This is a genomic window from Amycolatopsis sp. MJM2582 (genome assembly GCF_000754115.1).
In the GTDB taxonomy this organism is placed as follows: Bacteria; Actinomycetota; Actinomycetes; order Mycobacteriales; family Pseudonocardiaceae; genus Amycolatopsis; species Amycolatopsis japonica.
In genome coordinates this window covers 57672-101579 of record NZ_JPLW01000009.1, presented here as the reverse complement: position 1 = coordinate 101579, position 43908 = coordinate 57672, and the positions used below count along the sequence as shown (strand labels likewise).

The following is a 43908-nucleotide window of genomic DNA, read 5'->3' as shown; positions in this document are numbered from 1 at the left end:
GAGACCGTGGCGGACAAGCCCCGCCTGTTCGTCACCCTCACCGCCCCCAGCTTCGGCGCCGTCCACGGCCGCCGCACCACCCGCACCGGCCGCCGAATCCCTTGCGGCTGCGGGGAAAACCACCACGAAGCCGATCCCCGCATCGGTACCGCGATCGACCCCGAAGCGTACGACTACCGGGGCGCGGTCCTCTGGCAAGGCCACACCGGCGACCTGTGGCACCGCTTCACCATCCGCCTTCGCCGGGAGATCGCCCGCGCAGCCGGGCTCAAGGCCAGCGAGTTCGCCGACCACGCACGGCTCTCCTACGCCAAGGTCGCCGAATACCAGAAACGCGGCCTCATCCACTTCCACGCCGTGATCCGGCTCGACGGTCCCGAGGGCGCCCACGATCCCGCACCCGCCTGGGTCGACAGCACACTCATGGAACACGCCGTCCGCGCGGCGGCGGAAACCACCCGCGTGTCCCGCGAACTCCTGCTCGACGGCGAGACCACCGAGCACGTGTTCACCTGGGGCCAGCAGATCGACATCCGACCCATTCGCCCCGCGCACGCCGCGCAGATCGAGGGCGACGACGGCGAGATCAGCGACCGCGCGCTAGCCGGATACATCGCCAAATACGCCACCAAAGGCACCAGCACCAGCGAAGTCCCCGACCGTCCTATCCGGTCCGAACGCGCGATCGAGCACCTGGACGTCCTACCGCACCACCGCCGCATGATCGCCACCGCCTGGGAGCTCGGAGCCAGCGAAGACCTCGCGTTCCTCCGGAAGTGGGCGCACATGCTCGGCTTCCGAGGCCACTTCCTCACCAAGTCACAGCGGTACTCCGTCACCTTCACCACGCTGCGCGGCGACCGCCGCACCCACCAGCACGTGGCGACACTCGAAGCCCTCGGCGCCACTCCGGACGGCGTGATCGTCGTCAACCACTGGAACTACACCGGAAACGGCCACAACAACCCCGAAGAACGCGAGATCGCCGAAGCGATCTACGAAGGAAAACGCCAGCAACGTAAGGAAAAACTCGCAAAGGAGAACCAGCGATGAACCAGCCACTCATGACCGTCGAAGACCTCTCGACCCACCTCGGAGTCCCCGTCGGCACCCTCTACCGGTGGCGCACCACCGGCTACGGCCCGGTCGGCAAGCGCATCGGCAAACACCTCCGCTACCGCCCCGAAGACGTCGACGCCTGGGTCGCCGAACAAGGGGGCGCGTAATGCCCCGGCCACCCCTTCCGCTCGGGACTTGGGGCAAGGTCCGAGCGTTCGAGATGGAGGGCGGGCACTGGTGCGCGGTGGCTCGATACAAGGATTACGACGGCATAGCGCGCCCCGTGGAACGCGTGGGGGAGACAAAGAGCAAGGCGGTAAACAATCTCCTCGAAGCCCTCCGGGACCGTGCGCAAGCCTCGCGTGACGGCGAGATCTTGCCGGATACCAAGGTCGTGGCCGTTGCCGAGATCTACTTCGCGGAGTTGGATCGTTCGGACAAGGCGACTCGGACCAAACAGGACTATCGAGGGGCATGGAAGCGGTACCTTCAGGGGCCGCTCGCGAACCTTCGGGTGCGTGAGGTGCGAGTGTCCATTGTGAACCGCGTCCTGACGTCTGTTCGAGACAAGAACGGGAGTTCCGCCGCTAAGCAGGCACGAGCGGTCTTGACCGCGATCTGCGCGCTGATGGTCCGGCATGACGCGCTCGACGACAACCCGGTGCGAGAGATCGAGTCACTGGGCAAGAAGAAGAATAAGAGCGGCAAGAAGCCCCGGCTCATCACCGGGAAGAACGCGGGGAGCGCGCTTCAGCTCTTCCGCGACTCCGAGGACGCGGCACGCTGGGACCTGGTCGACGTCCAGGAAGCCCTATCCGGGCTCGGCTGCCGGATCGGTGAATTGCTGGCGCTCGACTGGGAAACCTCGGTGGACTTTGACGACGGAACCATCTGGATCCACGGCACCGTGATCCGGGTCACCGGCGTTGGGCTGATCGTCCAGGACTACACCAAGAGCCCCGCCGGGATGCGCCGCATCCGTCCCCCCGCGTGGGTGATGGACATTCTCAAGCGACGCTATGCCGACGCAACCTCGCCGTGGTGCTTCCCGTCCTCCACGGGCACGCTGCGAGACCCGGACAACACCCGCAAGTACATCCGCCGGGTGGTCGAAGGAACGCCGTTCCAGGGGCTGCACCCGCACGACTGGCGGCACTACGTCATTTGGAGGCTCGACGCCGCCGGACTGTCAGCACGAGAGATCGCCGACTACGTCGGCCACGACGACCCGAGCACGACGCAAGACGTGTACATGGAGCGGGGTGTCGTCGGCGAGGAGGCCGGTGCCGCACTGACCGCGCGTCCGGTGGTCTCCGCGTGAAAACGAAGGGTAAACGAAGGGCTGATCAACGACGAAACCCCTGGCCACTTGCGTGACCAGGGGTTTCCCTGTGGCGGCGTGCCCCCGGCAGGACTTGAACCTGCGACCTAGAGATTAGAAGGCTCTTGCTCTATCCAGCTGAGCTACGAGGGCCGACGTCGGCGACGTTGGGTGTCGCCCAGCATCGGCAGCTTAGCCGTCGCCAACCTGTCGATCGTTCGACACCGCCAGATCGTTTCAGGTCGAGCCCACCGTTTTTTGGAACACCCGTGAGCGCGTCACGACGCGGGGTGACGCGCTCACGGGCCGGGGCCGCTTCGGGGGAGCGGCCCCTGGGTTCGTGCAGGTCGCGAGTCGACTCTTCCGCGAGCGATCGGCACGAACCGCCGGGGTGGTCAGTCCCAGATCTTGAGGGCGCGGATCACGAACGGCCCCTGGGGTACGTAGGTGCCGCCACCCGGATAGGTGATGAAATCTCCCTCCGTCGTGCATTCCTCGCTCTGGTAAATCGTCACGTCACGGCTCAGCCGGTTGACGAACGAATGCCCGTCGAAGCCTTCGGGCAAGGGAATGCATTCCTCGGGATTGGAGGTGCGCAGGTCGAATTTGTGCACCGCGCCGCCGTACGATTCCGCGTCCCATACGCAGAACTCGCCCTTCTGGCAGCCGGGCTGGGGCGGCGCGGTGGCGGCACCGGCGACTCCGGCGCTGGTCAGCAAGCCCGCCAGGGCGAGCAGGAGCACGTGCGGGAGGCGGGCGCGCAGGTTCGTCAAACGTCGTTGCATGGCTGGGTTCTCCCCCGTGAATCGGCGGCTGGATCGCCGTCGGTGAATGTGTGATTCCACGATGGCGCGCGGGGAAGGCTTTGTCTGCCCGCATTTCTACTTCTGTGGATAAGTAGTTGTGCGCCGCTCGATCGGGGCGAGTTGTCCACATATCGCCGGGAGCGCCTTGTGTTCGCCGAAAGCGGCTGCTACGCGGGCGCGGTGGAGTCCCTGACGACCAGTTCGGCGGGTATCTCGGCGGGGGCGGGGACCTTCTCCCCGCGCAGCAGGCCCAGCACCAGCTCGCCGGCCGCCCGGCCCTTGGCGGCGAGATCCTGCCGGACGGTCGTCAGCGGTGGTTCGGACCACCGGGCGGGCGGGACGTCGTCGAAGCCCACGACCGAAAGATCACCCGGCACCGACAGGCCGAGATGTCTGGCCGCCGAGATCGCCGCCAGCGCCAGCAGATCCGACATGCACAGCAGCGCCGTCGGCCGCGGATGCCGGTCAAGCAGGCCGAACGCACTCGGCAGCGCACCCTCGACCGAGAGTCCGGACGCCTCCCAGATCGGCACGTCCGCCGCCGGGATCCCCGCTTCGTCCAGCGTCTCCAGGTAGCCGGCCATCCGCTCGCGGTTGTCGTGGAACCGGCTGCTCCCGGCCTCGGCCACGCTCAATTCCCCGCCGCGCGGCGCGGAGAGGCACTGCGCCGAGAAGATCCCGATCCGCCGGTGCCCGAGTTCCACCAGATGCCGGGCGGCGGCCGCCGCGCCCGCCCGGTCCGCGACGCCGATCCTGGCCGAACCGCGGATATGCGGCTGGTCGATCACCACCAGCGGCATCCCCCGGTCGCGGACCGCGGTCAGCGCCGGCGCGCCGTCTGCCAGCGAATACGCCACCGCGATGTCGGCTTGCGCGGTCAGGATCCGCTCCGCGCGCGGGCCGCCGCTCTCGCCGTCGCCGGGAAGCAGCAGGAGGGCGTGGCCTTCGGGATCGACGACGGTCGAGAGCGCGTCGAGGGTGAGCGACAACGCGGGATCCGAGAACGCCGTCGAAAGGTTCGCGTCGAGCAGGACGGCGATCGCGCCGGTGCGGCTGGTCGCGAGACTGCGCGCGGTCGGGTTCGGCCCCGCGTACCCGATCTTCTTGGCCGCGCGAAGCACCTCGTCCCGCAGCTGGGCGGACAGCTGATCGGGCCGGTTGTAGGCGTTGGACACGGTCGCCCGCGACACCCCGACGGCGTCGGCGACATCGTCCAACGTCGGCCTTCGCCGTCGCGTGCTGGTCACCGGCGCAGTGTAGTCCGGGGGAACGCCGGTGGACTTTCTGAAGCGCTTAAGTCATTCTGGTGGAAGAGGAATCGGAAGGAGACTGGGGTCTATGCGTGACCGTACGGCCGTTTTCGTCGTGTTCGCGCTCAACGGGGCCGCGCTCGGCTCTTGGGCGCCGCGGACTCCGGCGTTGTCGGAAAGGGTGAACGCCTCACCGGGCGTTTTCGGGCTGGCCCTGCTGGGCGCCAGCGTCGGCATGCTGATCGCGGCGTCGGTTTCGGGGCGGCTGATCGAACGCCACGGCGCCCGCGCGGTGGTCGCGGGCAGCACGATCATCGCCTGCGCCGCGTTGCCGATGATCGGCTTCTCGACGTCGGTCGCCCTGCTCGCCGGGGCGCTGTTCGTCCTCGGTGCGAGCGTCGGCGCGCTGGACGTGGCGATGAACGTCGCGGGAGTCGAGGTGGAACGCCGATCCGGGCGGGCCATCATGCCGACCCTGCACGCCGGATTCAGCTTCGGCGCGCTGGCGGGCTCCGTCGCCGCCGGATTCGCCGCGTCACATCAGTGGTCGCCGGGACGGCATCTCACGGTCGCCGCGCTGTCCGCCCTGGTCGTGCTGGCCTTCGTGATCACGGCCGTGCCCGGCGCGCGGCCCGTGCACACCGAGCCCGTCGGGAAACCGCGTGTGCCACCGATCAAACGTCCCGTCCTCTGGCTGCTGGCCGCCATCGCGTTGTTTTCGGCCATCGCCGAGGGTGCGAGTTCGGACTGGTCCGCCCTGCTGATGACGTCCGTGCACGGCGTCGGCGACGGCGCCGCGGCCTTCGCCTACTCCGGGTTCGCCCTGGCCATGGCGCTCGCCCGGCTCGCGGGTGCCTGGCTGCAGAACCGTTTCGGCGCGACGCGGGCGCTCGCGGTCGGCGCCGGGATCGCGGCGGCGGGTCTGGTGCTCGCCGCGGTGGCGAGCCTGCCGGTGTTCGGGTTCATCGGCTTCGCGCTGGCGGGTGCAGGGCTGGCCGCGGCCTTCCCGATCGCCTTGAGCCTCGCGGGCGCGTCGGGGAAACGCGCCGACGGCACCGGAGGCGAGCGGGAGCTGGCGTTCGTCACGGCGATCGCCTACACCGGCTTCCTCGCCGGGCCGCCGCTGATCGGCGGGATCGCGCAGGTGACGTCGCTTTCGGTGTCGTTCCTCTTCGTCGGCTTGACCGCGGCGCTGATCGTGCCGTCCGCGGTGGCCGCGGCGCGGGCGCGGAACCGGGAGGAGGCCGCCGAACCCGTCGCCCGTTGACATCCTCGCCGGAGCCCGGGCAAGCTGATTGCTCGGTAAACTGAAATGAATGCGACTTTGTCGTCATTTCAGGAAGGCTGATCCGGGGGAGGGGCGGCGTGAGGGTGCTGATGCTCGGAGGGGGCGCCGGGATTCCGGCGCGGCTGGTGCAGACCACGTTGCCCTGGCTCATCCTGGTCCCGGTGGCGTTCCGGCTGGTGATGCTGGCGCAGGCGCTGTGGACGGCGGGCACCGGCGGTTCGGTGCTGTGGATGTTCGTGCTGCTGCACCTGGTGCCGAACGTCGCCGAAGCCGTCTGGATCTTCCGCCGTCCCCCGGCCGGGACGCGGCTGGTTCCGGTGGCGGACGCGGTGTTCGCCGCGCTGTTCGTCCTGACGGCCGCGCCGTTCACGCAGGACGGCGCGATCACGTCGATCACCTGGACCCATCTGATGGGCACGGTGATGATCTGCGCCCTGCTGCGTGGCACGCTCGCGGGCGTGTTCGCCATCGGGGGCGCGGTGCTGCTGAACGTCGTGCTGCACTTCGGCTCGCCGCTCGGTCTCCTGCTCACCCTCGCGACCGCGCTCGTGGCGTCGCTCGCGATCGTCGGCGTGGTCGGCGCTTCGATGCGGTTCGCGCTCGGCTTCGGGGAGCAACAGGGCCGGGCGGCGGAACGCGAACGGCATCGCCGCGACGTCCACGACACCGTCCTGCAGGTGATGGAGTCGTTCGCGATCCCCGCGCCCGCCGACGAACTCGACCCGGCGGCCAGCCTCGACCGCGTCCGCCGGACCGCTCGGGCCCAGGCGATGCGCCTCCGGATCAGCCTCGAACACGAACCCGCCGAGGGAATGGGGCTGCATCAACGGCTGCGGCTGCTCGCCGCCGAAATGGCCGCGGAGGGGTTGCGCGCCGAGGTGGTCATCCAGGACGACTGCGCTCCGGAACTCGCCGAGGAAGCGGCCGTGGCACTGCACGATTCGGTCAGGGAGGCATTGCGGAACACGTTGAAGCACTCCGGGACCAGACGGGCCGTGGTCAGCGTCGAGGAGATCGGCGGCGGGGTCTCCCTGACGGTGCGCGATCACGGCGCCGGATTCGACGTCGGCGACCGGCGGCGCGGTTTCGGCCTCGAGAATTCGATCATCGCGCGGATGGCGGAGATCGGCGGTTTCGCGCGGATCGAATCCAGCCCGGGACTGGGAACGAGAGTGGTGCTCCTGGCTCCCTCAGTCCTGCGTCTCCCCGTCGGGTGAGTCCCGCCACTGACGGAACGGGCGGTCGAGCGTCCATTTGTCGCCCACCCGCTCGACGACCCGGTATTCGCAGGTCGTCGGGTTGGACAGGGACTCGAACAGCTCGATGCTCCAGCCGAACAACCGGCGGCACAGCAGCCGGATGGTCAGCCCGTGTGAGACGACCAGCACGGTTTCGGGGTGATCTTCGCCGCAGGCCGCCAGTTCGCTGAGGAACGCGGCGACCCGGTCGTCCACGTCCGCGCCGGACTCGCCGAACGGCAGCCGGTAGAAGAAGTGCCCGAACTCGTGGCGCCGTTGTTTCTGGACCTCTTGCTCCCGCGGATCCTGGAGGTTGCCCCAGTCCTGTTCCCGCAGTCTCGGCTCCGGCACGATCCGCTCGCAGGAGTCACGGATGTCCATGAGCCGCAACGTTTCCCGCGTCCGCAGGTACGGGCTCACATAGACCGCCGGGCGCCGCCCTTCGAGCAGGTCCTCGATCTCCGGGCCCGCCAGCCTGGCCTGCTCGCGGCCGGCATCGGTGAGCGGCAGCGCGTGGTCGGGGATCCGGGTGTAGGCGAGCTCGTCGACGTTGCCGAGCGACTCGGCGTGCCTCAGCAGGATGATCCGCACGCCGCCATCTTGCCGGTTGCGCGTCCGGCATACCCTCGTGACGTGCCTTCAGACCCCGAGACGAAACCGGCCCCATCCGCGCGGAAGGCCGGTGTCCTGCCGCTGGTGTCGATCGGGGCGCTCCTGGCCGCGGTGGTGGCCGTCGGCCTGGTCGCGCTGACCGGTGGCGCCGGTTACGTCATCGCCGGACTCCCGGACCCGGGCCTGGTGACGCGCTACGGCATCACCGTCGTCCGCGTGCTGGCCGAGGCGGCTTCGGTGCTGTGCGTGGGCTCGCTGCTGCTCGCCGCGTTCCTCGTCCCGCCGCAGAAGTCCGGCACGCTCGCGGCCGACGGTTACGCGGCCATCCGCGTCGCGGGTGTCGCCGCGTGGGTCTGGTTCTTCGCCGCCGCCGCGTCGATCTTCTTCTCGGCCGCGGACGGCGCGGGGCGCCCCTTCACCGAGGTGCTGTCGCCGCAGGTGCTGATCGACCTCGTGGACGCCATCGAGCAGCCCAAGGCATGGCTGTTCACCGCGTTGATCGCGCTGCTGGTCGCGCTCGGCTGCCGTCTCGCGCTGACCTGGGGCTGGACGACGGTCGTGTTCTTCCTGTCCGTCGGCGGTCTCGTGCCGGTCGCGGTCACGGGGCATTCCGCGAGCGGCGGCTCGCACGACATGGCGACCAACAGCCTGCTGTACCACCTGGTCGCCGCCGCGCTGTGGGTCGGCGGGCTCGTGGCGCTGCTCGCGCTCGGCTGGCGACGCGGTGAGAACCTCAAGCTCGCCGCGACCCGGTTCTCCAAGCTGGCACTGGTCTGCTGGATCGTGATGGCGGTCTCCGGCATCGTCAACGCGCTGGTGCGGATCAGGATCGCCGACCTGTTCACCACGGACTACGGCCTGCTGGTGGTCGCGAAGATCGTCGCGTTGCTGCTGCTCGGTGTCTTCGGGCATCAGCAACGGCAGAAGGGCGTCGCCGGGCTGGTGAACGGCGCCGGCGGCGGTCAGCTGCTGCGGCTCGCCGCGGTCGAGGTGCTGATCATGTTCATCACGATCGGCATCGCCACCGGGCTCGCGAAGACCCCTCCGCCGCAGGAATCGCTCACCCAGCCGTCGACCACCGAACTGCTGATCGGCTACGACCTCCACGGTCCGCCGACCGTGCTCCGGCTGCTCACGGATTGGCGGTTCGACCTCGTCTACGGGACCCTCGCGATCGTTCTCGCCGGGCTGTACCTCGCCGGGGTGCGACGGTTGCGCCGTCGCGGCGACACCTGGGCCACCGGCCGGACCATCGCGTGGCTCGCGGGTTGTTTCGTGCTGCTGATCGCGACGTCGTCCGGCATCGGGCGGTACGCGCCCGCGATGTTCAGCGTGCACATGGGCAACCACATGTTGCTGTCCATGGTGGCGCCGGTGCTGTTCGTGCTCGGCGGACCCGTGACGCTCGCCCTGCGCGCGTTGCCCACGGCGGGCAAGGACGCCCCGCCCGGACCGCGTGAATGGCTGCTCGCGTTCGTGCACTCGCCGCTTTCACGGTTCCTGACGCATCCGATCGTCGCGCTGCTGCTGTTCGTCGGTTCCTTCTACGGTCTGTACTTCTCGGGCCTGTTCGACGCCGCGCTGAACTACCACTGGGCGCACCTGGCGATGAACGCGCACTTCCTGCTCGCCGGTTACGTCTTCTACTGGCCGGTGATCGGGGTCGACCCGGCGCCGCGACGGCTCCCGCCGCTGGGACGGCTGGGGATGATGTTCGCCGCCATGCCGTTCCACGCGTTCTTCGGGATCGCGCTGATGAGCATGCAGACCGTGCTCGGACAGGACTTCTACCGCGGGCTGAAACTGCCGTGGGTCACCGACCTGCTGACCGACCAGCGGCTCGGCGGCGGGATCGCGTGGGCGTCCGGCGAGTTGCCGGTGCTGCTGGTGCTCGTCGCGCTGCTGGTGCAGTGGGCGCGTCAGGACGAGCGGGAGGCTCGGCGCCGGGATCGCCGCGAGGAGGCCTCGGGCGACGCGGATCTGAACGCCTACAACGCGATGCTGAAGAAACTCGCCGATCAGGGGCGGGGTCCGGGGTCTGGCTCCTAGCACACCCCGCCCACAGTCCTCGGCGCTCCACGTCGAGTTGTCCACAACGCCCGGAGTTGTCCACAGATCCGGTTCACGTCCCTTTTCAACCCTCGATCCGCGGCAGTCTGTGATCACGGACGGGAAAGTCCCGGAACGAGGAGAAGGGCGAGTGTGATGGCGATGGGCGAAACGTGGGTGACCATGATCGGCAACCTGACCAGCGAACCGGTCCACCATCCGGAGCGGGTGCACGGGCACGACGTCGTGTCGTTCGGCCTGCGGAGTGTCGAACGCCGGTACGACAAGGAAAGAGGCGAGTGGGGCGAGGGGCGGCAACTCGCGGTCAAGGTCACCTGCTGGCGCAAGCTGGCGATGGCGGCGTTCTCTTGCCTGAGCAAAGGCGACCCGGTGATCGTGGCCGGGCGGCTGCGCGGCGCGGAGACGGCGGAGGAGATCCCGGCACCTCTGGGTCTACCTGAGCTTGAGGCCTTCTCCATCGGCCCCAACCTCGCCCGGTGCTCGGCCGAGATCCACCGGATGGGACGGGATCGGCCCAGGGCGATCCCGTCGGCCCCGCCGCCCGCGGGGAATCCCATGGTCATCGCGCTGGAGGACGCACCCGTGGCCTGAGGTGCCGGTGCTCACTCAGTGATATCGGGCTGACTGTCGGTAGCTCGGTGGTGACCGCCGTCAAGGCCGCGATCGGCTCGCTCTACGATCGCTTGTATGGCCGAGTTCATCTACACCATGAAGAAGGTGCGCAAGACCGTCGGGGACAAGGTCATCCTCGACGACGTCAGCACCGCGTTCTACCCCGGCGCCAAGATCGGCGTGGTGGGGCCGAACGGCGCGGGTAAGTCCACCGTTCTGAAGATCATGGCGGGGATCGAGCAGGCCAGTAACGGCGAAGCCTTCCTCCAGCCTGGCGCCAGTGTCGGCATCCTCATGCAGGAGCCGGAGCTCAACGAGGAAAAGACCGTCCGCGAGAACGTCGAAGAGGGCCTTGGCGACATCAAGGTCAAGCTCAACCGCTTCAACGAGGTCGCCGAGCTCATGGCGACCGACTACAGCGACGAGCTGATGGAGGAGATGGGCAAGCTCCAGGAGGAGCTCGACCACGCCGACGCGTGGGAGATCGACTCCACGGTCGAGCAGGCGATGGACGCCCTGCGCTGCCCGCCGCCGGACGAGCCGGTCACCCACCTCTCCGGTGGTGAGCGCCGCCGGGTCGCGCTGTGCAAGCTGCTCCTGTCCGCGCCCGACCTGCTGCTCCTCGACGAGCCCACCAACCATCTGGACGCCGAAAGCGTGCTGTGGCTGGAACAGTTCCTGGCGAACTACGCCGGCGCCGTCCTCGCCGTCACGCACGACCGGTACTTCCTGGACAACGTCGCGCAGTGGATCATGGAGCTCGACCGCGGCCGCGTCGTCGGCTACGAGGGCAACTACTCGACGTACCTGGAGAAGAAGCGCGAGCGTCTCGAGGTCCAGGGCAAGAAGGACGCCAAGCTCGCGAAGCGCCTGAAGTCCGAGCTCGAATGGGTCCGGTCCAACGCCAAGGCGCGTCAGACCAAGTCGCGGTCCCGGCTCGACCGCTACGAGGAGATGGCCGCGGAGGCGGACAAGCACCGCAAGCTCGACTTCGAAGAGATCCAGATCCCGCCGGGGCCCCGGCTGGGCAGCGTGGTCGTCGAGGTCGAGAAGCTGCGCAAGGGTTTCGACGACCGCGTGCTCATCGACGGGCTGTCGTTCGACCTGCCGCGCAACGGCATCGTCGGCGTGATCGGGCCGAACGGTGTCGGCAAGACGACCCTGTTCAAGACGATCGTCGGGCTCGAGGAGCCGGACGACGGCCGGGTCAAGATCGGCGAGACGGTCAAACTGTCCTATGTGGACCAGAATCGCGGCGGGATCGACCCGAAGAAGACGGTATGGGAGGTGGTTTCGGACAAGCTGGACTACATCCACGTCGGGCAGACCGAAATGCCCTCGCGTGCCTACGTCAGCGCGTTCGGTTTCAAGGGGCCGGACCAGCAGAAGCCGGCGGGCGTGCTCTCCGGTGGTGAGCGCAACCGGCTGAACCTGGCGCTGACCCTCAAACAGGGCGGGAACCTGATCCTGCTCGACGAGCCGACGAACGACCTGGACGTCGAGACCCTGGGGTCGCTGGAGAACGCTCTCGAGCAGTTCCCCGGCTGCGCCGTGGTCATCTCGCACGACCGGTGGTTCCTCGACCGGGTCGCGACGCACATCCTCGCCTGGGAAGGCACGGACGAGAACCCCTCGCAATGGTTCTGGTTCGAAGGTAACTTCGAAGGCTACGAGAAGAACAAGGTCGAGCGTCTCGGTGCCGAGGCGGCTCGTCCGCACCGCGTCACCCATCGCAAGCTGACCCGCGACTGAGGGCCGGGGGTTCCCCGTGGAAGCCAGCAAGCGCCAACGGCCGGGCTCGCCCACCACCATGGTGGGTGGGCGGACGGCTGCCACCGGGGGAACCCTGTCCGCTGTCGGCAGGTTGATCGAACGCGCGGACGCCCTGCACCTGAGGGCGCCCGAGCTCGCCCTGGTCCTCGGGGAGCGTGCGGCAGCGCTCGCCGAGGCCGCCGGAGCCGACGAGCAGTGGATCCGTGCGGAAAGCCTCGTGGTGAGCGCCCGGGTGCGGCTCGGTGGCCGTCCCCGGACGGTCGGCCGCGCCGTGGCCGCCCTGCGCGCCGCGGAACACGCGGGCTACGGCGACATCGCCGCCCGGCTGAGGATCGACCTGGCGGTCTGCGCGCGCAGCGTCGGCATCCCGCTGACGGGGCTGGCCGCGTTGCGTCCGTTGCTGGCGGATCCGGCGGTTTCGCCGTCGCACCGGGCCGAGGCGTTATGTCATCTCGTCGGCTGCCTGGCGCAGTTCGGCCGGAAGGCGGAACTGGACCGGGTGCTCGCCGAGGCGGACAAGCTCGTGCTCGGCGACGGCTCGATGACGGCGGACTCGCAGCTGCTGATCCGCGCGATGTTGCGGGTCGGGGTGTCGGCGCACCGCCGTCGGCACGGAGACCTGACGGCGGCCGCCGATGCCGCGCGGACCGGGCTGGGCATGCTCGAAAAGCTCGGAAACCCGGACGACGACGGCGGTCTCGTCCGGATCAGGCTGATCCTGCAACTCGTCTGCACGTTGCTGGACCGGGGCGACACGGAGATGGCGCTGGAGGTCGCGCAGCCGATCCTCGACGCCCCCGTCCGGGCCGCGGGGATCGCGCCCGCCGCCTGGCTGCGGCTGGCGGTGGCCACCCGGGTCCTGCTGCCCGCGGGATCCGGCGAGGCCGCCGGGATGCTCGTCCGTGAGGCGGTCGCCGGGACCGGTGACCACAACCTGCACGCCGTCACGGCACGGCTGTGGCTGGAGCTCGCGCAGATCGAGGAACGGCTGGGCCGGGCCGAAGAGGCCATCGGCTGCCTGCACCGTTCGCGGGCCGCCGAGCATCTGCACGCCCGCGCGCGCAGGCAGGCGTGCAACGTCCTGGTCGGCGAGTTCGGCTCGGCCGAGAACGCCGCTGTCGACCTCGACGACGTCTTGCGGGCCGTGGCCGCGCGGTCGGCAGTTCCGGCGCCGGAACCGGCCGAGGTGACCGCGGTGATCCCGCCGATCGACGTGGCGGCACCGCCGAGACGGGCCGCGGCCGAGCCGCCGGTTCGTCGTGAGTCGCAGCCCGTGCGGCAGACCAGGCAGCCGGAGCCCGCGCCGGTGCGGCAAACGCCGGTCGAGCCTGCGCGCGCGTCGGTACCCGCACGCCCCGCGGAGCCCGCGCCTCCCGCCGAGCCCGCGCGTCCCGCCGAGCCGCCGCGTCCGGTGGAGCGGCCCGCGACGCCGGTCGCCGAAAAGAGCGAAGCACCGGTGTTGAAGCCGCCGTCCCGGCCGGAGCCCGCACGGGAAGTGGCGGAGTCCGACAGCGACTGGCGTCGCCGGGTGCCGAAGAAGGCCAAACCGTCGATCAGGTTCGAGCCCAAGGCCGAACCCGCCGCGCCGAAACTGATGCCGCCGCCGAAACCGGAACCCGCGCCGGTGTCGCGTCCCGAGCCGGAGCCTGGGCGCCGCCGTCGTCCGGAGACGCCCGCGGCGCGTGAGACCGCCGCCGAACCCGTGGTCGCTCGTCCCGAAACCCCGGCGCCGGCCGCACGGTGGCGGACCGAAGCCGAAGCGCCCGCCCGGACCGAGGAGCCGGTGCCCGTCGCGGCGTCGGAACCCGTCGTGCCGGAACTGCTTCTCGCACCCGAGCCCGCCGCCGAGCCCCGGCCGAGGATGACGGCGGAGGCCACGCCGCCGCGTCCGCCCGGCACCGCCGCCCCGTTGTGGGAGAGCGACGAATGGGCGGCCGAAGAGCGGGCCCGCCGGTCGTCGGCGCCCGCCTCGCGCAAGACCAGGCACGACGCCGAACACGGTTCCGTGGCGGCGAAATCTGTGCTGGATCGGCTCGGGATCTCGAGTTCCGGTGGACAGGGCGGCGGCCGTCGCCGTGCGGACGCCGCCGCGGATCCCGTGCACCCTGAACCCGTCGCCGAAGAACGCGTCGAGGCACGCCGGGAACAGCCGCCGGTCGAGTACCGCGAGCCCGCTGTCCCGCTCGCCCCGCCGCCTCGGGAAGATCCCGCGCCACCGCGGACTCAGGAGAACGCCCGTCCGGCCGCCAAGGAAGAGGTCGCGGATCCCTGGTTGCCGCGGTTGCGGATGCCGCCCGCGCTGGACCCGCTGACCGACACCGGTTCCTGGCGGCCGATCACGCCGTTCCCGGAGAGCTACGCCCGCGCGATCGCGGAGGAGGAACCGCCGCCGGACGCCGGTCTCGCCGATCTGCTCGCCCGCGCGCTCGCCGAGCATCAGGCGGGCACCGCCAGCGCCGCCGCGCTCGTGAAGCAGCTTGGTTCCCAGGACTCGGGAAAGCGTCCGGTCAACGGGCACGACCGGCACCGCGCCAACGGGAGCGACTGACCCGCGGTAGCAAAGGTCCCTTGCTCACCTCGGTGGGAGCCGCACCCGGGCTTGAACGATTCAGATGGCCCGCTCAGGTCGCCCGTCGGGGCATCACGCGGCAATGGGTGCTGGTCACCCCGGTGCGGCGAGGCGTGGAAGGGTCCGGACAGACCGCCGATGTGACCGGCGAGTAGCTGAACCGATCACGGCGATTCCGGTATCTGAGCAGGGAAATCTTCGACGGGCGGGAATGACCCGGCCTTGTGGAGCCGACTGTCCCGAGCTGTAGGTTGGGTCTGGGCCGGTACAGAGTCGTGCCGGTCGCGGTGTCAATCTCGCTACAGTGGAGAGTTGCCTCAAATGAGCTCGACGGGAGTCTCGTCCCTGCCCGGAAAAGATGTCGGCACCGAGGATGGCGCCCGGCGCCGGTCGGCGAACCCGGAGCAGATCCGGGACGACCTGATCGACGCCGCCGCGGCGTACGCCCCGGAGATCGGCGACCTGATCCGCCTGTACTACCGGCACATCCCGGCCGAAGAGATTCTCGGTGACGACCCGGTCGACCTCGTCGGCGCCGTCCGCTCGCATCTGCAGCTCGCGAAGGACCGGATGCCCGGCCGTCCCGCGGTGCGGTTGCTGAACCCGACGGGGCCCGAAGACGGCTGGACGCGTGAGGCCACCGTGGTGCAGGTCGTCACGGACGACATGCCGTATCTGGTGGATTCCGTCGCGGCCGAGTTCGCGCGGGACGGGGTGCAGGTGCAGCGCATCGTGCACCCCATCGTCGTGGTGAGCCGGGATCTGACCGGTGAGCTGCTGGAGGTCCACCCGGACGCCGACCCGGCGGAGCCGCCGGCGAATTCGGCGGCCGAGTCGTGGATGTACATCGAGATCGACCTGGTCACGGACCCGAACCGGGCCCGCGAGCTGGACAACCGGCTGTCGTCGGTGCTGGGTGACGTCCGCGAGGTCGTCGAGGACACCGACAAGATGACGGAGACGGCGCGTCGTCTCGCCGACGAGCTGGACGGGAACCCGCCGCGGCTGCCCGCCAACGAGGTCGCGGAAGGCGCCCGGCTGCTGCGCTGGCTGGCCGAGGGCCACTTCACCTTCCTGGGCTACCGCCGTTACGAGCTGATCGACAACCCGCACCCGGACAGCGAAGAGCCCGCCCTGCGCGCGGTCCTCGCCACCGGGCTGGGCGTGCTGCGCCAGGACAGCCTGGCCGCGCGCAGCCTCACCGCCGGCCCGGACACCGCGGCCTCCGCGCTCGCGCCGACGCTGCTGGTGCTGACCCAGGCGAGCGCGCCGTCCACCGTGCACCGCCCGGTGTATCCGTACTACGTCGGCGTGAAAACGTTCGACGACAACGGGAACGTCACCGGCGAGCACCGGTTCCTCGGCATGTTCACCACCACCGCGCTGCACGAGAACGTGCTCGACATCCCGGTGGTCTGCAACCGGGTCCGCGAGGTCATCCACCGCGCGGGCTTCCCGATGGAGTCCTTCTCCGGCCAGCGGATGCTCGAAGTCCTGCAGAACTGGCCGCGCGCGGACCTGTTCTCGGCCGACACCGACTCGCTGTACTCGACGACGACGGGCGCGATCACGCTTTCGGATCGCCGACGGCTGCGCCTGTTCCTGCGCCGCGACCCGTACGGCCGTTTCTACTCGTGCCTCGTGTACCTCCCGCGTGACCGCTACACGACCCGTTCGCGGCTCGCGATGCAGGAGGTCCTGCTCGAAGAACTCGAAGGCACGCAACTGGAGTACAGCGCGCGCATCGGCGAGACCGTGCTCGCGCAGGTGCACTTCATCGTGCACACCGATCCGTCGCAGCGCTCCGAACCGGACACCCTGCGCATCCAGGAACGGCTCAACGAAGCCGTGCGCAGCTGGGACGACCGGATGGTCGAGGCGATCCTCGCCGAGCGCCGCGAGCGCGCCGGGGACAGCGGCGTCGCGATCGGTCTGCTGGTCGAGGAGTCCGCGGGGGAGCAGGGGCAGCGGTTCGCCGCGGTGTTCCCCGAGGGCTACAAGGAGGACTTCACCGCGCTCGAAGCGCTGGCGGACCTCCGCGCCCTGGAGTCGCTGACCGACGAGGGCGACCTGTCGATGTCGTTCTACCTGCCGGCCGACGCCGAGGCGGGGGAGCGGCGCTTCAAGCTGTACCTGCGCGGTGAGGGCGTCACCCTCTCCCAGGTGCTCCCGGTCCTGCAGCGGATGGGGGTCGAGGTCGTCGACGAGCGGCCGTACGAACTGCGCCGCGAGGACGGCGGCCGGTCCTGGATCTACGACTTCGGCCTGCGGATCGACCCGCAGGTCCTCGACCACGCGGACAGCGACCTGCGCACCCGCTTCCAGGACGCCTTCCACGCCGCCTGGCGCGGCGACTGCGAGGTCGACGGCTTCAACGGTCTCGTCCTGCGCGCCGGGCTCACCTGGCGCCAGGCGGCCATCCTGCGGGCCTATTCGCGGTACCTGCGCCAGACGAAGATCCCGTTCTCGCAGGAGTACATCGAGAACACCGTCCTGGCGCACACCGACATCGCCACCGCGCTGGTGCGGCTGTTCGAGACCCGCTTCGACCTCGCGCTCGGCGACGAGGCGCGCGCGTCGCAGGCCGATCAGCTCACCACCGAGATCGGCAAGCTGGTCGACGAGGTGACGAGCCTCGACGAGGACCGGATCCTGCGGCGGCTGATGTCGGTCATCCTCGCCACGCTGCGGACGAACTACCACGTCACCGACGAGGACGGGAACTCCCGCCCGTACCTGGCGCTCAAACTCGACCCGAGCGCGGTGCCCGAGCTGCCCGAGCCTCGGCCGAAGTACGAGATCTTCGTGTACTCGCCCCGCATCGAGGGTGTGCACCTGCGCTTCGGCGATGTCGCGCGCGGTGGCCTGCGGTGGTCCGACCGACGGGAGGACTTCCGCACGGAGATCCTCGGCCTGGTCAAGGCGCAGGCGGTCAAGAACGCGGTCATCGTGCCTGTCGGCGCGAAGGGCGGCTTCGTCGTGAAGCGCCCGCCGACGGCCACGGGCGACCCCGGCCTGGACCGCGACGCCCAGCTGAACGAGGGCATCGCCTGCTACCGGATGTTCATCTCCGGCCTGCTCGACGTGACCGACAACCGCGTCGAGGGCAAGACCGTCCCGGCGCCGCGCGTGGTCCGCCACGACGGCGACGACAGCTACCTCGTGGTCGCCGCGGACAAGGGCACCGCGAAGTTCTCCGACATCGCGAACGAGGTCTCGGCGAACTACGGGTTCTGGCTCGGCGACGCCTTCGCGTCCGGTGGCTCGGTCGGCTACGACCACAAGGCCATGGGCATCACCGCGAAGGGCGCTTGGGAGAGCGTCAAACGCAACTTCCGCGAGCTGGGCAAGGACACCCAGACCGAGGACTTCACCGTCGTCGGCATCGGCGACATGATGGGAGACGTCTTCGGCAACGGGATGCTGCTCTCGAAGCACATCCGGCTCGTGGCCGCCTTCAACCACATGCACATCTTCCTCGACCCGAACCCGGATTCGGCGACGTCGTTCGCCGAGCGGCGCAGGCTGTTCGATCTGCCTCGTTCGTCGTGGGAGGACTACGACCGCTCGCTGATCAGCGAGGGCGGCGGGATCTACTCGCGGTCGGCGAAGACGATCCCGGTCAGCCCGCAGGTCCGCGAGGCGCTCGGCCTCGGTGAGGACGTCACGAAACTGGCGCCCAACGACCTGATGCAGGCGATCCTGCTGGCGCCGGTCGAGCTGCTGTGGAACGGCGGCATCGGCACCTACGTCAAGGCCGAGAACGAGACCCACGCGGACGCGGGCGACAAGGCCAACGACGCCCTGCGCGTCAACGGCAACCAGCTTCGCGTCAAGGTCGTCGGCGAAGGCGGGAACCTGGGCCTGACCCAGCTCGGCCGGATCGAGTTCGCCCGCGCGGGCGGCAAGATCAACACCGACGCGCTCGACAACTCCGCCGGCGTGGACTGCTCCGACCACGAGGTCAACATCAAGATCCTGCTGGACCACCTGGTCTCGACCGGATCGCTGGACGCCGAGCAGCGCAACGAACTGCTCGAGCAGATGACCGACGAGGTCGGCGAGCTGGTGCTGGCCGACAACTACCGGCAGAACGCGGTGCTCGGGGTCAGCCGGGCGCACGCCGGCCCGATGGTCTCGGTGCACCAGCGGCTCGTCGCGGCGCTGGTCGCGAAGGGTGCCTTCGACCGCAAGCTCGAAGCGCTGCCGAGTTCGGCGGAGTTCCGCGCGCTGGAGAAGGCGGGCGAGGGTCTCACCTCGCCGGAACTGGCGACGCTGCTCGCGCACGTCAAGCTCGACCTCAAGGACGAGCTGCTGGCCAGCGAACTGCCGGACTCCGAGGTGTTCTCGCGCCGCCTGCCCGAGTACTTCCCGAAGCCGCTTCGGGAGCGCTTCGGCGACGCGATCTTCCAGCACCCGCTGAAGCGCGAGATCATCACGACGATGGTGGCCAACGAGGTCGTCGACGGCGCCGGGATCTCGTACGTCTTCCGCCTCATGGAGGAGATGAACGCGACCGCGACCGACGCCGTCCGCGCGTACGCCGTGGTCACCCACGTGTACGACCTGCCCTCGCTGTGGGCCCAGATCGACGCGCTGGACAACGTCGTGCCGACCGAGGTCGCCGACGAGATGATGCTGGAGACCCGCAGGCTGCTCGACCGCGCCGCCCGCTGGTTCCTCACCAACCGGCCGCAGCCGCTGGCCCCGCTCGCCGAGATCAACCGGTTCGGCCGGGTCGTCGGCGAGCTGGCCCCGAGGGCGCACGAACTGCTTCGCGGTGTCGAGTGCGCTTCGGTGGACGCGAACACCGAGCGGCTGATCGAGAAGGGCGTCCCGGCGGAACTCGCCGGACGGGTGGCGCTGCTGCTGCACACCTACGGCCTGCTCGACGTCACCGACGTCGCGGAGCTGGCCGAGCAGCAGGCGGGGATCGACGCGGTGCACACGCCGACGGAGACGGCGGGCCTGTACTACGCGCTTTCCGACCACCTCGGCATCGACAAGATGCTGACGTCGATCAGCGGTCTCGAACGCGGCAACCGCTGGCACGCGCTCGCGCGGCTGGCGCTGCGGGACGACGTCTACGGTTCCCTGCGGACGATCACGCTGGACGCCTTGCGGCACAGCGATTCGGGCACCGACCCGGACGAGAAGATCGCCCACTGGGAGAAGACGAACGCCTCCAGGCTGCAGCGGGCCCGGGTCGCGCTGGACGAGATCAGCCAGTTCGGCAAGCTCGACCTGGCGACGCTGTCGGTGGCGGCGAGGCAGATCCGGAGCACGGTGAGGTAGTGAGCTACATTTCCCTGATCCGGCCGCGCTGGTCGGATATGGACGTCTACGGGCACGTCAACCACGCGAACATGGTGACCCTGCTCGAAGAGGCACGGATCCCGCTGTTGTTCGGGGACGCCGTCCGCGCCGGGCTCACCGAACTGCCGAAGGGCATCGTGGTGGTGAAGCTGGCCGTCCATTACCGTTCGCCGATCGTGGTGTCCGATCAGGACATCCGGGTGGAGATCTCGTTGAAGGACTTGAAGCACGCCAGCTTCACCCTCGGCTACCGGGTGCATTCCGGGCCCGCCGAGGCCGACAAGGTCGCGGTCACCGCCGAGACGGTGCTCGCGCCGTTCGACACCGTGTCCGAGCGGCCCCGCCGGCTGACCGAGGACGAACGTGCCTTCCTGGAGAAGGGGTTCGCGGATGCCTGAGCTCGTCATCCCGGACGCGGGCGACCGCGAAACGCTCGGCGCGTTCGTGGCCAGGGCGGTCCGGCTCGACCAGAACACGCTGGTGCGGTTGCGGCAGCGGGGTGACGGTGTCGTCGAGGCGTGGTGCGCGACGCCGTTCGAGGTCCTGGCCACCAGGGCCGTCGCCGGTGACATCACGCCGTCGGACATCACCGTGTCCGGGAACGAGCTGCTCGCCGCGCTGACCGTCGCCGGTGGCGAGCGGATGGATCCAGGCCCCGCCCGCGATCTGATGTGGCATTCCGAGCTGCCCGCGCCGGGCCGCTGGCAGCTGGTGGACGAACTGCCGGCGACGGTGATCTCCGAGCTGGCCGATCGCGGGGTCACCCTCGCGCGCGACAACGTGGGCCCACACGGCACGCCGCCCGCGTCGCTGATGGACCAGGCGGTGCTCACCGTTTCGGGCAACGAGCTGGAGATCAAGGTCCAGATGCGGTGCCTGTTCGCGTTGTCGGGGATGGGTTTCGTGGACTCGTCGATCGACGGCGACGTCGTCCGGGTGACCGCGACGGATTCGTGGATGCGCATCGACGCCCGGTACGGCGCCGTCCTCAAGCGGCGCCACGCACTCCTGCCGCTGCTGTTCTGACGGGTTTCTTACCGCATGACGCCGCGGGTGGCTTCCGGCCGCCCGCGGCGTCATGCTGTCTCCATGAACGACAAGGACGGGGACGACCCCACCGCGGACTTCCTCGCCGAGGTCCGGCCGGAGGAGACGCCGTGGCGGACCGAGCGCCCGCCGGGTGAGGAGGCGCCCGAACGCGCCGAACGCCCGGAGAAGTGGGGCCGCGCCAAGAGCGCCGGACGGGCCGCGGCGAAGGCGGCGCCCTACGTCCAGGCCGCCGCGCTGGCGACCTGGATCGTCTCGGGCACCCTCGATGACGACTCCGGCGACTCCGGTTTCGGCGACATGGGCTCCGGTGACGCCTGACTCCCGCGTTTCGTCCTCTGAATGCGGTAGTTGGCGTTACGAACTACCGCATTCAGAGGACGGAACGCGAGGGATCAGAGCTTTCCGCGCATCGCTTTCATGCGCTCGATCTCGGCGGTCTGCCCGGTGATGACCTCCTGCGCCATCTCCTGCGCCTTGATCTCCACGCCCTTGCCGAGCTGGGCTTCGGCCATGGTCAGCGCGCCCTGGTGGTGCGCGATCATCAGGTCGAGGAACAGCTTTTCGAACGCCGCCCCGTTCGCCGCGCGCAGATCCGCCAGCTGGGCCTCGGTCGCCATCCCCGGCATGAGCGCGTGATCGTGCCCGCCCCCGTGGCCCGCGTGCCCTTCGCCCGGCACCGGCTTGCCGCGGTCGGCCAGCCAGGTCTTCATCATCGCGATCTCGCCGTCCTGCGCGACCGAGATCCGCCCGGCGATCGCCCGGATCTGCTCGTTGGCCGTCTTGCCCGGCACCAGGTCGGTCATCACCTTCGCCTGCTGATGGTGGGGGATCATCATCGTCATGTACTCGACGTCGGCCTCGTTGGGCTGATCGCGGTTCACCGGGCCGCGGGATCCGGTGCTCGCCTGTTCGCCGGGTTTGCCGGGGGCGATCACCGGCGCGCTCTGGGCCGGTGCGGCGGGCTCCGCGTCACCGGTGCAGCCCGAGACGAGGAAAGCGGCGGCGACCAGCGCCGATGTCAAACTTTTTCGCATCCCGGGAGTTCCTCCGTTGGTCGGTATCTGCTGAGCCTAAATAAGGAATAAGGTGCGCGTAAAGCTGGGTGGAAGGAGAGCCATATCGTGCTGCAGCCTGGGCTGAAACGTCGCTTGACCAGGGTCTTCGTGTCGGCGGCCGCGGTCGCCGCACTCGGGGCCTCCAGTGCGCTCGCCGCGCCGGCCGTCGTCGCCGAACCGTCGGCGGCCGCGATCCCGGGTGTGGACGAGATCGTCCACAGCCCGAATCTCCGGTCGATCGCGAACGTCCCGCAGCAGGGACCGTTCACCAAGGACTCGACCGGCACCGACATCGCGTTCACCAAGGGTCACGCGATCATCGGTACCTACGACGGGTTCAACGTCTTCGACGTCCGCAACCCGTACCGCCCGAAGATCGTCAGCCAGGTCCTGTGCCCCGGCGGGCAGAACGACGTGTCGATCTCCGGGGACCTGCTCTTCCTGTCGACCGACTCGTCGCGCAGCGACAACTCGTGCAACAGCGTCGCGAAGCCCGCGTCGGAGAAGTCGGCGTGGGAGGGCATCAAGATCTTCGACATCTCGAACCTCGCGGCGCCGAAGTACGTCGCGGCGATCGAGACCGACTGCGGTTCGCACACCAACACCCTGGTACCGGACAAGCGCGGCAAGGACGTCTTTATCTACGTCTCGTCGTACGCGCCGGCGGCGAACCTGCCCGACTGCCAGCCGCCGCACGACAAGCTGTCCATCATCAAGGTCCCGGTGAAGGACCCGGCGAAGGCCGCGCTGGTCGCGACGCCGGTGCTGTTCCCGGACGGCGGCAACGAAGGCGGCACCAACCCCGACGGCACCCGTCGCTCGGCGACCACCGGTTGCCACGACCTCACGGCGCTGCCGGAGAAGGACCTGATGGCCGGCGCCTGCATGGGTGACGGCGTCCTGCTCGACATCTCCGACCGGCTCAAGCCGCGGGTCATCAACCGGGTCCAGGACAACGTGAACTTCGCGTTCTGGCACAGCGCCACCTTCAACAACGACGCCACCAAGATCGTCTTCACCGACGAACTCGGCGGCGGCGGGATGGCGACCTGCCTGGAGAAGTTCGGCTCCACCCGCGGTGCCAACGGCATCTACCAGATCACCGGCCGCGGCGACGACCGCAAGCTGGAGTTCGTCAGCTACTACAAGATCCCGCGGCTGCAGTCCGAGACCGAGAACTGCGTGGCGCACAACGGTTCGCTGATCCCGGTGCCGGGCAAGGACATCATGGTCCAGTCCTGGTACCAGGGCGGCGTCTCGGTGTGGGACTTCACCGACGCGAAGAACCCGAAGGAGATCGCGTTCTGGGAGCGGGGCCCGCTCTCGAACGAGAAGCTCGTCGGCGGCGGGACGTGGTCGACGTACTGGTACAACGGCTACATCTTCTCGTCCGACATCGTGAAGGGCCTGGACGTGCTGGACCTCAACGACTGGCGGACCTTCCCGGCGAAGCTCGTCCGGCAGAACCAGTTCAACGCCCAGACGCAGTACAAGCTGCACCCGGGCTTCAACAACTGATCGCCTAGCGGCCGTCCTGGCTCAGACGAGCCAGGCGGCCGCGTCCGGCGGCAGTTTCCCGTTCACCAACGGCACGCTCGACAGCAGCACCTCGCCCGGCGGCAACGCGATCGGGCTCGCCGACGTGTTCAGCGCGCAGACCAGCCCGCCGCCACGCCGCCGGAACGCGAAACAGCCGGCCGGGGCGCCGTACCACTCCAGCTCGTCCCCGCGGAAAGCCTGGTGCGACTTGCGGATCTCGATCGCCCGCCGGTACAGCGAGAGCGTCGACGCCGGATCCTCCAGCTGCGCTTCGACGGTCACCGGCGCCCACGAGGCGGGCATCGGCAGCCACGTCCTCGGATTGCGCGAGAAACCGAACGGCGGCAGGTCGCCTTCCCACGGCAGCGGCACGCGTGACGCGTCCCGGCCGAACTCGGCACCGGAGATCTTGGCGCGCGGGTCCGCGACCGCGTCGGGCGGGATGTCGACGTTGCCGAGCCCCAGTTCCTCGCCGTTGTACAGATAGGCCGCACCGGGCAGCGCCAGCTCGACGAGCGCCATCGCCCTGGCGCGCCGGACACCGCGTTCACCGCCGCCGTACCGGCTGACCTGCCGCCAGACGTCGTGGTTGCTCAACGTCCAGGTGGCGGGCGCCCCGGCGGCCTTCGGCACCGCCAGGGACCGCTCGATGGCCGTCCGCAGCGCGTCCGCGTCGAAATGCGTGAGGACGAGCCGGAAGTTGAACGCCAGGTGCAGCTCGTCCGGCCGCAGATAGCGGGCGAGGCGTTCCTCGTCGGTCACCCAGATCTCGCCGACGGCCATGGTGCCCGGGTATTCGTCGAGCACCTTGCGGATCATCTGGTGGATCTCGTGGACGCGGTCGTTGTCGAAGCGCGGATCGTAGAACTCGCTCGGCCCCAGCGGGTTCACCCGTGGGTCCATGTCCGGCAGGCCCGGCGGTTTCGCCATACCGTGCGCGACGTCGATGCGGAACCCGTCCACGCCGTGATCAAGCCAGAACCGCAGCGTCCGCTCCAGATCGGCGGCGACCTCGTGGTTGGCCCAGTTCAGATCCGGTTGCTGCGGCGAGAACAGGTGCAGGTACCACTGGCCGTCCGGCACCCGGGTCCACGCCGGGCCGCCGAACGAGCTGACCCAGTTGTTCGGCGGCTGGTCGCCGCGCGGGCCGAGCCCGTCACGGAAGATGTAGCGATCCCGCTCCGGGCTGCCCGGCGGCGCCGCCATCGCCGATTTGAACCAGGCGTGGGTGTTGCTGGTGTGGTTGGGGACGACGTCGACGGTGACCTTGATGCCGCGTTTGTGCGCCTCGGTCAGCAGGACGTCGAAATCGCCGAGCGTGCCGAACATCGGGTCGACGTCGCGCGGGTCGGCGATGTCGTAGCCGTGATCGGCCATGGGGGAGCGGTAGAACGGCGTCAGCCACAGCGCGTCGACCCCGAGCAGCTCCAGGTACCCGAGCTTGCCGCGGATGCCTTCGAGGTCACCGACGCCGTCCCCGTCCGAATCGGCGAACGAGCGCACGTAGACCTGGTAGAAGACCGCCTGGGCCCACCAAGCCACGTCGCGTTCCATCACACGAAACTGTTCATCATGCTGTTGGCGGCCATCTCCAGGTACGCCCACAGCTGCCCGCGGTAGGGCTCCTCGATGTGCTCCTCGTCGACCGCGATCTTGATGCAGCGCAGCCAGGCGTCGCGTTCGATCGGGCCGATCTTGAACGGGGCGTGCCGCATCCGCAGCCGCGGGTGACCGCGCTGGTCGGAGTAGGTGTGCGGGCCGCCCCAGTACTGCATGAGGAACAGCCGGAAACGCTCCTCGGCCGGGCCGAGGTCCTCCTCCGGGTACAGCGGGCGAAGCACCTCGTCGACCGCCACTTCGGCGTAGAACCGCGCGACGATCCGGGTGAACACCGGTTCGCCGCCGATGGCTTCGTACAAGGTGGTGGGATCAGGTTCGGTCACGGACACAGCTCCATTCTGCCCTTGTCCTACTGCGAGGCCGGGCCGGACGACATAAAGCGCCCCAGAGGTGGCTCGAAGCCGGCTTCGTCGAGTGCGGCGAGCAGGTGTGCCCGCAGCGCGCGCTGCACGGCCCACTGCTTGCCCGGCCGGACCTTCACCGTCAGCCGGAGCTTGATGCCTTCGGGCGTGACGGTTTCCACACCGAGCATCTCCGGCGGTTCCAGCACGTTCGGGGAGAGGCTTTCGCTCTCCAGGAGCGTCTTCGCCTTCTCGGCCATCAGTTCGGTGGCCTTCTCGACGTCGGCGGAGTAGCTGAGCGGGACGTCGACGACGGCCACCGCGAAGCCCTGGCTCGAGTTGCCGACCCGCAGCACCTCGCCGTTGCGGACGTACCAGACGGTGCCGTTGATGTCACGCAGGGTGGTGATCCGGAGGCCGACGGCCTCGACGGTGCCGGACGCCTCGCCGACGTCGACGACGTCACCGACGCCGTACTGGTCCTCGATCATCATGAACATGCCGGACAGGAAGTCCTTGACCAGGTTCTGCGCGCCGAATCCGAGCGCCACGCCGACGATGCCCGCCGAAGCGATGATCGGTGCGAGGTCGATACCCAGTTCGCCCAGCACCAGGATGAACGCGAGGCCGTAGATCAGGAACGTGGCCATCGACTTGAGCACCGAGCCGATGGTGGCGGCGCGCTGACGGCGCCGTTCCATCACCGCCGACCCGAGCACTTCGGGAGCCTTCTCCCGCAGCGGTCTCAACAGGGCGGGCAGTTTCGACGATCCGCTCGGCATCCGCGTCACGCGGTTGATCAGGCGCCGCACGAGGTACCGCAGCAGGAACGCCACGGCGACGATCATCAGGATCCTGAGCGGCTTCGTCAGCAGCCAGCCCGCGGACGCGGAGAGCCATTCGTTCTTTGTGACCTGGAACACCTGGTAGCACAGGCTCCCGGCTTCGCGCGTGCAGGCCGGGGGTTCGGTGGGCAGCAGGTTCACGGAGAGGAAATGTCCTTTCGTACTCGGCGGGGATCGGTCACGCCACACGCCCCGGCGGATGCGAAACACCCAACTTCATGTGGCCGCCGGGTCGCGCGCATGTGACACGTCCAGTAACACACGTGCACTTTGGGGCTGATCTGTGGTCGACTATGCCTGCACCGGTGGAGGTGGTCGAGTGCCAGACCGACAACCCATCCCCCTCGGCGTCCCGAGCCAAGCCGTGGCCGGACAGGCGCCGGAGGTCGTGTTGCGCGCCCATCCGGGAGGTGCCCCCTCGCACGGGGCCCCACCGGGCGGGCCGGGAACGCGGCCAGGGGGTGTTGCCCGCCCGCCCGGACAGCGTAGAGGGCGGGATCCGTCGACTACGGCGGCACCCACTACGACTTCGTGGGGCCGCAGACGGGTATTGCTGTTGAACGCCACGTTCGAACCGCTCACGGCGCTGCCGTTGCGGCGCGCGGTGGTCCTCGTGATGTGCGGCAAGGCCGAGGTGGTGCACGGAGACCCGGCGGGGCTCGAACTGCACGCCGCCACGGTCTCGCTGCCCGTGCCTTCGGTGATCCGGCTGAGTACCTACGTGCGCGTGCCCTACCGCGCGCAGGTGCCGCTGACCCGGGCCGGGCTGATGCACCGCGACCGGTACCGCTGCGCCTACTGCGGAGGGCGGGCCGAGACCATCGACCACGTCGTCCCGCGCAGTCGCGGAGGGCCTCACAGCTGGACGAACTGCGTGGCGTGTTGCGCCAAGTGCAACCACCGGAAGGCGGACAAGCTGCTTTCCGAGATCGGCTGGCGCCTGCGCGTCGTGCCGAGGGCCCCGCACGGGCCGCACTGGCGGCTGCTCGCGCATTCGAAGGAGGCCGACCCGTTGTGGCGGCCGTACCTGGGAACCGCGGCCTGATCCGACCATGAACACGTCGGCGCCCCGGCTGCCTTTCGGCGGCCGGGGCGGGCCGATGACGCCGTGGTGAAGCTCGCTACGAGTACGCCGTTCCCCTACAAACCGGTCGCGCTCGGACTCAGGCGGCGAGAGAGAAGTCGCTCTGGCAGGTGACGCGGGTGCCACGGGTGACCCGGGTGCCGCGAGTGACACGCGTGCCGCAGGTGACGCGGGTGCCCGCCGTCACGCGGGTGCCACGGGTGACTCGCGTGCCACGGGTGACGCGGGTTCCGGCGGTGACGCGGGTGCCACGCGTGACGCGGGTTCCGCGGGTGACCCGGGTCCCGGCGGTGACCCGCGTACCGCGAGTGACGCGAGTACCGCGCGTAACCCGTGTGCCCGCCGTCACACGCGTACCGGGGACGAATCCAATTTCGAAGAGTGACGAAATGTCGTCGATGATCGCCTGGCCGGGTGTCTGGGTGCTCTGCATGACATATCCTCCTGCGACCGGTGCGTTACCTGCTGGGGTGGGGGAGCTGGGCGCAAGGCCCGTACAGGTGAAAAAGCTACGAGGATTTCAAGGCCGCGACAAGACGACAGCGCCGGGTGCGGCCGCCCGTACGTTGAGTTGCAACCTTTCGGCCTTGCGGGCTTCGCCCCAACGTGGGAGCGCTTTCGCGGCAAGCGGCGGACGGCCACCTGAGGACGATGAGCGGTAGGGGCCGTGCGAGCGGGTGCGGCCGCACGCCATCGGATACGCTCACGCGCGTGAACCTTGTCGAGACGATCCTGGTCTTCGCGGTGATCCCCTTGGCCATCTACGCGCTGTGCGGGGTGGCCACGCTGCGGTCGAAGGGCGCGGGCGTCGCCCGGTACCGGCCGGGGCAGCCGTGGGAGTACCCGGCCATGTGGTGGAGCGCCAACCCCGACGGTGTCGGCGCGAGGCATTCGCACGCGAACGAGGGCGGCGCGACCGCCGTCGTCGCCGCGGACGGAGCGACGGTGACGGGAGGCGCTCGTGGCAACTGGTGAACTGACCCATTCGTCCACCGCTGTTGACGAAGAGCCCGGTTACGGCGCCGCCGTTACCTCGAGCGGCCGGATTTCCGCCGCCAAGATGTACGAACCGGCTGGTCCGATCAGCCCATTCACGACCCAGCAGCTCGCCCGGCTGGACGAGGCGCTGACGCTCGCCAGCCGTGAGACCGGCCTGGACTTCAGCGTGTACCTGGGCGACCTCGGCGAGGACACCCGTGCCACCGCCGAAGGGCTGCTGGCCTCGACGGACAACGCGGCCGACGGTGTCGTCATCGCCGTGTCGCCCGGCCAGCGGGCGATCGAGATCGTGACGGGCTCCCAGGCCCGGCACCGTCTGCCCGACCGCGGCGCGAAGCTCGCCGTGGCCAGCATGGTGGCCTCGTTCAAGGAAGGCGACCTCGTCGGTGGCCTCGTGAACGCCCTCCGCATGCTGAGCGACCAGGCGGGCGCTCCGCAGCACTGACGCTCTTCAAGCCGCTTCAAGTGCAATGAAAGGTCCTTTCCTCGCAAAATTTGCGAGGAAAGGACCTTTCATTGCGTTACGGGACTAGTTGCCGGCCTGCGAGTCGAACTCACGCGCGGCCAGCGCCCGCACGATCCCGGCCCGGCCTTCCGACACGAGACGGCGCAGCGCCGCCGGGTGTTCCCCGGCCAGCCACTCGTCCGACGCCGTGACGGTCGCCGGCTCGACGGCCCACGACGGGTACAGCCCGACCACGGTCGGCTGCGCCCGCTCGCTGGAGCGCCGCTGCCACACCTCGTCGATGACCTCGAAGTAGCGCGTCACGTAGTCGCCCAGCAGGTGCTTCTGGCCCGGGTGGGAGAAGCCGGTGATGAGCGAGTCGCTGACCGCGTTGGGCAGCTCGTCGTCGTACACCGCCCGCTGCCACGCGTCGGCCTTCGCCTCGGCGGTCGGCCGCAGCGCCCGCGAGCGCTCCGCCTGGCGCCGTCCGGCGGCGGTGTCGTCCTTGCCGAGTTCCGCGTCGATCTCGGCGTTCTCCGCCTTGCCGTGCGCGACCAGCGCGTGCAGCAGCCGCCAGCGCAGGTCGGTGTCGACGGTCAGGCCCTCCAGCGGCGCCGTGCCGTCGAGCCAGCCCGCGATGATCGCCAGCGTCTTGTCGTCGAGCACGCAACCGGCGAGCGAGTTCACGAACGCGAGCTGGTGGTCCGAACCGGCCTCGGCGCCCTGCGCCAGCTCCAGCAGCCGCGCGGAGAACTCCGGCCAGCCCTTGTCCGCCGCCCACTCCGGCTTCGCGTACGAGTTCAGCGCCGTCTGCGCCTGCAGCAGCAGCCGCTGCACCACGCCGACCTCGGTCTCGGTGTGCACGCCGCGCTGCACCAGCGTGACGAAGTCGCGGGCCTTGAGCTCGGCTTCGCGCGTCATCTCCCACGCCGCCGACCAGCACAGCGTGCGGGGCAGCGGTTCGGTGATGTCGGCGATGCGGTCGATCAGCGTGGTCAGCGACGCCGGGTCGAGCCGCATCGTGCAGTAGGTCAGGTCGTCGTCGTTGACCAGCACGAGCTTGCCCGCCGGGAGCCCGACCAGCCCCGGCACCTCGGTGCGCTCGCCGTCCACGTCGAGCTCGACGCGGTGCTTGCGGACGATCTTGCCGTTCTCGTCCTCGTCGTAGACGCCGACCGCGACGCGGTGGGTGCGCAGCTCACCGGCACCCGGCTTGGCGCCGGTCTGCGTGACGGCGAACGCGGTGTACGTGCCGTCGGCGCCGACCTCGTAGCGCGGGCTCAGCGAGTTGAGACCGGTGGTCTCCAGCCACTGCGCGCTCCACCACGACAGGTCGCGGCCCGAGGCCTCTTCCAGCGCGCCCAGCAGGTCCGCCAGGGTCGCGTTGCCCCAGGCGTGCTTGCCGAAGTAGACCTTGAGGCCTTCGAGGAAGTGCTCCAGTCCGACATAGGCGACGAGCTGCTTGAGGACGCTCGCGCCCTTGGCGTAGGTGATGCCGTCGAAGTTCACCTCGACCGCGTGCAGGTCGACGATGTCCGCGGCGATCGGGTGCGTCGAGGGCAGCTGGTCCTGCCGGTACGCCCACGACTTCTCGATGTTCGCGAAACTGGTCCACGCGTTCTTGTACTCGGTGGCCTCGGCCTGGGCCAGCACGCTCGCGAAGGTCGCGAACGACTCGTTCAGCCACAGGTCGTCCCACCAGCGCATGGTGACCAGGTCGCCGAACCACATGTGTGCCATCTCGTGCAGCAGCGTCTCGGCGCGGCGCTCGTAGGCGTAGCGGGTGACCCGGCTGCGGAAGACGTAGTCCTCCAGGAAGGTGACCGCGCCGGCGTTCTCCATCGCGCCCGCGTTGAACTCCGGCACGAACAGCTGGTCGTACTTGGAGAACGGGTACGGGGTCGCGAACTTCTCGTGGTAGAAGGCGAAACCCTGCTTGGTCTCGGTGAACAGCTTGTCCGCGTCCATGTGCTCGGCGAGCGAGGCGCGGCAGTAGATGCCCAGCGGGATCGTGCGGTGTTCGTCGGAGAATTCGTCGCGCCACTCGCTGTACGGGCCCGCGATCAGCGCGACCAGGTACGTCGAGATCCGCTCGGACACCTTGAACACCGTGCGGACGGCCCCTTCCGGGGTCTCCTCGGTGGATTCGACCAGCGCGTTCGAGATGACCTTCCAGTCCTTCGGCGCGATCACGGTGAGCCGGTAGACCGACTTGAGGTCGGGCTGGTCGAAGCAGGCGAACATGCGCTTCGCGTCCGCGGTCTCGAACTGCGTGTAGAGGTAGACGCCGTCGTCGACCGGGTCGACGAACCGGTGCAGGCCCTCGCCGGTGTTCATGTACCGGCAGACCGCGTCCACGACGAGCTCGTTCGACTCGGCGAGCCCGGGCAGCTCGACGCCCTTGTCCTCGACGTACCCGCTGACGTCGAGTTCCGTCCCGTTGAGGACGGCCGACTCGATCCCCTCGGCGACGATGTCGACCCACGACGCTTCGCCGCTTCTGGCGCTCGCGAACTTGATCGTCGTCTTCGACGTGAAGGTCTTCTCACCGGGACCGCCACGGCCGTCGGTCAGATCGAGCTCGATGTCGTAGGACTCGACGTCGAGCAGATCCGCGCGCAGCTTGGCTTGGTCTCGGGTCAGGTTGGGGGCGGGCACTGGCACCTCTGGTCATCGGTATCGGTTTTGGTTTCCAACTACAGGCATCCAATCATGTCGGAGCCCGTGCTGACGACGGGAACAACGCCGACGGCGGCGATGTTGGCCGCTGTGTAGCACTGTGTGTGTACCGGACCACCCCAAGACGATGGCACTGGGAGAACCTGATGACCGCCCCGTCCGAGAAGACCAAGGTCGACTTCTACTTCGACCCGATCTGCCCCTTCGCCTGGATCAGCTCGCGTTGGATCCTCGAAGTGGAGAAGCACCGCGACCTCGACCTGAGGTTCCGGATCATGAGCCTGTCCGAGCTCAACAGCGGCCGCGAGGACCTGCCTGAGCAGTACAAGGAGCTGCTGGAGCGCGGCTGGGGCCCCGTCCGCGTCGCCACCGCGCTGGCGCAGAAGAACGGCGAAGAGGCCCTGCGCGACTTCTACACGGAGTTCGGCACGCGCCACCACAACCAGGGCGACAAGGACATCCCGAAGGTCATCAAGGAGACCCTCGAGGCCATCGGTGCCCCGGCCGAGCTGGCCGAGGCCGCCGAGTCGACCGAGTACGACGAAGCGCTCAAAAAGAGTCACTACGAAGGTATGAATCCGGTCGGAATGGACGTCGGCACCCCGACCATCCACATCGACGGCGTCGCCTTCTTCGGCCCGGTGCTCAGCTCGATCCCGCGGGGCGAGGACGCCGTCAAGGTGTTCGACGGCGCCCGCGCGCTGGCGAGCTACCCGGACTTCTTCGAGCTGAAGCGCACCCGGTCCGGTGAGCTGAACTTCGACTAAGGAGTTTCCAGGGCAGCCCTGGTGACATCTTCGGGGTAGGAGGACCTCGCGACGGCTTCGTCCGTCGTGAGGTCTCCCGCCGCGATCGCGGTCTTGAGCGCGATGAGTTCGCGCAGCCCGTCTCGGTGCTTCTCGATGAAGGCGATGTCGACGGGGTCTCCGTGCCCGGCGACGATGATCTTCGGCTCCAGCGCGAGGATCGCGTCCATCACGTCCGGCCATTCGGCCAGGAAGCTGCCGTCGTTGAAGGAGAACGCGCTGAAGCCGGCTTCGGCGTTCTCGACGGCGTCGCCCGCGTAGACCACACCCGCGTCGGGCACGTGCACGAACAGGTCGTGATCCGTGTGGGCCCGGCCGAGGTAGCGCAGCACGACGGTGCGGCCACCGAGGTCGATCTCGGCGGTGTCGACGACGGGTTTGTCCGGCAGGGTGATTTCGGTGCGCTCCAGCGCCTCCGCCATCTCCGGGCGGTTTTCGCCGAGATAGTGCTGGATCCATTTGAGCCGTGCGCCGTCGCCGTAGGTGGTCAGCTCGGTCAGGCACCCTTCGTGCGCCCAGACGTCGCACGGCAGGAACGCCGTCGTGCCGAAGGCGTGATCGAAATGCGCGTGGGTGTAGACGACCGACCACGGCAGCGGCGTGATCTCCCGCACCGCCGCGGCCAGTTCGGCACCCTGGTCGACGTCACCGCGCACGTCGACGACCAGGCAGCGCTCGCCGCCCACGACGAGGCCGACGGTCAGGTCCAGCTCCTCGTAACGGCGGGCGTACACGCCGTCCGCGAGTTCGAGCCAAGTCACGAATCCTCCAGAATTCCGTTGCGCAGCACGGGAACCGTGCCGCTCGTGTCGAGCTCGGCTGCCAGCTTCACGTCGTTCGCGTGCCCGGCCGCGGCGAGCTCGCGCCCGGAAGAACACTCTGTCAGTGCTTCGGCGATGTCGATCGCTTTTGCCGCGACGGCGGCGAGACGGGCCTCGGCGGACAGGCGGCCGTAGCCGTCCAGGGCCGCGACGATCGCGCCCGCACCGAGCTGGTCCTCGACGCACGGCCTCAGCGGCCCGAAAGTCTTGACCTCGGTGCGCATGTCGATGCCCCAGCGTTCCCCGGCCGGGATGACACCGATCGGTCGTCCGTCCGCGAGTTCCGCCGCGCGGGCGGCGACGGCGGACGCGTTGCGCAGGCAGCCCGCCAGAACCCGGGCACCGGTCGTGGCGGCGGCGTCGCAGAGCGTGGCGCCATTGGGGGACGGCAGCGCCAGGAGCGTGCCGGAAGGGATTTCCGTCACAGACGAAGGTCGCAAAGTCCATTCGCTTTCACCCGCGAGGATGGCGCCCCGCGCTTTCGCGGCCTCTTCGCCGCGATGATCGCGCCAGCGGACCGGCAGCACGCGGCCGCCGTTCCCCAGGACGAGATCCGTTGTGGTGCAGAAGGAAAGCACGTCGACCACGACGAGCACGGCGCAGTCCGCGCCCAAGGCGGCGACCCCCTCGGGTCCCCATTCGAGCCTGATGTCCACCCCCACAGCATGCCCGCGCCGGAACGTGATGGCAGACTCCGCGCTGTGCGTGTTTACCTTGGCTCCGACCATGCCGGTTTCGAACTGAAGAACCACCTCGTGGCCCACCTCAAGGAGCAGGGCCACGACGTCGAGGACGTCGGCCCCTTCGTCTACGACGCGGCCGACGACTACCCCGCGTTCTGCATCGAGGCGGCCCGCCGCGTCGTCGCGGACGAGGGCAGCCTCGGCATCGTCGTCGGCGGCTCCGGCAACGGCGAGCAGATCGCGGCCAACAAGGTGAAGGGCGCTCGCGCCGGCCTCGCGTGGAGCGTCGAGACCGCGAAGCTCACCCGCGAGCACAACCACGCCCAGCTGATCGGCGTCGGCGCGCGGATGCACACCACCGAAGAGGCCACGGAGATCGTCGAGGCGTTCCTCGCGACCCCGCCGAGCCCGGACGAGCGCCACGGCCGCCGCGTCCAGCAGATCCTGGACTACGAGAACACCGGCTGGCCGCCGCCGCTTCCCGAGCACTGACATGCCCGAGGGGCACACGCTCCATCGCTTGGCACGTCTGCACAAACGCCGTTTCGCCGGTCACCCGGTCGAGGTGCGCAGTCCGCAGGGACGGTTCGCCGCCGAAGCGTCCCGTTTGGACGGCCGGGTGCTGGTGAAGGCCGAGGCGTACGGGAAACACCTGTTCCACGACTACGGTCCACACGGGACGGTGCACGTCCACCTCGGCCTCTACGGCACGTTCTCCGACGAGCCGCTGCCCGCTCCCGAGCCCGTCGGGCAGGTGCGGATGCGGCTGGCGGGTCCGACGCATTACGCCGACCTGCGCGGCCCGACGCGGTGCGAACTCCTCGACGCGCCGCAGGTCGACGCGATCAAGGCGCGATTGGGCTCGGATCCGCTGCGGCGTGACGCCAAGCCGGACAAGGCGTGGGAACGGATCTCGCGGTCGAAGACGTCGATCGCGGCGTTGCTGATGGACCAGTCGGTGCTGGCGGGCGTCGGCAACGTGTATCGCGCCGAAGTGCTGTTCCGGCACGGTGTCGCCCCGCTCGTCCCGGGCCGCGCGCTCGATCGCGGGCTGTGGGACGACATGTGGGCGGATCTCGTGACGCTCATGCGGCACGGTGTCCGGGTGGGACGGATCGACACGGTCGCGCCGGAGCATCTGCCCGAGGTCACCGGCCGCGCGCCGCGGCAGGACCGGCACGGTGGCGAGGTCTACGTCTACCGGCGCGAGGGGATGCCGTGTCTCGTGTGCGGGACAGCGGTGCTGCGGAGCGATCTGGCGGCGCGGAACCTCTTCTGGTGCCCGACCTGCCAGCCCGCCTGAGGGACTACCCGGATGCCATGAAAGGTCCTTTCCTTGCGAAATTTGCAAGGAAAGGACCTTTCATAGCGCTTGAAGGGCGGGGCGCGGGCTAGAAGTCGAAGCCTCCGCCATCGAACCCGCCACCATCGAAGCCGCCGCCGTCGAACCCACCGGCGTCCCCGCCCATGTCGCCTCCGGCGTCGCCCGCGTCACCGCCGGCACCCGCGTCCTCCTGGCCCGCGTCGTAACCCGACTCCCAGGCCGACGCGCTCGCGATCCCCGCCATCCCGGAGAACATCGCGCTGAACAGCAGCATCGAGCCGAGACCCCAGGCACCGGCGACGAGCGCGGGCTTCCACCACGGCTCGCTGTACCAGCCCTGCGGCACCGGACGGCCCGCCACCCGGCCACCGGGGTAGTAGTGCGGCGTGCGCTGGCTCGGATCCGGCGAAGCCTCGTAGTGCTCGCCCTCGACGTCGACCGAGCGGTACTCGGTGACCTTGCCCGCCCGATCGCGCTCTTCGCTGCCGGGCAGTTCCGGACCGGGGTCCATGCCCATCGCCAGCCGCGCCGCGCGGACGTAATAGAGCCCCTCGATGGCGGTCTCGCGCACCAGCCGGGCCTGCTCGACGGTCTGCGCCTGCTCCATCTGGGAGCCGGCGGCGGTGAAACGTTCGGACGCGTCCGCCATCGCCTGCTGGGAGGCGGTGTCCGTGCCGGTGAGGTTCATGACCTGACCGCCCAGTCGTTCGACGAGGCGCCGTGCGTCCGCCTTCGCGTCGTCCAGCTGGCGTTTCTTGGCCGCCGCCTGGGATTTCGCGAAGTAGATGCCGCCGCCGACCACGACGACGAGGAGCACGATCAGGAAGATCGCGGTGCCCATGGGTTCAACTCCAGGAATCGTTCGGCCTTTGACCGGATCAACGCGGGGAACCCGCCGGGGGTTCCCCGCGCGCACTGGCGGGCGAAACTAGAACACGTTATAGTTCGGCTCCATGAAGTTCACCCTGTCGATCGCGATGAATCCGCTCGATCAGCTGGGCGAGCTCGCCCGGGCCGCCGAAGAGGCGGGTTTCTCCTCGATCGCGCTCCCGGATTCCCTGTTCTATTCCGAAACGGTCTCGGCCGACTATCCGTACACGCCCGACGGCAGCCGCTTCTGGACCGAGGAGACGCCCTGGGCCGATCCGCTGATCGCGGCCGCCTCGATGGGCGCCGTCACCGAGCGGCTCACGTTCTACACCTCCGTGCTCAAACTCGGCTCCCGCAACCCGGTCCTGCTCGCCCGCCAGGTCAACTCGGTCGCGGCGCTGACCGGTGGCCGTTTCGGGCTCGGGCTCGGCGTCGGCTGGTCACCGGAGGAGTTCCGCTGGTGCGGCGCGCCGTACGAGAAGCGCGGCAAACGCGTCGACGAGGCCATCGAGGTGCTGCGCCTGATCCTCGAAGGCGGGATGGTCGAGTTCCACGGCGAGTTCTTCGACTTCGACAAGCTCCGCATGAGCCCGACACCGCCGTCGCGGGTGCCGTTCTACATCGGCGGCCACACCGACGTCGCGCTGCGCCGGGCGGCCCGCGTCGCCGACGGCTGGTCTTCGGCGATGATGAAGTTCGACGACCTCCGTGACACGATCGCCAAACTGCGCGGGCTGCTGGCCGAACAGGGCCGCGCCGAAGATCCCTTCGAGTATCAGGCCGTCTGCATCGACAAGTTCGGTCTCGACGGCTATCGCGAGCAGGGCGACATCGGCGTCACCGACATCATCACCATGCCGTGGGTGTTCGACGGCCTCGGTTTCGACGCCGAGGTCGGCCCGAAGCTCGATTCCATCAAGAAGTTCGGCGACGAGATCATCGCGAAGATCGGAGACTGAACCATGGGTGTCGACGTCTGCTGGGATCCGGCCGCCGAGCAGCCGCCCGCGCGGCAGGCCGCGTTCGCTTCGATGACCGCGGTCACCGCGGGGGACAAGTCCGCCTGGCTCGGACTCTTCGCCGGCGACGCCGTTGTCGAGGACCCGATCGGCAAGTCGATGTTCGACGAAGAAGGCAAGGGACACCACGGGCACGACGGGATCAGTGCCTTCTGGGACAAGACGATCGCCAACGTCGAACGCTTCCGGTTCACCATCCGCGATTCCCACGCGGCCGGCGACGAGGTCGCGAACGTCGGCACGATCACCACGTACCTGCCCGGTGGCTACCGCGTCGACACCGACGGCGTGTTCGTCTACCGGGTGCGCGAGGACGGGCTGATCGTGTCGATGCGCGCGTTCTGGGAGACCGAGCGCGCCCTGGCCACGGCCCGCAAGGCCGAAGACTAGGCGAGCCGCTCCGCGCGCCGGGTCAGGTACTGCCGCTCGGGTTCGCTGGCCGTCTTCCCGGCGGCCCGGAGGTAGGCCTCGCGCGCGGCGGCGGTGTCCCCGGCCAGTTCCAGCAGGTGCCCGCGGACGGAATCGAGCCGGTGCGTCTGGCTCATCCGGCTGTCGTCGTCGAGCGTGGCCAGCAGTTCCAGACCCGCTTCCGGCCCGTTGACCTCGGCGACCGCGACGGCGCGGTTGAGCGTGACGACGGGTCCGGGCGAGACCTTTTCGAGGACGTCGTAGAGCGCGAGGATCTGAGGCCAGTCCGTGTCGGCCGCGGTGGCCGCCTCGGAGTGGACGGCGGCGATCGCGGCCTGCACCTGATACGGCCCGACCGGACCCGACTCCAGCGCCTCGCTCACCAGCGAAACCCCTTCGGCGATCGTTTCCGCGTTCCAGCGCGTGCGGTCCTGCTCGGCGAGCGGGACGAGCGAGCCGTCGTCGCCGGCGCGGGCGGCCCGGCGGGCGTCGGTCAGCAGCATCAGCGCGAGCAGGCCGGTGACCTCGTCCTCGTCGGGCATGAGCCGCCGGAGCAGCCGGGTGAGCCGGATCGCCTCCGCGGTCAGGTCGGCGCGGTGCAGGTCGGGGCCGCCGCTGGTCGTGTAGCCCTCGTTGAAGATCAGGTACAGCACCTGGAGGACGACACGGAGCCGTTCGCCGAGTTCCGCGGACGGCGGCAGGACGAACTCGGCGCCCGCCTTCTTGATGGTCTGTTTCGCGCGGCTGATCCGCTGGGCGAGGGTCGATTCCGGGACCAGGAACGCGTTCGCGATCTCGCCAGTGGTCAGCCCGCCGACGGCGCGCAGCGTGAGCGCGAGTTGCGACGGCGCGGACAAAGACGGGTGGCAGCACAGGAAAAGGACGGTGAGGGTGTCGTCCGAATCGGACACCGTGGCCGGGGCGGGGTCCATCAGCGCGTCGTTCTCTTCGCGCCGCCTTCGTGCGCTTTCGCTGCGCCACTCGTCGACCAGCCGCCGTGACGCGACCGTCGCGAGCCAGGACTTCGGGCTGTCCGGGACGCCCTGCTCCGGCCATTGCTGCGCGGCCGAGAGCAGGGCCTCCTGGACGGCGTCCTCGCAGGCGTCGAACTGCCCGTGCTTGCGCACCAGCAACCCGATGACCTGCGGGGCCAGCTCCCTCAGGAGCGCTTCCACCTGACGATCGGTCTTCACGACGCCAGTCTTACCGCATTTAGTCCTCTGGATGCGGTTGGTACGCATCCAGAGGACTAAATGCGGGGGTGTCAGGCGACGGGGGAGTAGTGCGAAGCGTCGCCTTCGAGGGATTCGCTGGGCACCCCGTCGATGCCCACCGGGACGTCGCCCGCCACGGTCACGCGGTTCAGGCGGCGGGGCAGGTCGTCGTAGTTGTCGACGGCGTAGTGCTGGGTGATGCGGTTGTCGAACAGCACCAGCTGGTTCGGCTCCCAGCTCACCCGGACGACGTTCTCCGGCCGGGTCACGTACGACTGCAGCAGCCGCAGGATGTCCCGCGACTCGCCCTTCGACAGCCCGATGATCCGCTGCGCGAACCCGCCGATGTACAGCCCGCGTTCCCCGGTGACCGGATGCACTCGCACCACCGGGTGAACCGTGCGGAACTTCTGCGAGACGAACACCGCGCGGCGTTCCCGCTCCGCGTCGTCGAGGGTCTCGGGCGCCTTCGCGTAGTCGTAGTCGTTGGTGTGCTCGGCGCGCAGCGTGTCGGCGAACGCCCGGAGCGGCTCCGGCAGATCTCGGTACGCGGCGGCCGAGTTGGCGATCAGCGTCTCCCCGCCGTACGGAGGGACGACCAGGCTGCGCAGCGTGCTGGCCTTCGGCGGGTTGTGCACGAAGGTGACGTCGGTGTGCCACTGGTTCGCGCGGCCCTGTTCGCTGTCGACCGGCAGGATCGCGGGTTCGCCGTCCACCGACGGGACGGTCGGGTGCGCCTTGGTCAGTTCGCCGAAGTGCTCGGCGAACCGCTGCTGGCCCGCGTCGTCGAGGTCGACATCGCGGAAGACGAGCGCCTTGTGCTCGTGCAGGGCGTCGGTCACGAACGCGACGGTCGCGGCGTCGAGTTCCTTGGCCGGGTCGACGCCGAGCACCTGCGCGCCGATCCTGCCGGTGATCTTGCGGACTTCGACCTGGGTGTTGAGGGCGGTCATGCGGCGTGCTCCTTCACTGGGGTGCGGTGGACTGGGCGGGCGAGGCCGTAGTGGCCGCGCAAGGTCGTGGCGGTGTACTCGGTGCGGAAAAGGCCGCGTCTCTGCAGCTCGGGCACCACGAGGTCGACGAAGTCCTCGAGACCTCCCGGCAGCGTGGGCGGCATGACGTTGAAACCGTCCGCGGCGCCTTCGGTGAACCAGTGCTCCAGTTGGTCGGCCACCTGCGTGGCGGTTCCGGCGAAGACGCGGTGTCCCCGGCCACCCGCCAGCCGCTCGATCAGCTGACGGATGGTGAGGTTCTCGCGTCGCGCCAGGCCCGTGACCAGCTCGAACCGGCTCTGAGCGCCCTCGGTGAACGTGCCGACGTCGGGCAGCGGACCGTCGAGCGGGTACGGCGTCAGGTCGTGGTCGAGCATGTTCGACAGCTGCCGCACGCCGTACGCGGGCGTGATGAGGGCGTTGAGTTCGGCCTCGCGTTCCTTCGCTTCGGCCTCGGTGCGCCCCAGGATCGGGCTGATCCCCGGCAGGATCTTGATCTCCTCCGGCGAGCGGCCGTATTTCGCGAGCCTTCCCTTGACGTCGTCGTAGAAAGCCTTGCCCTCGGCGAAGGTCTGCTGCGCGGTGAACACCGCCTCGGCGAACCGGGCCGCGTACTCCTTGCCCGTCTCCGACGAACCGGCCTGGACGAGCAACGGATGTCCCTGCACCGGACGCGGGATGTTGAGCGGGCCGCGGACCTGGAAATGCGGGCCGTTGTGGTCGATCGGGTGGATGCGGTCGGTGTCGGCGTAGACGCCGCTCGCCTTGTCGATCACCGCCGCGTCGTCGTCCCAGCTGTCCCAGAGTTTCCTGGCCACTTCGACGAATTCGGTGGCGCGCTCGTACCGCAACGCATGCGCCGGCCGGGCGTCGCGATTGAAGTTGCGCGCCTCGTCCTCACCCGCCGACGTCACGATGTTCCAGCCCGCGCGCCCGCCGCTGAGATGGTCGAGCGACGCGAACTTCCGCGCCAGGTGGTACGGCTCGTTGTAGGTCGTGGACGCGGTGGCGATCAGGCCGATGCGCTCGGTCGCCCCGGCCAGCGCGGAAAGCAACGTCAGCGGCTCGAACAGGGTGTGGGAGTTGTAGCGGACGTTGCCCCACAAGGCGACACCGTCGGCGAGGAACAGCGAATCCAGCTTGCCGCGCTCCGCCGTGCGGGCGATGTCGACGTAGTGCTTCAGCGTCGCGGCGCGGTGCGGATCCGTGCTCGGATGCCGCCACGCCGCCTCGTGATGACCGTTCGGCATCACGAACGCGTTGAGGTGTAAGTGCTTCACGCCTTCTCCTTGACACGCCAGGTGGAGAACCGCCGCTCCAGTGCGACGAAGCCCGCGTTGATGGCCAGGCCCAGCACCGACACCGTGATGATCGCGGCGTACATCTGCTGGATCTGGAAGTTGACCTGCGAGTTGTTGATCAGGTAGCCGAGCCCGGCCTTGGCGCCGACCATCTCGGCGGCGATGAGGATGAGGATCGAATACGCCGCCGCCATCCGGATCCCGGTGAAGATGGTCGGCACCGCCGACGGCAGGATCACCTTCCGGAACAGGCTGGGGCTCGACAGCCCGAGTGAGCGCGCGGCCTTGACCAGCAACGGATCCACGGTGTTCACCCCGGCGATCGTGTTGAGCAGCACCGGCCAGACGCAGGCGTAGACGATCAGCGCGATCTTGGACACCTCGCCGATGCCGAGCAGGAGCGTGAACACCGGCAGCAGGGCCAGCGCGGCGGTGTTGCGGGCCAGTTCCAGCAACGGGTTCAGGAACTCGGCGAGCGGCCGGTACCAGGCGATCAGCAGGCCGAGCGGCACCGAGACGCCCACCGCGATGACGAATCCGGCGGCGGACCGGCCGAGGCTCGCCAGCAGATGGTCGGCCAGCTGCCCGTTGAGGATCAGCTCCCAGAGCGCGACGAGGTCTTCCGACAGCGGCGGGAGGAAGGTCCTCGTGCCTTCGTCGAGCAGGTATTGGGGAGCCAGCTCCCAGAGGGCGAGGAAGAGCAGGATCGCCGCCGAACTGCGGAAAGCCTTGCGTAACGGGTTCTTCTTCTTGCGGGGTCGCTCGGCGGCCTTCAGTCCAGTGTGGACTTTCGGCGCTTCGAGGGTGGCGGTCATCAGGCGGCCCTCCGGATCTCGTCGTGCAGCAGTTCCCACAGCCGATGGCGATGGGCCACGAAGGCGGGCGCCGAGCGCAGGTCGTCGTTCGAGCGGTCGCCGAGGTCGATGTCGACGACGTCCTTGAGCCTGCCCGGCCGGGACGTGAGCACCGCGACCTTCTGTCCTAAGTAGACGGCTTCTTCGATGCTGTGGGTGATGAAGACGATGGTCTTGCCGGTGCGTTTCCAGATCCGGCGCAACTCCTCTTGCAGGAGTTCGCGGGTCTGGGAGTCCAGCGCGGCGTACGGCTCGTCCATCAGCAGCACGTCCGGGTCGTAGGCGAGGCTTCTCGCGATCGCGACCCGTTGTTTCATACCACCGGAAAGCTGATGGGGGAGATGGTCTTCGAAGCCGGAAAGCCCGACCAGGTCGAGGAATTCCCGCGCTCGCTCGGCGCGCTGTCGTTTGTTCAGGGTGCCGCCTTCGAGGCCGAACTCGACGTTGGCCCGTGCGGTGCGCCACGGGAACAACGCGTACTGCTGGAACACGACCCCGCGATCCAGCCCCGGCCCGGTGACGGGTTTCCCGTCGATCAGGACCTCACCGGAGGTGGGTTTCGCGAGCCCGCCGAGCAGATCGAGCAGTGTGGACTTGCCGGAACCGCTCGGCCCGACGAGGGAGAGGAACGTGCCGTCCTCGATGTCGAGGGAGACGTCGTCGAGCGCGGTCAACGCGCCGAAGGTCTTGGTGACCGAGCGCAGGCTGATCTTGGCGGTCATGCGCCACCGCCTTCGCGGTACGGGTTGAACTCGTTGGTGTAGATCTTCTTGAGGTCGAGCTGGTCGTTCTTGATGAACCCGGACTGCTTGAGCCAGTCCGTCCAGAGCGTGTAGTCGTTGTCGGAGATCAGCCCGCCCTTGGTGACACCGGGGCTCTTCCAGTACTTGAGCGTTTCGGTGTTCTCGTTGCGACCGCGGTTCTGGATGATCTTGGTGAACCGGGCGATCACCTCCTCGCGCGGAGTGGTGCGCGCCCACTCGATCGCCTTGGCCACGCCGGTGACGAAGGTTTTCGTGGTCTCCGGGTACTTCTTGATGAAGTCGGTCCGCAGCACGTACGGCCCGCCGTTGTACGGTCCGAACGCCTCGACGTCCTTCACGATCGGCCGCACCCCGCCTCCCGCGAGGGCTCGGTCCTGGAGGACGCCGTTGAGCGCGGCGACGTCGATCTGGCCGTTGCGCAGGGCCTGTTCGGTGTTGATCGGGGGCAGGACGACGAGCTGCACCTGGTCGATCTCGGCGTCGGTGAGGCCGTTGCGCTTGAGCCAGGTGTCGAGGGCGGCCTCCAGGTTCGCGCCGACGGTGTTGACGCCGACCTTCTTGCCGATGAGGTCACGCGCGGTGCGGATCGGGCTGTCCTCCTTGACGTAGAAGCCCAAAAAGGTCTTCTCGTCGGAGCCGTAGTAGTTGACGACGGCCTTGATCGGGGCGCCGGCGTCGACGAGTTTGGCGACCGCGCCGGTGAAGGCGCCACCGAAGTCGGTCTGGTCGGTCGCGGCGGACTGGATGTCCTGCGGTCCGCTGATCGTGTTGCCGACCCATTTGAGTTTGACCGGGCCGAAGTAGCCGAGGTCTTCGGCGAGTTCGGGGAAGGTGACGTTGTTCGCCGACCCCTGGTAGCGGAGTTCGAGTTTCTCCGGCTGCCCGGCCACGCCCGCCGGGGTCGCGGAGGCGCCGCAGCCCGACAGCGCCAATCCGGCGAGGAGCGCGGCGATCAAGGGCACTGGTTTCTTCACGGTGGGCTCTTTCGTTCGGGTTCGCGTCGTTGAAGAAGATTCTTCGCAGGCCCGGCGGAGAGCGTCAATTTTGCGATTTAGTGAAGTAACTCAGGATGCGTTGGCGAGGTTCGTGAAAAGCGGATCTTCGTAGAGGGCGTTCAGCATGACCGCCGCGCCGGCCGTCGCCAGCTCGGTGCCCGGAAAGCTCGACGCCACAACGTTTTTCCCCGCGTCCTGGCAGATCCAGGAGCGCTGGGCGACCTCGTCCCGGATCGTGGAAAGGCAGCCGTCGACGTCGCGTACACTCTGGTCGAGCACGATGAAG

The 43908-nt window shown here is 69.0% G+C and carries 41 protein-coding genes and 1 tRNA gene (1 of these 42 cut by a window edge); 22 read left to right on the top strand and 20 right to left on the bottom strand.

All coding sequences use genetic code 11. From position 1 onward, the window contains the following. From ED92_RS39175 to xerC, 3 genes are all read left to right on the top strand, one after another. On the top strand, window positions 1–1053 hold a 1053-nt coding region (locus ED92_RS39175), incomplete at its 5' end, for a replication initiator (protein WP_037347669.1). Then, window positions 1050–1226 (top strand): AlpA family transcriptional regulator, encoded by a 177-nt coding sequence (locus ED92_RS39170; protein ID WP_037347666.1) that lies wholly within the window; start codon window positions 1050–1052, stop codon window positions 1224–1226. The genes ED92_RS39175 and ED92_RS39170, both read left to right, overlap by 4 nt. 77 nt (window positions 1227–1303) lie before the next feature. After that, complete coding sequence (xerC, locus tag ED92_RS39165) at window positions 1304–2380, top strand: tyrosine recombinase XerC (RefSeq protein ID WP_161791143.1); 1077 nt, start codon at window positions 1304–1306, stop codon at window positions 2378–2380. Between the two features lie 79 nt (window positions 2381–2459). Here xerC and ED92_RS39160 read toward each other — a convergent pair. From ED92_RS39160 to ED92_RS39150, 3 genes are all read right to left on the bottom strand, one after another. Continuing rightward, window positions 2460–2533 (bottom strand) — tRNA-Arg (locus ED92_RS39160). Between the two features lie 242 nt (window positions 2534–2775). Further along, the gene (locus ED92_RS39155) at window positions 2776–3165 is read right to left on the bottom strand and encodes a peptidase inhibitor family I36 protein (protein ID WP_037347665.1); all 390 of its coding nucleotides are present in this window, start codon (window positions 3163–3165) and stop codon (window positions 2776–2778) included. Between the two features lie 188 nt (window positions 3166–3353). Next, window positions 3354–4403, bottom strand: a complete 1050-nt coding sequence (locus tag ED92_RS39150; protein WP_037347663.1) for a LacI family DNA-binding transcriptional regulator — start codon at window positions 4401–4403, stop codon at window positions 3354–3356. Between the two features lie 121 nt (window positions 4404–4524). On the opposite strand from ED92_RS39150, the gene ED92_RS39145 reads away from it, so the two are divergent. Both ED92_RS39145 and ED92_RS39140 read left to right on the top strand, forming a co-directional pair. After that, a complete protein-coding gene (locus ED92_RS39145; RefSeq protein WP_037347661.1) occupies window positions 4525–5703 on the top strand; it encodes an MFS transporter in 1179 nt (392 codons plus the stop codon). A 104-nt stretch (window positions 5704–5807) separates the two neighbouring features. Further along, window positions 5808–6941: a sensor histidine kinase gene (locus ED92_RS39140; RefSeq protein ID WP_037347660.1), complete on the top strand. Its 1134-nt coding sequence runs from the start codon at window positions 5808–5810 to the stop codon at window positions 6939–6941. Here the strand turns inward: ED92_RS39140 and ED92_RS39135 are convergent. After that, window positions 6915–7553, bottom strand: coding sequence for a histidine phosphatase family protein (locus tag ED92_RS39135; protein ID WP_037347658.1), 639 nt, complete (start codon window positions 7551–7553; stop codon window positions 6915–6917). The genes ED92_RS39140 and ED92_RS39135 overlap by 27 nt on opposite strands. Window positions 7554–7595: 42 nt before the next feature. On the opposite strand from ED92_RS39135, the gene ED92_RS39130 reads away from it, so the two are divergent. The 8 genes from ED92_RS39130 (at window position 7596) to ED92_RS39095 (ending at window position 21282) form a co-directional block, all read left to right on the top strand. Further along, a complete protein-coding gene (locus ED92_RS39130; RefSeq protein ID WP_037347656.1) occupies window positions 7596–9623 on the top strand; it encodes a cytochrome c oxidase assembly protein in 2028 nt (675 codons plus the stop codon). Between the two features lie 162 nt (window positions 9624–9785). Continuing rightward, window positions 9786–10235 (top strand): single-stranded DNA-binding protein, encoded by a 450-nt coding sequence (locus ED92_RS39125; RefSeq protein ID WP_233629969.1) that lies wholly within the window; start codon window positions 9786–9788, stop codon window positions 10233–10235. 96 nt (window positions 10236–10331) lie between these two features. Beyond that, window positions 10332–12008: an energy-dependent translational throttle protein EttA gene (gene ettA, locus ED92_RS39120; protein WP_007034699.1), complete on the top strand. Its 1677-nt coding sequence runs from the start codon at window positions 10332–10334 to the stop codon at window positions 12006–12008. Between the two features lie 16 nt (window positions 12009–12024). Further along, the gene (locus tag ED92_RS39115) at window positions 12025–14577 is read left to right on the top strand and encodes a hypothetical protein (protein ID WP_037347653.1); all 2553 of its coding nucleotides are present in this window, start codon (window positions 12025–12027) and stop codon (window positions 14575–14577) included. Between the two features lie 342 nt (window positions 14578–14919). Next, window positions 14920–19893 (top strand): NAD-glutamate dehydrogenase, encoded by a 4974-nt coding sequence (locus ED92_RS39110; RefSeq protein ID WP_037347651.1) that lies wholly within the window; start codon window positions 14920–14922, stop codon window positions 19891–19893. Next, window positions 19893–20312 carry a thioesterase family protein gene (locus ED92_RS39105; protein ID WP_037347650.1) on the top strand — a complete coding sequence of 140 codons (420 nt, stop codon included), beginning with the start codon at window positions 19893–19895 and terminating at the stop codon, window positions 20310–20312. Before ED92_RS39110 ends, ED92_RS39105 begins: the two co-directional genes overlap by 1 nt. After that, the gene (locus ED92_RS39100) at window positions 20305–20940 is read left to right on the top strand and encodes a hypothetical protein (protein ID WP_037347649.1); all 636 of its coding nucleotides are present in this window, start codon (window positions 20305–20307) and stop codon (window positions 20938–20940) included. The genes ED92_RS39105 and ED92_RS39100 overlap by 8 nt, the downstream gene beginning before the upstream one ends. 63 nt (window positions 20941–21003) lie before the next feature. Continuing rightward, window positions 21004–21282, top strand: a complete 279-nt coding sequence (locus ED92_RS39095; RefSeq protein ID WP_037347647.1) for a hypothetical protein — start codon at window positions 21004–21006, stop codon at window positions 21280–21282. A 74-nt stretch (window positions 21283–21356) separates the two neighbouring features. On the opposite strand, the gene ED92_RS39090 is transcribed toward ED92_RS39095, so the two are convergent. Further along, window positions 21357–21998: a DUF305 domain-containing protein gene (locus tag ED92_RS39090; RefSeq protein WP_037347646.1), complete on the bottom strand. Its 642-nt coding sequence runs from the start codon at window positions 21996–21998 to the stop codon at window positions 21357–21359. Between the two features lie 87 nt (window positions 21999–22085). Here ED92_RS39090 and ED92_RS39085 point away from each other — a divergent pair, with 87 nt between their 5' ends. Further along, window positions 22086–23537, top strand: a complete 1452-nt coding sequence (locus ED92_RS39085; RefSeq protein WP_037347644.1) for an LVIVD repeat-containing protein — start codon at window positions 22086–22088, stop codon at window positions 23535–23537. A gap of 21 nt (window positions 23538–23558) precedes the next feature. Here the strand turns inward: ED92_RS39085 and ED92_RS39080 are convergent, their stop codons facing one another. The 3 genes from ED92_RS39080 to ED92_RS39070 are packed head-to-tail and all read right to left on the bottom strand — an operon-like array spanning window position 23559 to window position 26505. After that, entirely contained in the window at window positions 23559–25112 is a 1554-nt protein-coding gene (locus ED92_RS39080) for a glycoside hydrolase family 13 protein (protein ID WP_037347642.1), read from the bottom strand. After that, window positions 25112–25507, bottom strand: a complete 396-nt coding sequence (locus ED92_RS39075) for a globin (RefSeq protein WP_037347639.1) — start codon at window positions 25505–25507, stop codon at window positions 25112–25114. Before ED92_RS39075 ends, ED92_RS39080 begins: the two co-directional genes overlap by 1 nt. Before the next feature lie 20 nt (window positions 25508–25527). Beyond that, entirely contained in the window at window positions 25528–26505 is a 978-nt protein-coding gene (locus tag ED92_RS39070; protein WP_037347637.1) for a mechanosensitive ion channel family protein, read from the bottom strand. 409 nt (window positions 26506–26914) lie between these two features. Between ED92_RS39070 and ED92_RS39065 the strand changes: the two genes are divergently transcribed. Further along, entirely contained in the window at window positions 26915–27409 is a 495-nt protein-coding gene (locus ED92_RS39065) for an HNH endonuclease (RefSeq protein ID WP_007034711.1), read from the top strand. Window positions 27410–27527: 118 nt separating this feature from the next. On the opposite strand, the gene ED92_RS39060 is transcribed toward ED92_RS39065, so the two are convergent. After that, a complete protein-coding gene (locus ED92_RS39060) occupies window positions 27528–27881 on the bottom strand; it encodes a hypothetical protein (RefSeq protein ID WP_016332309.1) in 354 nt (117 codons plus the stop codon). Window positions 27882–28159: 278 nt separating this feature from the next. On the opposite strand from ED92_RS39060, the gene ED92_RS39055 reads away from it, so the two are divergent. Together ED92_RS39055 and ED92_RS39050 are read left to right on the top strand one after the other, a co-directional pair. Then, the gene (locus ED92_RS39055) at window positions 28160–28423 is read left to right on the top strand and encodes a hypothetical protein (RefSeq protein ID WP_037347636.1); all 264 of its coding nucleotides are present in this window, start codon (window positions 28160–28162) and stop codon (window positions 28421–28423) included. Then, window positions 28410–28892: a DUF5130 family protein gene (locus tag ED92_RS39050; protein WP_037347633.1), complete on the top strand. Its 483-nt coding sequence runs from the start codon at window positions 28410–28412 to the stop codon at window positions 28890–28892. Before ED92_RS39055 ends, ED92_RS39050 begins: the two co-directional genes overlap by 14 nt. Window positions 28893–28976: 84 nt before the next feature. On the opposite strand, the gene pepN is transcribed toward ED92_RS39050, so the two are convergent. Then, a complete protein-coding gene (gene pepN / locus ED92_RS39045; RefSeq protein ID WP_037347631.1) occupies window positions 28977–31550 on the bottom strand; it encodes an aminopeptidase N in 2574 nt (857 codons plus the stop codon). 167 nt (window positions 31551–31717) lie between these two features. Here pepN and ED92_RS39040 point away from each other — a divergent pair, with 167 nt between their 5' ends. Further along, complete coding sequence (locus ED92_RS39040) at window positions 31718–32338, top strand: DSBA oxidoreductase (protein ID WP_037347628.1); 621 nt, start codon at window positions 31718–31720, stop codon at window positions 32336–32338. Here ED92_RS39040 and ED92_RS39035 read toward each other — a convergent pair. Both ED92_RS39035 and ED92_RS39030 read right to left on the bottom strand, forming a co-directional pair. Then, a complete protein-coding gene (locus ED92_RS39035; RefSeq protein WP_037347627.1) occupies window positions 32335–33138 on the bottom strand; it encodes an MBL fold metallo-hydrolase in 804 nt (267 codons plus the stop codon). The two genes, ED92_RS39040 and ED92_RS39035, sit on opposite strands and share 4 nt — an antisense overlap. Further along, window positions 33135–33854 (bottom strand): 2-phosphosulfolactate phosphatase, encoded by a 720-nt coding sequence (locus tag ED92_RS39030; RefSeq protein WP_235213508.1) that lies wholly within the window; start codon window positions 33852–33854, stop codon window positions 33135–33137. The genes ED92_RS39035 and ED92_RS39030 overlap by 4 nt, the downstream gene beginning before the upstream one ends. Window positions 33855–33899: 45 nt before the next feature. Here ED92_RS39030 and ED92_RS39025 point away from each other — a divergent pair, with 45 nt between their 5' ends. Further along, the gene (locus tag ED92_RS39025; RefSeq protein ID WP_007034718.1) at window positions 33900–34373 is read left to right on the top strand and encodes a ribose-5-phosphate isomerase; all 474 of its coding nucleotides are present in this window, start codon (window positions 33900–33902) and stop codon (window positions 34371–34373) included. A gap of 1 nt (window position 34374) precedes the next feature. Continuing rightward, complete coding sequence (locus ED92_RS39020; RefSeq protein ID WP_037347626.1) at window positions 34375–35184, top strand: Fpg/Nei family DNA glycosylase; 810 nt, start codon at window positions 34375–34377, stop codon at window positions 35182–35184. 88 nt (window positions 35185–35272) lie between these two features. Here the strand turns inward: ED92_RS39020 and ED92_RS39015 are convergent, their stop codons facing one another. Continuing rightward, entirely contained in the window at window positions 35273–36046 is a 774-nt protein-coding gene (locus ED92_RS39015) for a hypothetical protein (protein ID WP_037347625.1), read from the bottom strand. Window positions 36047–36158: 112 nt separating this feature from the next. Between ED92_RS39015 and ED92_RS39010 the strand changes: the two genes are divergently transcribed. Together ED92_RS39010 and ED92_RS39005 are read left to right on the top strand one after the other, a co-directional pair. Continuing rightward, entirely contained in the window at window positions 36159–37034 is an 876-nt protein-coding gene (locus tag ED92_RS39010) for a TIGR03619 family F420-dependent LLM class oxidoreductase (RefSeq protein WP_037347624.1), read from the top strand. 3 nt (window positions 37035–37037) lie between these two features. After that, on the top strand, window positions 37038–37484 hold the full coding sequence (locus ED92_RS39005; protein WP_037347622.1) for a nuclear transport factor 2 family protein: 447 nt from the start codon (window positions 37038–37040) through the stop codon (window positions 37482–37484). On the opposite strand, the gene ED92_RS39000 is transcribed toward ED92_RS39005, so the two are convergent. The 7 genes from ED92_RS39000 to ED92_RS38970 all read right to left on the bottom strand — a co-directional run. Continuing rightward, the gene (locus ED92_RS39000; RefSeq protein WP_037347620.1) at window positions 37481–38695 is read right to left on the bottom strand and encodes an RNA polymerase sigma factor; all 1215 of its coding nucleotides are present in this window, start codon (window positions 38693–38695) and stop codon (window positions 37481–37483) included. The genes ED92_RS39005 and ED92_RS39000 overlap by 4 nt on opposite strands. Window positions 38696–38766: 71 nt before the next feature. Beyond that, window positions 38767–39669: a TauD/TfdA family dioxygenase gene (locus ED92_RS38995; protein WP_037347617.1), complete on the bottom strand. Its 903-nt coding sequence runs from the start codon at window positions 39667–39669 to the stop codon at window positions 38767–38769. Beyond that, entirely contained in the window at window positions 39666–40988 is a 1323-nt protein-coding gene (locus ED92_RS38990) for an LLM class flavin-dependent oxidoreductase (RefSeq protein WP_255355415.1), read from the bottom strand. Before ED92_RS38990 ends, ED92_RS38995 begins: the two co-directional genes overlap by 4 nt. Beyond that, the gene (locus tag ED92_RS38985) at window positions 40985–41824 is read right to left on the bottom strand and encodes an ABC transporter permease (RefSeq protein WP_037347614.1); all 840 of its coding nucleotides are present in this window, start codon (window positions 41822–41824) and stop codon (window positions 40985–40987) included. Before ED92_RS38985 ends, ED92_RS38990 begins: the two co-directional genes overlap by 4 nt. Then, complete coding sequence (locus tag ED92_RS38980) at window positions 41824–42585, bottom strand: ABC transporter ATP-binding protein (RefSeq protein WP_037347611.1); 762 nt, start codon at window positions 42583–42585, stop codon at window positions 41824–41826. The genes ED92_RS38985 and ED92_RS38980 overlap by 1 nt, the downstream gene beginning before the upstream one ends. After that, on the bottom strand, window positions 42582–43601 hold the full coding sequence (locus tag ED92_RS38975) for an ABC transporter substrate-binding protein (RefSeq protein WP_037347609.1): 1020 nt from the start codon (window positions 43599–43601) through the stop codon (window positions 42582–42584). Before ED92_RS38975 ends, ED92_RS38980 begins: the two co-directional genes overlap by 4 nt. A gap of 90 nt (window positions 43602–43691) precedes the next feature. Further along, window positions 43692–43908, bottom strand: the final stretch of a protein-coding gene (locus ED92_RS38970) for an ROK family transcriptional regulator (RefSeq protein ID WP_052121261.1). The gene runs 950 nt beyond the window's last position; the window shows 217 of its 1167 coding nt (coding positions 951–1167); its start codon lies beyond the right edge, outside the window — the gene reads right to left on this strand; the stop codon is at window positions 43692–43694.

Excerpts from the sequence above, each read along its gene's own strand:
- ED92_RS39170 (WP_037347666.1), top strand. The coding sequence starts at position 1,050 with ATGAACCAGCCACTCATGACCGTCGAAGACCTCTCGACCCACCTCGGA.
- ED92_RS39090 (WP_037347646.1), bottom strand. The coding sequence starts at position 21,998 with ATGCGAAAAAGTTTGACATCGGCGCTGGTCGCCGCCGCTTTCCTCGTC.
- ED92_RS39060 (WP_016332309.1), bottom strand. The coding sequence starts at position 27,881 with ATGCAGAGCACCCAGACACCCGGCCAGGCGATCATCGACGACATTTCG.
- ED92_RS38980 (WP_037347611.1), bottom strand. The coding sequence starts at position 42,585 with ATGACCGCCAAGATCAGCCTGCGCTCGGTCACCAAGACCTTCGGCGCG.
- ED92_RS39040 (WP_037347628.1), top strand. The coding sequence starts at position 31,718 with ATGACCGCCCCGTCCGAGAAGACCAAGGTCGACTTCTACTTCGACCCG.
- ED92_RS39080 (WP_037347642.1), bottom strand. The coding sequence starts at position 25,112 with ATGGAACGCGACGTGGCTTGGTGGGCCCAGGCGGTCTTCTACCAGGTC.
- ED92_RS38985 (WP_037347614.1), bottom strand. The coding sequence starts at position 41,824 with ATGACCGCCACCCTCGAAGCGCCGAAAGTCCACACTGGACTGAAGGCC.
- ED92_RS39095 (WP_037347647.1), top strand. The coding sequence starts at position 21,004 with ATGAACGACAAGGACGGGGACGACCCCACCGCGGACTTCCTCGCCGAG.
- ED92_RS39015 (WP_037347625.1), bottom strand. The coding sequence starts at position 36,046 with ATGGGCACCGCGATCTTCCTGATCGTGCTCCTCGTCGTCGTGGTCGGC.
- ED92_RS38995 (WP_037347617.1), bottom strand. The coding sequence starts at position 39,669 with ATGACCGCCCTCAACACCCAGGTCGAAGTCCGCAAGATCACCGGCAGG.
- ED92_RS39010 (WP_037347624.1), top strand. The coding sequence starts at position 36,159 with ATGAAGTTCACCCTGTCGATCGCGATGAATCCGCTCGATCAGCTGGGC.
- ED92_RS39020 (WP_037347626.1), top strand. The coding sequence starts at position 34,375 with ATGCCCGAGGGGCACACGCTCCATCGCTTGGCACGTCTGCACAAACGC.
- ED92_RS39110 (WP_037347651.1), top strand. The coding sequence starts at position 14,920 with ATGAGCTCGACGGGAGTCTCGTCCCTGCCCGGAAAAGATGTCGGCACC.
- ED92_RS39155 (WP_037347665.1), bottom strand. The coding sequence starts at position 3,165 with ATGCAACGACGTTTGACGAACCTGCGCGCCCGCCTCCCGCACGTGCTC.
- ED92_RS39145 (WP_037347661.1), top strand. The coding sequence starts at position 4,525 with ATGCGTGACCGTACGGCCGTTTTCGTCGTGTTCGCGCTCAACGGGGCC.
- ED92_RS39100 (WP_037347649.1), top strand. The coding sequence starts at position 20,305 with ATGCCTGAGCTCGTCATCCCGGACGCGGGCGACCGCGAAACGCTCGGC.
- ED92_RS39005 (WP_037347622.1), top strand. The coding sequence starts at position 37,038 with ATGGGTGTCGACGTCTGCTGGGATCCGGCCGCCGAGCAGCCGCCCGCG.
- ettA (WP_007034699.1), top strand. The coding sequence starts at position 10,332 with ATGGCCGAGTTCATCTACACCATGAAGAAGGTGCGCAAGACCGTCGGG.
- ED92_RS39125 (WP_233629969.1), top strand. The coding sequence starts at position 9,786 with ATGGGCGAAACGTGGGTGACCATGATCGGCAACCTGACCAGCGAACCG.